At 58.9% G+C, this 57,671-nt stretch carries 51 protein-coding genes (2 of these 51 running past the window's edge); 27 read left to right on the top strand and 24 right to left on the bottom strand.

Translation table 11 applies throughout. From position 1 onward, the window contains the following. Both tsf and rpsB read right to left on the bottom strand, forming a co-directional pair. On the bottom strand, positions 1–314 hold the 5' end (the start) of the coding sequence (tsf, locus tag F3J36_RS13580) for a translation elongation factor Ts (protein ID WP_058780470.1). It extends 538 nt beyond the left edge of the window; only the first 314 of its 852 coding nucleotides appear in the window; the start codon lies at positions 312–314; the stop codon falls past the left edge of the window. Between the two features lie 180 nt (positions 315–494). Next, positions 495–1,214, bottom strand: coding sequence for a 30S ribosomal protein S2 (gene rpsB, locus F3J36_RS13575; RefSeq protein ID WP_031279692.1), 720 nt, complete (start codon positions 1,212–1,214; stop codon positions 495–497). Positions 1,215–1,531: 317 nt separating this feature from the next. On the opposite strand from rpsB, the gene map reads away from it, so the two are divergent. The 4 genes from map to F3J36_RS13555 all read left to right on the top strand — a co-directional run bounded on the left by map (position 1,532) and on the right by F3J36_RS13555 (position 6,861). Then, positions 1,532–2,326: a type I methionyl aminopeptidase gene (map, locus tag F3J36_RS13570; RefSeq protein WP_021507491.1), complete on the top strand. Its 795-nt coding sequence runs from the start codon at positions 1,532–1,534 to the stop codon at positions 2,324–2,326. A 196-nt stretch (positions 2,327–2,522) separates the two neighbouring features. Then, positions 2,523–5,177, top strand: coding sequence for a bifunctional uridylyltransferase/uridylyl-removing protein GlnD (gene glnD / locus F3J36_RS13565; protein WP_021507492.1), 2,655 nt, complete (start codon positions 2,523–2,525; stop codon positions 5,175–5,177). A gap of 172 nt (positions 5,178–5,349) precedes the next feature. Beyond that, a complete protein-coding gene (gene dapD / locus F3J36_RS13560; protein ID WP_021507493.1) occupies positions 5,350–6,174 on the top strand; it encodes a 2,3,4,5-tetrahydropyridine-2,6-dicarboxylate N-succinyltransferase in 825 nt (274 codons plus the stop codon). Positions 6,175–6,468: 294 nt separating this feature from the next. After that, positions 6,469–6,861 (top strand): DUF3461 family protein, encoded by a 393-nt coding sequence (locus tag F3J36_RS13555; RefSeq protein WP_010616197.1) that lies wholly within the window; start codon positions 6,469–6,471, stop codon positions 6,859–6,861. Between the two features lie 38 nt (positions 6,862–6,899). Here the strand turns inward: F3J36_RS13555 and F3J36_RS13550 are convergent, their stop codons facing one another. The 3 genes from F3J36_RS13550 to dgt all read right to left on the bottom strand — a co-directional run bounded on the left by F3J36_RS13550 (position 6,900) and on the right by dgt (position 11,328). Beyond that, on the bottom strand, positions 6,900–8,057 hold the full coding sequence (locus tag F3J36_RS13550; protein WP_021507495.1) for a CdaR family transcriptional regulator: 1,158 nt from the start codon (positions 8,055–8,057) through the stop codon (positions 6,900–6,902). Between the two features lie 201 nt (positions 8,058–8,258). Then, positions 8,259–9,698 carry a serine endoprotease DegP gene (gene degP, locus F3J36_RS13545; protein WP_058759526.1) on the bottom strand — a complete coding sequence of 480 codons (1,440 nt, stop codon included), beginning with the start codon at positions 9,696–9,698 and terminating at the stop codon, positions 8,259–8,261. Positions 9,699–9,834: 136 nt separating this feature from the next. After that, positions 9,835–11,328: a dGTPase gene (dgt, locus tag F3J36_RS13540; RefSeq protein ID WP_021507497.1), complete on the bottom strand. Its 1,494-nt coding sequence runs from the start codon at positions 11,326–11,328 to the stop codon at positions 9,835–9,837. Between the two features lie 98 nt (positions 11,329–11,426). Between dgt and mtnN the strand changes: the two genes are divergently transcribed. From mtnN to F3J36_RS13525, 3 genes are all read left to right on the top strand, one after another. Beyond that, positions 11,427–12,125, top strand: coding sequence for a 5'-methylthioadenosine/S-adenosylhomocysteine nucleosidase (gene mtnN / locus F3J36_RS13535; protein WP_021507498.1), 699 nt, complete (start codon positions 11,427–11,429; stop codon positions 12,123–12,125). Beyond that, positions 12,118–12,924: a vitamin B12 ABC transporter substrate-binding protein BtuF gene (btuF, locus tag F3J36_RS13530; RefSeq protein WP_058774800.1), complete on the top strand. Its 807-nt coding sequence runs from the start codon at positions 12,118–12,120 to the stop codon at positions 12,922–12,924. Before mtnN ends, btuF begins: the two co-directional genes overlap by 8 nt. Before the next feature lie 106 nt (positions 12,925–13,030). Beyond that, positions 13,031–13,282, top strand: coding sequence for a hypothetical protein (locus tag F3J36_RS13525; RefSeq protein WP_058780468.1), 252 nt, complete (start codon positions 13,031–13,033; stop codon positions 13,280–13,282). Between the two features lie 33 nt (positions 13,283–13,315). On the opposite strand, the gene erpA is transcribed toward F3J36_RS13525, so the two are convergent. Next, positions 13,316–13,663 carry an iron-sulfur cluster insertion protein ErpA gene (gene erpA, locus F3J36_RS13520; RefSeq protein WP_021507501.1) on the bottom strand — a complete coding sequence of 116 codons (348 nt, stop codon included), beginning with the start codon at positions 13,661–13,663 and terminating at the stop codon, positions 13,316–13,318. Positions 13,664–13,884: 221 nt separating this feature from the next. On the opposite strand from erpA, the gene hemL reads away from it, so the two are divergent. Beyond that, positions 13,885–15,165, top strand: coding sequence for a glutamate-1-semialdehyde 2,1-aminomutase (hemL, locus tag F3J36_RS13515; RefSeq protein ID WP_021507502.1), 1,281 nt, complete (start codon positions 13,885–13,887; stop codon positions 15,163–15,165). Between the two features lie 35 nt (positions 15,166–15,200). On the opposite strand, the gene fhuB is transcribed toward hemL, so the two are convergent. From fhuB to fhuA, 4 genes are read right to left on the bottom strand one after another with little or no spacing between them, the layout of a single operon-like run. Further along, positions 15,201–17,177 (bottom strand): Fe(3+)-hydroxamate ABC transporter permease FhuB, encoded by a 1,977-nt coding sequence (gene fhuB / locus F3J36_RS13510; protein ID WP_166719870.1) that lies wholly within the window; start codon positions 17,175–17,177, stop codon positions 15,201–15,203. Continuing rightward, positions 17,177–18,055 (bottom strand): Fe(3+)-hydroxamate ABC transporter substrate-binding protein FhuD, encoded by an 879-nt coding sequence (fhuD, locus tag F3J36_RS13505; protein ID WP_127833697.1) that lies wholly within the window; start codon positions 18,053–18,055, stop codon positions 17,177–17,179. The genes fhuB and fhuD overlap by 1 nt, the downstream gene beginning before the upstream one ends. A gap of 9 nt (positions 18,056–18,064) precedes the next feature. After that, positions 18,065–18,859: a Fe3+-hydroxamate ABC transporter ATP-binding protein FhuC gene (fhuC, locus tag F3J36_RS13500; RefSeq protein WP_021507505.1), complete on the bottom strand. Its 795-nt coding sequence runs from the start codon at positions 18,857–18,859 to the stop codon at positions 18,065–18,067. Between the two features lie 44 nt (positions 18,860–18,903). Continuing rightward, positions 18,904–21,111, bottom strand: a complete 2,208-nt coding sequence (fhuA, locus tag F3J36_RS13495; RefSeq protein WP_058759519.1) for a ferrichrome porin FhuA — start codon at positions 21,109–21,111, stop codon at positions 18,904–18,906. 102 nt (positions 21,112–21,213) lie between these two features. On the opposite strand from fhuA, the gene F3J36_RS13490 reads away from it, so the two are divergent. After that, positions 21,214–21,384 (top strand): hypothetical protein, encoded by a 171-nt coding sequence (locus tag F3J36_RS13490; protein WP_166719869.1) that lies wholly within the window; start codon positions 21,214–21,216, stop codon positions 21,382–21,384. 55 nt (positions 21,385–21,439) lie between these two features. Here the strand turns inward: F3J36_RS13490 and mrcB are convergent, their stop codons facing one another. Together mrcB and hrpB are read right to left on the bottom strand one after the other, a co-directional pair. Beyond that, on the bottom strand, positions 21,440–23,962 hold the full coding sequence (gene mrcB, locus F3J36_RS13485) for a bifunctional glycosyl transferase/transpeptidase (protein WP_166719868.1): 2,523 nt from the start codon (positions 23,960–23,962) through the stop codon (positions 21,440–21,442). A 98-nt stretch (positions 23,963–24,060) separates the two neighbouring features. Further along, positions 24,061–26,538: an ATP-dependent helicase HrpB gene (gene hrpB, locus F3J36_RS13480; RefSeq protein WP_166719867.1), complete on the bottom strand. Its 2,478-nt coding sequence runs from the start codon at positions 26,536–26,538 to the stop codon at positions 24,061–24,063. Positions 26,539–26,573: 35 nt separating this feature from the next. On the opposite strand from hrpB, the gene thpR reads away from it, so the two are divergent. From thpR to panD, 9 genes are all read left to right on the top strand, one after another. Continuing rightward, entirely contained in the window at positions 26,574–27,113 is a 540-nt protein-coding gene (thpR, locus tag F3J36_RS13475; RefSeq protein ID WP_058770594.1) for an RNA 2',3'-cyclic phosphodiesterase, read from the top strand. After that, complete coding sequence (gene sfsA, locus F3J36_RS13470) at positions 27,114–27,830, top strand: DNA/RNA nuclease SfsA (RefSeq protein ID WP_166719866.1); 717 nt, start codon at positions 27,114–27,116, stop codon at positions 27,828–27,830. It begins immediately after the preceding gene. Positions 27,831–28,069: 239 nt separating this feature from the next. After that, positions 28,070–28,525 carry an RNA polymerase-binding protein DksA gene (gene dksA / locus F3J36_RS13465; RefSeq protein ID WP_021507512.1) on the top strand — a complete coding sequence of 152 codons (456 nt, stop codon included), beginning with the start codon at positions 28,070–28,072 and terminating at the stop codon, positions 28,523–28,525. Between the two features lie 70 nt (positions 28,526–28,595). Next, positions 28,596–29,531: a tRNA glutamyl-Q(34) synthetase GluQRS gene (gene gluQRS, locus F3J36_RS13460; protein ID WP_371742018.1), complete on the top strand. Its 936-nt coding sequence runs from the start codon at positions 28,596–28,598 to the stop codon at positions 29,529–29,531. Positions 29,532–29,569: 38 nt separating this feature from the next. Beyond that, the gene (pcnB, locus tag F3J36_RS13455) at positions 29,570–30,985 is read left to right on the top strand and encodes a polynucleotide adenylyltransferase PcnB (protein ID WP_206099480.1); all 1,416 of its coding nucleotides are present in this window, start codon (positions 29,570–29,572) and stop codon (positions 30,983–30,985) included. Further along, positions 30,982–31,467, top strand: a complete 486-nt coding sequence (folK, locus tag F3J36_RS13450; RefSeq protein WP_166719865.1) for a 2-amino-4-hydroxy-6-hydroxymethyldihydropteridine diphosphokinase — start codon at positions 30,982–30,984, stop codon at positions 31,465–31,467. Before pcnB ends, folK begins: the two co-directional genes overlap by 4 nt. Positions 31,468–31,549: 82 nt before the next feature. After that, complete coding sequence (panB, locus tag F3J36_RS13445) at positions 31,550–32,344, top strand: 3-methyl-2-oxobutanoate hydroxymethyltransferase (RefSeq protein ID WP_166719864.1); 795 nt, start codon at positions 31,550–31,552, stop codon at positions 32,342–32,344. Positions 32,345–32,359: 15 nt separating this feature from the next. Next, complete coding sequence (gene panC, locus F3J36_RS13440) at positions 32,360–33,214, top strand: pantoate--beta-alanine ligase (protein ID WP_166719863.1); 855 nt, start codon at positions 32,360–32,362, stop codon at positions 33,212–33,214. Positions 33,215–33,299: 85 nt separating this feature from the next. Continuing rightward, on the top strand, positions 33,300–33,680 hold the full coding sequence (gene panD / locus F3J36_RS13435; protein WP_021507518.1) for an aspartate 1-decarboxylase: 381 nt from the start codon (positions 33,300–33,302) through the stop codon (positions 33,678–33,680). Between the two features lie 36 nt (positions 33,681–33,716). Here panD and F3J36_RS13430 read toward each other — a convergent pair whose 3' ends face one another. From F3J36_RS13430 to hpt, 4 genes are all read right to left on the bottom strand, one after another. Beyond that, a complete protein-coding gene (locus tag F3J36_RS13430) occupies positions 33,717–34,724 on the bottom strand; it encodes an acyltransferase (RefSeq protein WP_166719862.1) in 1,008 nt (335 codons plus the stop codon). Between the two features lie 151 nt (positions 34,725–34,875). Then, positions 34,876–35,646, bottom strand: a complete 771-nt coding sequence (locus tag F3J36_RS13425) for an ABC transporter permease (protein WP_021507520.1) — start codon at positions 35,644–35,646, stop codon at positions 34,876–34,878. After that, entirely contained in the window at positions 35,643–36,569 is a 927-nt protein-coding gene (locus tag F3J36_RS13420; protein WP_166719861.1) for an ABC transporter ATP-binding protein, read from the bottom strand. The genes F3J36_RS13425 and F3J36_RS13420 overlap by 4 nt, the downstream gene beginning before the upstream one ends. 245 nt (positions 36,570–36,814) lie before the next feature. Next, a complete protein-coding gene (gene hpt / locus F3J36_RS13415; RefSeq protein WP_021507522.1) occupies positions 36,815–37,351 on the bottom strand; it encodes a hypoxanthine phosphoribosyltransferase in 537 nt (178 codons plus the stop codon). Positions 37,352–37,505: 154 nt separating this feature from the next. On the opposite strand from hpt, the gene F3J36_RS13410 reads away from it, so the two are divergent. After that, positions 37,506–38,801, top strand: coding sequence for a cystathionine gamma-synthase family protein (locus tag F3J36_RS13410; protein ID WP_058759511.1), 1,296 nt, complete (start codon positions 37,506–37,508; stop codon positions 38,799–38,801). Here F3J36_RS13410 and cueO read toward each other — a convergent pair. Beyond that, a complete protein-coding gene (cueO, locus tag F3J36_RS13405) occupies positions 38,788–40,401 on the bottom strand; it encodes a multicopper oxidase CueO (RefSeq protein WP_166719860.1) in 1,614 nt (537 codons plus the stop codon). The genes F3J36_RS13410 and cueO overlap by 14 nt on opposite strands. 177 nt (positions 40,402–40,578) lie before the next feature. On the opposite strand from cueO, the gene F3J36_RS13400 reads away from it, so the two are divergent. The 3 genes from F3J36_RS13400 (at position 40,579) to speD (ending at position 42,719) form a co-directional block, all read left to right on the top strand. Next, a complete protein-coding gene (locus tag F3J36_RS13400; RefSeq protein WP_021507525.1) occupies positions 40,579–40,926 on the top strand; it encodes a YacC family pilotin-like protein in 348 nt (115 codons plus the stop codon). A 109-nt stretch (positions 40,927–41,035) separates the two neighbouring features. Continuing rightward, a complete protein-coding gene (gene speE, locus F3J36_RS13395; protein ID WP_166719859.1) occupies positions 41,036–41,890 on the top strand; it encodes a polyamine aminopropyltransferase in 855 nt (284 codons plus the stop codon). A 19-nt stretch (positions 41,891–41,909) separates the two neighbouring features. After that, positions 41,910–42,719 (top strand): adenosylmethionine decarboxylase, encoded by an 810-nt coding sequence (gene speD / locus F3J36_RS13390; RefSeq protein ID WP_021507527.1) that lies wholly within the window; start codon positions 41,910–41,912, stop codon positions 42,717–42,719. Positions 42,720–42,797: 78 nt separating this feature from the next. On the opposite strand, the gene F3J36_RS13385 is transcribed toward speD, so the two are convergent. From F3J36_RS13385 to F3J36_RS13375, 3 genes are read right to left on the bottom strand one after another with little or no spacing between them, the layout of a single operon-like run. Beyond that, on the bottom strand, positions 42,798–43,559 hold the full coding sequence (locus F3J36_RS13385; RefSeq protein WP_022547144.1) for a DeoR/GlpR family DNA-binding transcription regulator: 762 nt from the start codon (positions 43,557–43,559) through the stop codon (positions 42,798–42,800). 6 nt (positions 43,560–43,565) lie between these two features. Next, positions 43,566–44,546 carry a D-threonate 4-phosphate dehydrogenase gene (locus tag F3J36_RS13380; RefSeq protein ID WP_166719858.1) on the bottom strand — a complete coding sequence of 327 codons (981 nt, stop codon included), beginning with the start codon at positions 44,544–44,546 and terminating at the stop codon, positions 43,566–43,568. After that, complete coding sequence (locus tag F3J36_RS13375; RefSeq protein WP_166719857.1) at positions 44,539–45,810, bottom strand: four-carbon acid sugar kinase family protein; 1,272 nt, start codon at positions 45,808–45,810, stop codon at positions 44,539–44,541. Before F3J36_RS13375 ends, F3J36_RS13380 begins: the two co-directional genes overlap by 8 nt. 188 nt (positions 45,811–45,998) lie before the next feature. On the opposite strand from F3J36_RS13375, the gene F3J36_RS13370 reads away from it, so the two are divergent. The 4 genes from F3J36_RS13370 (at position 45,999) to F3J36_RS13355 (ending at position 50,535) form a co-directional block, all read left to right on the top strand. Next, a complete protein-coding gene (locus F3J36_RS13370; protein WP_058770605.1) occupies positions 45,999–47,153 on the top strand; it encodes an iron-containing alcohol dehydrogenase in 1,155 nt (384 codons plus the stop codon). A gap of 11 nt (positions 47,154–47,164) precedes the next feature. Then, complete coding sequence (locus F3J36_RS13365) at positions 47,165–48,049, top strand: dihydrodipicolinate synthase family protein (protein WP_166719856.1); 885 nt, start codon at positions 47,165–47,167, stop codon at positions 48,047–48,049. 171 nt (positions 48,050–48,220) lie between these two features. Then, complete coding sequence (locus tag F3J36_RS13360) at positions 48,221–49,174, top strand: phosphoglycerate dehydrogenase (RefSeq protein WP_141496258.1); 954 nt, start codon at positions 48,221–48,223, stop codon at positions 49,172–49,174. A gap of 41 nt (positions 49,175–49,215) precedes the next feature. Continuing rightward, entirely contained in the window at positions 49,216–50,535 is a 1,320-nt protein-coding gene (locus F3J36_RS13355) for an MFS transporter (protein ID WP_021507533.1), read from the top strand. A 39-nt stretch (positions 50,536–50,574) separates the two neighbouring features. Here F3J36_RS13355 and yacL read toward each other — a convergent pair whose 3' ends face one another. Both yacL and acnB read right to left on the bottom strand, forming a co-directional pair. Beyond that, positions 50,575–50,937 (bottom strand): protein YacL, encoded by a 363-nt coding sequence (gene yacL / locus F3J36_RS13350; protein ID WP_031279698.1) that lies wholly within the window; start codon positions 50,935–50,937, stop codon positions 50,575–50,577. Positions 50,938–51,105: 168 nt separating this feature from the next. Next, a complete protein-coding gene (gene acnB / locus F3J36_RS13345) occupies positions 51,106–53,703 on the bottom strand; it encodes a bifunctional aconitate hydratase 2/2-methylisocitrate dehydratase (protein ID WP_127833685.1) in 2,598 nt (865 codons plus the stop codon). 768 nt (positions 53,704–54,471) lie between these two features. Between acnB and F3J36_RS13340 the strand changes: the two genes are divergently transcribed. Then, positions 54,472–54,618, top strand: a complete 147-nt coding sequence (locus tag F3J36_RS13340) for a Hok/Gef family protein (protein WP_021314460.1) — start codon at positions 54,472–54,474, stop codon at positions 54,616–54,618. A 149-nt stretch (positions 54,619–54,767) separates the two neighbouring features. Here F3J36_RS13340 and lpdA read toward each other — a convergent pair whose 3' ends face one another. Then, positions 54,768–56,192, bottom strand: coding sequence for a dihydrolipoyl dehydrogenase (gene lpdA / locus F3J36_RS13335; protein ID WP_021507536.1), 1,425 nt, complete (start codon positions 56,190–56,192; stop codon positions 54,768–54,770). 174 nt (positions 56,193–56,366) lie between these two features. Beyond that, positions 56,367–57,671, bottom strand: partial view of a pyruvate dehydrogenase complex dihydrolipoyllysine-residue acetyltransferase gene (gene aceF, locus F3J36_RS13330; RefSeq protein WP_166719855.1) — the 3' portion only. Its footprint extends 582 nt past the window's final position; 1,305 of the gene's 1,887 nt are visible here — the last part of the coding sequence; the start codon falls outside the window, past its right edge; its stop codon occupies positions 56,367–56,369.

Below are 57,671 nucleotides of genomic sequence, written 5' to 3'. Positions count from 1 at the left end.
ACTTTACCGGCAGCAGCAGCGTCCAGCACTTTGTCAGCAAAGGCCTGGAAACCGGCATCTTTTGCCACGAAGTCAGTCTGGCAGTTCACTTCCAGAATCACGGCGTAGCCGTCAGCGATTTTGGTTTTGATCACGCCGTCAGCAGCCACGTTGCCTGCTTTCTTAGCAGCTTTGATCGCACCAGACTTACGCATGTTCTCGATCGCCAGCTCAATGTCGCCGTTCGCTTCGGTCAGCGCTTTTTTGCAGTCCATCATGCCTGCGCCAGTACGCTCGCGCAGTTCTTTTACCAGTGCAGCGGTAATTTCAGCCATTCCAGAATCCTCGATTCGTCTCGCAGTGCTTTCACACTGTCAGAAACTTGTTGCGGAAAATTTACTTGCCCCGCCAGCCCGAACAGGGTGCGTGACTAAGTGAGATAAATAAAGGGGCCTTCACGGCCCCTTAACAGATCACATCTGATGTCTAAGGGCTCTCAGAAAGAGCGAACCTTATTAAGCTTCAGCAGCTTCTTCAGCCTGCTCAGCCAGGTCCTGTGAACGGCCTTCGCGCACGGTAGTGGCAACGGCAGTCAGGTACAGGCTTACAGCACGGATCGCATCGTCGTTACCTGGGATAACGAAATCAACGCCGTCTGGATCAGAGTTAGTATCAACGATAGCAAATACCGGGATACCCAGGTTGTTTGCTTCTTTGATTGCGATGTGTTCGTGGTCAGCGTCAACAACGAACAGTGCATCCGGCAGACCGCCCATATCTTTGATACCGCCCAGGCTGTTTTCCAGCTTGGCCAGCTCACGAGCACGCATCAGTGCTTCTTTCTTGGTCAGTTTGTCGAAAGTACCGTCCTGAGACTGAGTTTCCAGATCTTTCAGGCGTTTGATTGACTGACGAACGGTTTTCCAGTTGGTCAGCATACCACCCAGCCAGCGGTGGTTAACGAAGAACTGGTCGCAGCTCAGTGCAGACTCTTTTACCGCTTCGGCAGCAGCGCGCTTGGTACCAACAAACAGAATCTTACCTTTACGGGAAGAGATCTTGTTCAGCTCAGCCAGGGCTTCGTTGAACATTGGTACGGTTTTCTCAAGGTTGATGATGTGAACTTTGTTACGCGCACCGAAAATGAATGGCTTCATTTTTGGGTTCCAGTAACGGGTCTGGTGACCGAAGTGAACACCAGCCTTGAGCATGTCGCGCATGGAAACAGTTGCCATGATTACCTCTAAAAGTTTGTTTGGGGTTGGGCCTCCATGTATCCCATACAACCGACCTCTTACGAGGCACCCCGGCGTACGTGTCGATACATGTGTGTTTTAGTACACATAATGAGATTTATGCGTTTCCTGCCCTCTCATACGAGGTGACAGAGAATCGTCGGCGCGCTTTATACCACAATGCGCAGGAATACGCCAACAGTTGTTAACATGAGCGGCACGCTGTAATCCCGATTTGGCAGCCTATTTGCTGACTGCTAACATGACTGCCACAGAACTCATTATTGTCGAAAATTGCGGCGATTGCGGATTATTTAATGGCCATTTCAATCAAAACCCCAGAAGAAATCGAAAAAATGCGCGTGGCGGGCCGTCTGGCTGCAGAAGTGCTGGAGATGATCGCTCCACACGTCGTGCCGGGCGTCACCACCGGCGAGCTTGACCGTCTGTGCCACCAGCACATCACCGAAAAGCAGCAGGCCATTTCAGCCTGTCTCGGCTACCACGGCTTCCCGAAATCGGTGTGTATTTCGGTCAACGAAGTGGTATGTCACGGTATTCCCAGCGACGATCGCGTGCTGAAAGACGGCGATATCGTTAACGTCGACGTCACGGTGATCAAAGATGAATACCATGGTGATACGTCAAAGATGTTCATCGTCGGTAAACCGACGATTCAGGGCGAGCGCCTGTGCCGGGTTACGCAGGAGAGCCTGTACATTGCGCTGCGTCTGGTGAAGCCGGGCATTCGCCTGCGTGAACTGGGCCGGGCGATTCAGAAATACGTGGAAGCACAGGATTTTTCCGTGGTTCGCGAGTATTGCGGACACGGCATCGGTAAAGGCTTCCATGAAGAGCCGCAGGTGCTGCATTACGATGCCGACGACAGCGGCGTGGTGCTGCAGGCTGGCATGACGTTTACCGTCGAACCGATGGTAAACGCCGGTGATTATCGCATCCGCACCATGAAAGATGGCTGGACGGTGAAAACCAAAGATCGCAGCTTGTCCGCACAGTATGAGCATACTATTGTGGTGACGGAAAACGGCTGTGAAATCCTGACGCTGCGCGCCGACGACACTATTCCAGCGGTGCTGGAAAACAACGCGTAACGCTCGTCATCAGGATAACAGGCCGGCTCAAAACGAACGCCTGTCAGTTTAGGTTCACCATCCCTGCACCTCCCGTAGCGGCGCCATCAGTTGCGCGTTAACCCGCGCCGCTACTGCGGTGATGTCACGGACGGTGGCTAACTGAACGGCATCACGGCGTTAAGCCCGCTTTTTATGGCGCAGAAGAGGCATGTTGATGAGTGGTAGCGTGACCGAAGCAGTACACAAAGGCCTGACCGATTCCCCCGCCAGCTGGCCAGACGACGCGCTGACGCGCGACAAACTCAAACAGTATCTTGAACAGTTCCAGCAGCATCTGGGCAGCGCTTTTGACGCCGGCAGCGATATTGAATCACTGATTGATGCGCGCACGCTGTTTATCGATCGCCTGCTGCGCCGGCTATGGCGACTGTTTGGCTTTGACCAGATGAAAGAGATTGCGCTGGTGGCGGTGGGCGGCTATGGCCGCGGTGAGCTGCATCCGCTGTCGGACATCGACGTGCTGATCCTGAGCCGTCAGCCACTGGACGAAGCTGCCGCGCAGCGCACCTCAGAATTACTGACGCTGATGTGGGATCTCAAGCTGGAGGTCGGCCACAGCGTACGCACGCTGGAAGAGTGTTTGCTGGAGGGCTTGTCGGATCTCACCGTCGCCACCAACCTGATTGAGTCGCGCATGCTGACCGGCGACGTGGCGCTGTTTCTCGAACTGCAAAAGAATATCTTCAGCGACGGTTTCTGGCCGTCGTCACGCTTCTTCGCCGCCAAAATTGAGGAGCAGCTGGAACGCCATCAGCGCTATCACGGCACCAGCTACAACCTCGAACCGGATATCAAAAGCAGCCCGGGCGGGCTGCGCGACATTCATACTCTGCAGTGGGTCGCGCGCCGCCACTTTGGCGCCACCACCATGGATGAGATGGTCGGCTTTGGCTTTCTCACTGAAGCCGAACGCAATGAGATCAATGAGTGCCAGGAATTTCTCTGGCGCATCCGTTTCGCGCTGCACCTGACGCTGCCGCGCTACGATAACCGCTTACTGTTCGATCGCCAGCTCAACGTGGCACAGCGCCTCAACTATGGCGGCGAAGGCAATGAGCCGGTTGAGCGCATGATGAAAGATTTCTATCGCGTCACGCGCCGTATCGGCGAGCTGAACCAGATGCTGCTGCAGCTGTTTGACGAAGCCATTCTGGCGCTGTCGACCACCGAGAAGCCGCGCAGCATCGATGAGGATTTTCAGCTGCGCGGTAATCTGATTGACCTGCGCGATCCCACGCTGTTTGAGCGCGAGCCGCAGGCGATTCTGCGCATGTTTTACGTGATGGTGCGTAACGAAACCATCACCGGCATCTATTCCACCACGCTGCGCCAGCTGCGCTACGCCCGCCGTCATCTGCAACAGCCGCTGTGTCAGATCCCCGAAGCGCGCCGCACCTTTATGGCGATTCTGCGCCATCCAGGCGCGGTAAAGCGCGCGCTGCTGCCGATGCATCGCCACAGCGTACTGTGGGCTTATACGCCGCTGTGGGGCAATATTGTCGGCCAGATGCAGTTCGACCTGTTCCATGCCTACACCGTGGATGAGCACACCATCCGCGTGTTGCAGAAGCTGGAAAGTTTTGCCGACGAAGCCACGCGCCCGATGCACCCGCTGTGCGTCGAGCTGTGGCCGCGCCTGCCGCAGCCGGAGCTGCTGCTGATGGCTGCGCTGCTGCACGATATCGCTAAAGGGCGCGGCGGCGACCACTCGATTCTCGGCGCGCAGGACGCGCTGGACTTTGCTGAGCTGCACGGCCTCAATTCGCGCGAAATGCAGCTGGTGGCGTGGCTGGTGCGTCATCACCTGCTGATGTCGGTGACTGCTCAGCGTCGCGACATTCAGGACCCCACGGTGATTCAGCAGTTTGCTGAAGTGATGCAAAATGAAAACCGGCTGCGCTATCTGGCCTGCCTGACAGTTGCCGACATCTGTGCCACCAATGAAAGCCTGTGGAACAGCTGGAAACAGAGCCTGCTACGTGAGCTGTTCTTCGCCACCGAAAAACAGCTGCGCCGCGGTATGGAGAACAGCCCGGATCTGCGCGAGCGCGTGCGTCATCACCGGCTGCAGGCGCTGGCGCTGCTGCGCATGGAAAATCTCAACGAAGAGCGCCTGCACCATATCTGGAGCCGCTGCCGCGCCGACTACTTCCTGCGCCATACGCCCAACCAGCTGGCGTGGCACGCGCGGCATCTGATCAATCATGACCTCAGCAAACCGCTGGTGCTGGTGAGCCCGCAGGCCACGCGCGGCGGCACCGAGATCTTCATCTGGAGCCCGGATCGCCCGTACCTGTTTGCCGCCGTAGCCGGAGAGCTCGACCGCCGTAATCTGAGCGTGCACGATGCGCAGATCTTTACCAGCCGCGACGGCATGGCCATGGACACCTTTATTGTGCTGGAGCCGGACGGCAGTCCGCTGGCAGCGGATCGCCATCCGCTGATTATTCAGGCGCTGGAGCAGGCGATCACCCAAACGCAGTGGGTGCCACCGCGTACGCGCCGGCCGTCGTCACGTCTGAAACACTTCAGCGTCGATACCGAAGTCAACTTTTTGCCCACCCATACCGACCGCCGCAGCTATCTGGAGCTGGTGGCGCTGGACCAGCCAGGTTTGCTGGCGCGCGTGGGCGAAGTGTTTGCTGACCTCGGTGTTTCGCTGCACGGCGCCCGCATCAGTACCATCGGCGAACGGGTGGAGGATTTGTTCATCCTTGCCAACAGCGAACGACGTGCGCTGGATGCCGAAATGCGCTCCGTGCTGCAACAACGGTTGACAGAGGTACTTAATCCAAACGATAAAATGTGACCCGGCTTCCATTCTTCACGTTGCCGATGCATTGGCCTGGTGACCCGACCCATCCGTGGATCTCGCTCCGATAGGCGCGCCACCGTTCTGCAGCATGAAGGATGTTTGCCCGATAATTTTACTCTGCACGCCAGCTGGCGTGCATCCGCAATGACAGACTCAGGAATTAAATATGCAACAGTTACAGAGCGTTATCGAATCTGCCTTTGAACGCCGCGCCGACATTACGCCGACCAGCGTGGACAGCGCCACCCGTGAAGCGATCAACCAGGTGATTGGCCTGCTGGACAGCGGTGAACTGCGCGTGTCAGAAAAGATCAACGGCGAATGGGTAACGCATCAGTGGCTGAAAAAAGCGGTACTGCTGTCGTTCCGTATCAACGACAACCAGGTGATCGACGGAGCAGAGACCCGCTTCTACGACAAAGTGCCGATGAAATTTGCCGGCTGGGATGAAGCGCGCTTTAAAAGCGCCGGCTTCCGCGTCGTGCCACCGGCGGCGGTGCGTCAGGGTGCATTCATCGCGCGCAACACCGTGCTGATGCCGTCCTATGTCAACATCGGTGCGTATGTCGATGAAGGCACCATGGTAGATACCTGGGCCACTGTCGGCTCCTGTGCGCAGATTGGTAAAAACGTGCACCTGTCCGGCGGCGTTGGCATCGGCGGCGTGCTGGAACCGCTGCAGGCCAATCCAACTATCATCGAAGATAACTGCTTTATCGGTGCCCGTTCTGAGATCGTTGAAGGCGTGATCGTCGAAGAAGGTTCGGTGATCTCCATGGGCGTTTACATCGGCCAGAGCACCAAAATTTATGACCGTGAAACCGGCGAAGTGCACTACGGCCGCGTACCGGCGGGTTCGGTGGTGGTTTCCGGTAACCTGCCGTCTAAAGATGGCAGCTACAGCCTGTACTGTGCGGTGATCGTGAAGAAAGTCGACGCCAAAACGCTGGCAAAAACCGGCATCAACGAACTGCTGCGCACCATCGATTAAGTTTTTTCTTCCCGCTTATTTTTATGCCCACGGGCCTGTATTCAGGCCCGTCATTTTTTCTTTACACTCCTGCCGCTATTACCTGTTTCGCGCCGCGAATTAACAGGTGCGTTTGTTTTTCAAACAGGTCATAATCCGCGCCAGTTAACTCCGGTCGCGCACTGTTCATCCCGGTTTTTGTGTCTACAGTTGATTAAGTATGCCGTAAGCGTTCGGTTCGTTGCGCTTATTACGCAGCCGAATGATAATGATAATCCTGCGCGCTCACTCACTCTCAGATGGAATATAAACGCTATGTACGACAACCTGAAAAGCTTAGGTATCAGCAATCCTGAAGACATTGACCGCTACAGCCTGCGTCAGGAAGCCAACAACGACATCCTGAAAATCTACTTCCGCAAAGACAAGGGCGAGTTCTTCGCCAAAAGCGTGAAGTTTAAATACCCGCGTCAGCGCAAAACCGTGGTGGCCGATCACACCACCCAGGGTTATAAAGAGATTCAGGAAATCAGCCCTAACCTGCGTTACGTGATCGACGAACTGGATCAGATCTGCCAGCGCGATCAGGTAGAAGTGGATCTGAAGCGCAAAATCCTCGCCGATCTGCGCCATCTGGAGAACGTGGTGTCGAACAAAATCGCCGAAATCGAATCCGATCTCGATCAGCTGACCCGCAACGGTCGCTAATTCCCGCCGCTTCTCAGGCCAGCCAGTGCTGGCCTTTTTTATGCCTGCTCATCAAGCTGCAGCGCCACATACAGCAGCAGCCGATCGTCGAAGTTCGCCAGATTAAGGCCGGTCAGTTCCGAGATGCGGTTCAGGCGGTACTCCAGCGTATTGCGATGAATAAACAGCGCGCGCGCTGTGGCGCTCGGCTGCACGTTATGGCTGAACCACGCAACCAGCGTGCGCCGCAGCAAACCGTTATTGTCCATGCTCTTCAGTTTTGCCAGCGGACGTGCCAGCTCGCTGGCCTGCCAGCCGCCGCGCAGGCTATCCAGCAGCACTGGCAGCACCAGATCCTGATAGAAGAAGCTCCGCTGCTGCGGCATGCGCTGTTTGCCCACCATCATGGTGGTGCGGGCGGTGCGGTAAGAGCGCGCAATGCTGCCGGGCCCGGTAAAGAAATTGCCGAGCGCGATGCGCATCCGCACCTGACCGCTCTCTTTCATACGCTGCAGCAGTTGATCGACGCGGCGGCGATGATCGTCCTGATCGTAACGGCCATGGGCATTCAGCGCTGGCTTCAGCACCACCATTTCGGTGAGCGAAACAATGGCGATCAGGTTGTCGCGATCGGGCGTGGTCAGCAGCGTCTGTAATTGCTGCAGCTCCGACATCGCGCTATCGACCCCCAGCTGTCCGCTGTCCACTTCCACCACCGCCACCACGCGAGGCTGATTGAGATCGATGCCCAGTCGCTGCGCCCATTCGTTCAGCGCTGGCGACAGCGTATCGCTGCGGATCAGGTTCAGCACCAGCTCCTCACGCAGGCGGCTGTCCTGCGCCAGCATATGCAGCAGGCGCGCCTGTTCCAGCATCATCTCTGCCGTCATGCACACCAGCTCGCCGTAATGGCGTAACGTGCTGGGCTGGCCGGTGAGGCCAATCACGCCGACGATGTCGCCGTCAATGCGCAGCGGCAAATTGATGCCCGGCCGCACGCCGTGCAGGTGTTTAGCTACCGCTTCGTCAATATCAACCACCCTGCCCTGAGACAGCACCAGCAGCGCGCCCTCGTGCAATTCGCCAATACGCTCGCGATCGCCACTGCCAATAATGCGGCCGCGCGCATCCATCACATTGACATTGCTGTCGATAATTTTCATGGTGCGGGCAACGATATCCTGAGCCAGTCGCGCATCAAGATGATAGGTGGCCATCAAACACTCCAGAATTCGGGACGAACCGACAGAATACGCATCCCGATTGCCCCTGGCATTGTGCAACTGCACATAGCCGCAGGGCGATTACCGGAATTGCGGCAGCGGTCACACTGGAAAGGCACAGATGACTGGGGGCGCAGCAGCATACAGGCAATAAAAAAGGCGAGCCGAAGCTCGCCTGAGAGACCAATAAAAGGATTACTGCATCAGCAGATAGAGGCTGCTGTCGCCGCGCTTGACGTTGAGCGCCAGCACCGACGGTTTGGTGTCGAGGATTTTACGCAGCTCGCCAAGGTTGCTTACCGCCTGCTGGTTCACACCGAGGATCACATCGCCTTTCTTCAGGCCGATACGTGCCGCTGCGCTGCCGGCTTTCACGCTGTCCACGCGCACGCCCTTCTGGCCGTTGCTGTCGACGTTGCTGAGATCGGCGCCTTCAATGCCGGTGTAAATCGTCGCGGACTGCACTTTATCCTGTGAGCTCTGCTGCAGCTCAACCGTCACGTTCAGCGGTTTGCCGTCGCGCAGCAGGCCCAGCTGCAGTTTGGTGCCGACCGGCAGCGAGCCGACTTCCGCACGCAGCGCCGCAAAGCTGGTCAGCGCTTTACCGTTCATGGAAACCACCACATCGCCCGCTTTCACGCCGGCTTTCGCCGCCGCGGAGTTTGGCAGCACCTGGCTGACAAAGGCGCCGCGCTGCGCATCCACTTTCATCGCTTTAGCCAGCTCGGAGTTGAGCTCGGTGCCCATAATGCCCAGCTCGCCGCGTTTCACCTGGCCATACTCCACCATCTGCGCGGTCAGGTTTTTCACCATGGAACTCGGGATGGCAAAGCCGATACCGATATTGCCGCCGTCCGGTGCGAGGATCGCGGTGTTAATACCGATCAGCTCGCCGTTCAGGTTAACCAGCGCACCGCCGGAGTTGCCGCGGTTGATGGCGGCATCGGTCTGGATAAAGTTTTCGTAATTTTCGACGTTAAGGCCGCTGCGCCCCAGCGCCGAGACGATGCCAGACGTGACCGTTTCGCCCAGGCCGTACGGGTTACCGATGGCCACGGTGTAATCACCGACGCGCAGATTGTCGGAGTCTGCGATCTTAATTGCCGTCAGGTTTTTCGCATCCTGCAGCTGGATCAGCGCGATGTCAGACTGCGGATCTTTGCCGATGACCTTAGCATCGTAGCGACGGCCATCGCTCAGCTGTACCTGAATTTTGGTGGCGTTATCTACCACGTGGTTGTTGGTAACCACATAGCCTTTGTCGGCGTTGATGATTACGCCGGAACCCAGCGCGCGGAACTGCTGCTTCTGCGCGTTGGCGCCATCGTCGCTACCGTCACCGCCGCCGCCCTGGCACATGGGTGAACCCTGGAACGGCGATCCGTCCTGACAGAACGGGGAATTATCGCCAAAGAATTGCTGGAACTGCTGCGGCATGCGCGGGGTTTTCACCGTGGTGCTGCCTTCCACGCTGATACTGACCACGGAAGGCATCACTTTTTCCAGCATGGGTGCCAGGCTGGGCAGTTGCTGACTGGAGGAAGACGCTGTCTCCGCCGCGAAAACACTGACAGGGCTTAACGCCATGCCCAGACTAAGCGCCAGCGCACTTAACATTAATGTGCTTTTTTTCATTCGTCTGTGTCTCTCTGAAATTAACGTGCAGACCATTGCTGTGGTCGTGATGATGAGATTAAGTTTTTAGCGCGAAGTTCCTGATAAAGTATTGGGTAAAGGTAAAAATTTATTCTTCGTCTTTACAAAACTGCGCTTATTCCACCGCCATCAACCGACGATACTCATCCCAGGCGTAATTGTCCGTCATCCCGCTGATATAGTCCTGAATCAGCCGCGAGCGATAATAACGTTCCCATAACAATCGCTGATATTTATGCTGCACCACCAGGTTACGCATCTGTTGCTGATAAGCTTTGCGATGTTTACCGGAAAGTTTATGAAACAGTCGGGTTTCGATCGGATGTTTCGCGAGAAAATCCTCATTCATTAACGTGGTAAACTGTTCATAATCGAGCTGCATCAGCGACTGATAAATTTCCAGTAATCCTTTAATGACCCGATAACCCTGTAATTCCAGCTGCTCAACTTCAGGGTGATTAAACACCTGCTGGCGCGCCACGGTTTTAAATAATTTTAACAGGCGCCCTTCATCACCGTCGTCTTCCAGCAGCGCATGGTTAAAGTTGCCGGCAAAAATGGCAGGTAAATTATCAACAAAGCGGCGCACCGCATGGCTGACCAGCACGCTCTGGACGTTAACCCGCAGCGACATGAAAAATTGATCGCTAATACTGCGGCGCTTTTTCTGATTCGCCTCTTTCCACGCTTCATTAATGGTGCGGCTAAACGCGTCGCCAGGTTTCACCGGGCCCCAGGCGTTGAGCAAAGAATGATAGAGCGTATCGACGGTGAAGATGTCTTTTTCTACGGCGTCATCGAGGTCGGCAATACAATAGGAGATATCGTCAGCCGCTTCCATTATCCAGGTCAGCGGATAACGGTGGTGCTCAGGTATATCCGTTGCCGCGCGGAGATCGGCCACATATTCACGTTCGGATAAATAGAAACCCGGCTTTTTCATTAATACGCTGAACTCCGCCGGCTTATCGCCCTGCCACCACGCCGGCGCGGTGTATTTTAAAATACACGCTACCTGCGCATAGCTAAGATTTAGCTGCAGCAGGGTATGCACCAGCCGAATGGCCTGCGCATTCCCTTCGAAATGGCACAAATCCTGACGAATCATTGCATTTAACCGGTCGAAATCGGCACGCTGCGCGTCATCCGCCACGCCCGCCACCAGCGGATCCACCAGTTCGGCCGGCAGGTTGTCATCAAACCAGTCATTGATCGCCGCTTCACCAAAATGGCCAAACGGCGGGTTGCCGACGTCGTGCAGCAGGCAGGCCATCTCCACCAGGCTCTCGACCGCGCCCTCAAAGCCATCGAGGCCGTAAGCTGCCAGCCCGCCGCCCTGGGTTTTCAGCGTATGCAGAATCTCTTTGGTGATGTAACGCCCGGTTTGCTGCACCTCAAGCGAATGGGTCAGGCGCGAGCGCACGGCCGCATTCCGCTCCAGCGGAAACACCTGGGTTTTTTGTTGCAAACGGCGAATCGCGGCAGAATTAATAATGCGTCCACGATCGCTTTCAAAGTGGCGGGTAATAAAGTATTCGCCTTCGGGATCTTTGCGGCTGGTATAAGGGCGGGTGAAACTGATCTTCTTCCTGAAATTGATCGTCGCCATTGTTACCCCTTATTTTTTCCTGAATTGATCCCCATTGAGCCATGTTAGACTATGCCTCACTTTAGCCTTATACATCCATAACTACAGCGAGATTCTTTATGAAAGCAGGCATTATTGGCGCGATGGAGCAGGAAGTCACACTGCTGCGTGACAAAATTGAAAACCGTCAGACGCTGACGCTGGCCGGCTGCGAAATTTACACCGGTACGCTCAACGGCGTTGAGGTGGCTCTGCTGAAATCGGGCATCGGCAAAACCGCGGCGGCGCTGGGTACCACGCTGCTGCTGGAGCTGTGCAAACCGGATCTGGTGATCAACACCGGTTCCGCAGGCGGTCTGGCACCAACCCTGCAGGTGGGCGATATCGTGGTGTCCGATGAAGTGCGTTATCACGATGCCGATGTCACCGCTTTTGGCTATGAGCCTGGTCAGATGGCGGGCTGCCCGGCGGCGTTTGTCGCGGACAGCGCGCTGATTGCCGCCGCAGAGCAGGTGATCAAACAGCTGGATCTCAACGCGGTGCGCGGTCTGGTGGTCAGCGGTGACGCCTTTATTAATGGCGCCGCACCGCTGGAGCGTATCCGCAGCACCTTCCCGCAGGCGATTGCGGTAGAGATGGAAGCCACGGCGATTGGTCACGTTTGCCATCAGTTTAAGGTGCCGTTCGTGGTGGTACGCGCTATTTCTGACGTGGCCGATAAAGCGTCGCATCTGAGTTTCGAAGAGTTCCTCAGCGTGGCGGCTAAACAGTCGTCGCTGATGGTGGAAAACCTGCTGGCTCAGCTGGCGCGTGGCTAAATATCTGCTGCTCGGGCTGTGGCTGCTGTGCCACAGCCTGCTGGCCGCACCGCGCGTCATTACCCTGTCGCCGCATCTCACTGAACTGGCGTTTGCCGCCGGCATCACGCCAGTGGCGGTGAGCGCCTGGTCAGACTATCCCGCCGCTGCTCGCCAGCTGGAGCAGGTGGCGAACTGGCAGGGCATTCGCGTTGAACGCATTGTGCAGCTCAGACCGGATGTGGTGCTGGCCTGGCGCGGCGGCAATCCACTGCGCCAGGTGGAGCAGCTGCAGCGTCTGGGCATCCATGTGGAATGGATCGATCCGCAATCACTCGACCAGATGATTGACGCGCTGGCGGCGCTGCAGCGCTGGAGCCCACAGCCCCAGCGGGCCACCGCGGCCGCACAGGCGTTACACCAGCAGCTGCAGACGCTGCGTCAGCGCTATCAGCAGCAAACGCCGGTGCCGCTGTTTCTGCAGTTTGGCCAGCAGCCGCTGTTTACCGCCGCGCGCAGCACGCTGCAGAATGAGGTCATCACCCTGTGCGGCGGTCGCAATATCTTTGCTGACAGCAGTGTGAGCTGGCCTCAGGTGAGCCGGGAGCAGGTGCTGACGCGGCACCCGCAGGCGATTGTCACGGGCGGTGATGCCAGCCGCGCCGCCAGCGTCGCGCGCTTCTGGCAGCCGCAGCTTAACGTGCCGGTGATTGCGCTTAACGATGACTGGCTGAGCCGGCCGGGTCCGCGCCTGCTGCTGGCGGCAAAACAATTGTGCGAAGCTTTACATCCGACGAAAAATAAAGCATTACCAGACTAAAGATTCGACGATTTATGTCGAAAATCAAATAACAAGGCACAGCGGCCACGTATGCTCTGTGCCCTTTTAGCGCGTAGCGCACTTTTGACATCACCAGGATTTCACCATGACCAGAGCGCTGCTGCTGGCCATAGGGCTGATCGTGGCTGCACCGATCGGTGCGGCAACCACCACGGGCTCTATCGCCGTCTCGCTAACGATTTTCTCCCGCTGCGATATCTCACGCCCGAGTGAGCAGACGCTGCCGTCTGTTGACTGTGGCCGGCATTTCAGCGCGCAGCCGCGCGTGACACAAAGCGTACTGAACCGCGATGCGATGCGCCGTGAAACGGCTCGCTTAGTGACAATTGAGTGGTAAATCATGGCTGCCAGAACGGCAGCCAGCCCAGCATCAGATGCTGAAAGAGGAGCCGCAGCCGCAGGTGGTTTTGGCGTTGGGATTGGTCACGATAAAGCGGGAACCTTCCAGACCTTCGGTGTAGTCAACCGATCCACCCACCAGATACTGCAAGCTCATCGGGTCAACTACCAGCGCCACACCCTGCTTCTCGATGGTCATGTCGCCGTCATTCATTTGATCGTCAAAAGTAAAACCATACTGGAAGCCACTGCAGCCCCCGCCGGTGATGTATACGCGCAGTTTCAGCGCCGGATTCTCTTCATCCGCAATCAGGTTTTTTACTTTTTTCGCTGCTGCATCGGTGAACTGCAGAGGCAGCGCGGCTACGTCGTCACTCATCTTTTACTCCGGGTAAACGTCCAGGTCAGAAAACGACCTCAATTTCGCTATTATCTGCCAGCCGTCCAGTGCAATCAAGTAGCGCCCTTGACACTGTGTGCCGCCAGTTATGGCATAAAGTATAGCAATGTCGCAGGCGCAAGCGGCCGCGCGCCTTTCTTCACCGGCCGCTCTTCCGTAGAATGGCGCCAGATTTTTTCCAGAACAGCAGGAGCCGAACCATGAGTAAGTCAGAAAACCTGTATGCCGAAGCACAACGCCTGATCCCGGGCGGCGTGAACTCCCCGGTGCGTGCCTTTACCGGCGTGGGCGGCGTGCCGCTGTTCATCGAACGCGCCGACGGTGCCTATCTGTATGATGCCGATGGCAAAGCCTATATCGATTACGTCGGCTCCTGGGGGCCGATGGTGCTGGGCCACAATAACGCCACCATTCGCAATGCGGTGATCGAAGCCGCCGCGCGCGGCCTGAGTTTTGGCGCGCCGACCGAGATGGAAGTGAAGATGGCCGAGCTGGTATGCGAGCTGGTGCCAAGCATGGATATGGTGCGGATGGTTAACTCCGGCACAGAAGCCACCATGAGCGCCATCCGCCTGGCGCGCGGTTTCACCCAGCGTGACAAAATCATCAAATTTGAGGGCTGCTACCACGGCCACGCTGACTGCCTGCTGGTGAAAGCCGGTTCCGGTGCGCTGACGCTCGGCCAGCCCAACTCGCCGGGCGTGCCGGCGGATTTCGCCCGCCACACGCTGACCTGCACCTACAACGATCTCGACTCGGTGCGCGCGGCGTTTGAGCAGTATCCGCAAGAGATCGCCTGTATTATCGTCGAACCGGTGGCAGGCAACATGAACTGCATCCCGCCACAGCCGGAATTCCTGCCGGGCCTGCGTGCGCTGTGCGATGAGTTTGGCGCGCTGCTGATTATCGATGAAGTGATGACCGGCTTCCGCGTGGCGCTGGGCGGTGCCCAGGCGTATTACGACGTCACGCCAGATCTGACCTGCCTCGGCAAGATCATCGGCGGCGGTATGCCGGTTGGTGCCTTTGGCGGCCGCCGCGAAGTGATGGCCGCGCTGGCTCCCACTGGCCCGGTGTATCAGGCGGGCACGCTGTCCGGCAATCCGATTGCCATGGCCGCCGGTTTTGCCTGCCTGTCGCAGATTGCGCAGCCAGGCACCCATGCGACCTTAACCGCACTCACCGACCAGCTGTGTGCTGGCCTGCTGGCGGCGGCAGAGGCGGAAAATATCCCGCTGGTGGTGAACCACGTCGGTGGCATGTTCGGTATTTTCTTCACCGACGCCGACAGCGTGACCTGCTACGCCGACGTGACGAAGTGCGATGTGGAGCGTTTTAAGCGTTTCTTCCATCTGATGCTGCAGGAAGGTGTTTACCTCGCGCCATCGGCCTATGAGGCCGGCTTTATGTCACTGGCGCACAGCCAGGAAGATATTCAGCGCACCGTCGATGCCGCCCGCCGCTGCTTCGCGCAGCTGTAAACCTGCCGGGGCGCCATTCATAGCGCCCCGCTTCACTAAGCGCGCCTTAGCAGCCAGATAAAATACGGCGCGCCGAAGAAGGTCGCCATCAGGCCCGCCGGGATTTGATCCGGGAAGGCCAGCATGCGGCCGCACCAGTCGGCGAACACCAGCAGGCACCCGCCGAGCAGGCCAGCCATCAGCAATTGCGGCAGCGCGCGACGGAAGCCGAGCATGCGCACAATATGTGGTGCCATCAGGCCAATAAAACTCAGCGGACCGATAGTGAGCGTCGCGGTGGCGGTCAGCGCAGCCGCCAGCAACAGCAGGCTGAAGCGCGATCGGTTCAGCGCCATGCCGGCTGAGCGCGCCGTGGCACTGCCGAGCGGCAGCAGCGTCAGCCAGCGGCTGGCCAGCGGTGCCAGCGCCACCAGTATCATGCCCACGACAGCACTCTGCAGCGCCTGCGTCATTGAGATGTTATACGTCGAACCGGAAATCCAGCTCAGCAGCCCGGCCATGCGCGGATCGCCGCTCGCCAGCAACACCATCAGTAACGTGACGAACGCACTGTTCAGCGCCATTCCGGCCAGCAGCATGCGTTCCGGTGCAAAACCGCCGCGGCTGGCCACCAGCATAATCACCAGCAGCGTCAGCGCGGCACCCAGCACGCCCGCAGGCAGCAGCCAGGCGACCGCGTTGCCGGGCACAAAGAACAGCATAACCACCACCCCGCAGGCCGCCCCGGAGCTGATGCCCAGCACTTCCGGACTGGCCATCGGATTACCGGTCAGGCGCTGAATCAGCACCCCGGCGACGCCCAGCATCGTGCCGACCACCAGCGCCGCCAGCACGCGCGGCACGCGCCACGGCAGCAGCTGTTGCAGCATGTCGCCGCTGACCCACGTCCAGCCGTGTGCGTCGCGCCCAAACGCGATGCCCGCCAGACTGCACAGCGCCAGAATCATCACGCCCGCCAGGCACCAGCGCAGCACGGCCTGTCGCTCCTGCGGCACTGTGTCGCCGGCATTCATCGCCGGCGGCAGCGAGCCCGTACGCAGACGCGGCAGCAGCCACAGCAGAATCGGCACGCCAATCAGCGCGGTAGCCGTCCCGGTTGACACTTCACGCCAGTGCGCGGTCAGCCACAGCACGCACTGATCGGCCAGCCACAGCAGCAGTGCGCCAATCAGCGGCGCCAGCAGCAAGCGGCTCAGCAGACGACGCGCCCCCAGCATCTTCGCCAGCAGCGGCGCGAACAGCCCGATAAAGCCGATGATGCCGGCGACGTTAACCAGCTGCGCACTGAGCAGGATCGCCAGCGCCAGCGCGGCAATGCGCGCCGCCGACAGCGCCAGACCAAGGTTTTTCGCCACGCCATCATCCAGCCCCATCAACGTCAGCGGACGCAACAGCGCCAGTGCCAGTGCGAACGCCAGCAGCAGGCGCGGCCACAGCAGCGCCACGTTGTGGCCGTCGAGCTGGTTCAGCGCGCCGGTGCTCCACAGAAACATGTTTTGCAGCTGATCGTGATTGAAGATGGCAAAGATTTGATTAACCGCGCCGGCATACAGGCTCAGTACCAGACCGGCGAGGATCAGCGTCACCGGCGACAGACGCTTGCCCCAGGCGATGCCAAACACCAGCACGCCGACCAGCACCGCCCCGCCCATCGCGGCAAACTGCTGCGTCAGCTCCCCGCCCGGCAGCTGCCACAGAGTGGCGACGGTCAGGCCAAGCTGCGCGCCGGAAGAGACGCCCAGCGTGGTCGGCTCCGCCAGCGGATTGCGCAGCACCTGCTGAAACAGCAGGCCCGCAAGGCCAAGTCCGGCCCCGACCAGCAGCGCCAGCGCCAGCCGCGACAGCAGGCTGTAGTGGAACACCACCTGACGGATGTTATCGATATCCGGCGCGAACATCGCCTGCTGCCACTGCGCCAATGGCAGCGCCTGGCGCAGGTTGATAAACGTGAGCGCCAGCGCCAGTAAACTGAGCACGCTGAGCAGCGCGACGGGAAACAGACGGTTGCGCATCAGTGCGACTCCAGCGCGCGTTCCAGCACGCGAATAAATTTGATGGCTGAGTAAGTGGCGCCGTAGTACCACACCGCCGGCACGCGCCGGAAACGGCCGGAACGGACAAACGGCAGCGCCTGCCACAGTGCGCTTTGCGTCACCTGCTGCATATCGCGTTCGTTATCGTGATCGAAGCAGATCACCTCAACGTCACCGACCTCCGCCAGCCGCTCCAGCCCGACCACCGCACTGCCCCAGAAGTTGGTTTCGCCCTGCCAGGCATTGCGCAGGCCAAGCTGCTCCATCACTTCGAGGAACAGGCTGCCTTTACCGAAGGTAATGGCGTGACGCGGATCCATCAGCGACATCAGCAGCAGCGGACGCTGCGCCCACGGACGTAACCGCTCACGCGCGGCCGCCACTTCACCATCCACCCAGTGCAAATGGGCCTGTGCCTGCGCTTCAAGGCCAAGCCGGGCAGCCAGCGCATGCAGCGATGTGCGCGCGGTGGTGAACGGTTTGCCATCGCCGCTGTTGAGGTCAAAGCCCATCGTCGGCGCAATGCGCTCCAGCTTGTCGACCGCCGGGCCGTAACCGTTGGAGTGCAGGATCAGCGACGGTGCCAGCTGGGTCATCAGTTCCAGATTGGGTTCGGTGCGTAAGCCGAGATCGAGGGTGCCGGCCGGCAAGACCGGGTCACCCACCCAGATGGCGTAGTTGTGCAGATCGGCCACGCCGAGCGGGGCGACGCCGAGCGCCATCAGCAGCTCCACCGGCAGCCACTCCAGCGCCAGGATGCGCTGGCTGTCCGGCGGCGCGGCGCGCAGCGGTGCAAGGTTCATCAGCGGTGAGAGCGCCAGCGCGGTCAGCAGACGGCGACGGGAAATGTCGAACATCACAAGGCCTCAGTAGACAAAGCTGACGGGCGCGCCGCCCTGCGGATGCGGCAGAATGCCCATCGGAATGCCATAAATATCACCCAGCACCCCGGCCTGCATAATCGCTTCCGGTCCGCCTTGCGCGATCACTTCGCCCGCGCGCAGCGCCACCAGCTGGTCACAGTAGCGAGCCGCCATGTTGAGATCGTGCAGTACCGCTATCACCGTCAGGCCGCGTTCGTGGCTGAGGCGCTGAATCAGCGCCAGCACATCCACCTGATGGGCGATATCCAGCGCAGATGTGGGTTCGTCCAGCAGCAGGCAGCGGCTGTTCTGCGCCACCAGCATCGCCAGCCACGCGCGCTGACGCTCGCCGCCGGACAGGCTGTCCACCAGCCGCCCGGCGAAGGGTTTCAGTCCAACCAGCGCAATCGCCTCGTCTACCCGATCGCGATCTTCCTGGCCGTAGCGCCCCAGCGCACCGTGCCACGGATAGCGCCCAATCGCCACCAGCTCGCGTACCGTCATGCCCTCTGCCGCGGGCAGCTGCTGCGGCAGATAGGCTACCTGACGTGCAAAAGCTTTACTGCTCCAGGTATCAACCGCTTCACCGTTGAGCATCACGCGCCCTTCGCTGGCGGCATGGTGACGGCCGAGCATCTTCAGCAGCGTGGATTTACCGGAACCGTTATGCCCGATCAGCGCGGTGACTTTGCCCGGGGCGAAAGTCAGCGACAGCGGATGCAGCAGCGTGCGGCCGGGTACACGGAAGCTGACGTTTTCCAGTGAAAAGGTGGTTTCTGCGTGGTGCGGATGCTGCATGATAATCCCTGGTTAACGGGCGCCGCAGCGCCCTGTGTTCAGTATCAGAAGCGGAAGGTGGCGGTACCGACGATCTGGCGCTCTGCGCCCCAGTAGCAGGCGTAGTCGCGGTAGCAGCTGGCAACGTATTCGCGATCGAACAGGTTGTTGATGTTGACGCCGACGGTTGAGCCCGGCAAGCCGAAGCGGCCCAGATCGTACTTCAGTGCGGCATCTACAGTGGTGTACGCGGCGACGTCAAAGTTCTGGTTGGCATTTGCGCCGCTGGCGTACAGACCTTTGCTTTCACCCACGTAGCGCACCCCGGCACCCACGGTGAAGCCCGACAGGGCGGTTTCGTGGAAGGTGTAATCACCCCACAGCGAAGCCATATGCTTCGGCACCTGCACCGGCGTACGGCCTTTCAGCAAGGTGTCTTCGGTGTATTCCGCATCGGTATAAGAGTAAGCCGCCGTCAGGTTAATGTTGGCGTTAAGCGCCGCTTTGGCTTCCAGCTCGACGCCGCGTGAGCGGATTTCACCGCTTTGCACGCTGGCAAACTGATGGCTTGCATCGGGATCGGCCGTCAGGTTCTTCGTTTTGGTCAGCTGATAGACCGCCGCCGTCATGACAATCGGACGATCTTTGGGAACATATTTTACGCCCGCTTCATATTGTTTAGCGCGTGACGGATCAAACGCTTCGCCGCCCCATGTTGCGCCAGCATTAGGAATAAACGCTTCGCTGTAACTGAAATAAGGTGCAATGCCATTATCGAACACATAGTTAACACCACCACGCCAGGTAAAGGCCTGATCGTTCTGGCGATCAACGCTCTGCGCTACGCGGTCGGTAACGGAATTCATCGCGTAGTCGTAGCGGCCACCGAGCGTCAGTACCCAGCGGTTCCACTCCATTTGATCCTGCGCGTACAGACCGGTCTGGCGTTGCTGGTTCAAACGCTGATAAGGATCGTCATAAGGGGTGTAGCTGTCGTTGCCATATTGCGGATTGAATGGACTCAGGCCGGTAGCGGTGCCGAACTGACCATCAATATCGTTACGGGTGCGCTGAAAATCGACGCCCAGCAGTAACGTATGGGCTAAATCACCGGTTGCGAATTTAGCCTGCGCTTGCGTATCCACGGCAAACTGGTTGAGTTTTTCTTTTGAGAATGCGGCATTGCGGGTAATCAGTTGATTCTCAGGGTTATAACCGAAGCCATAAATACTGCGATAATCGGTCTGCATTTCGGCATAGCGCAGATTCTGGCGCACCGTCCAGGTATCGTTAAAGCTGTGCTCAAAGTTGTAGCCAACCATTTTGGTGTTGCGCGAGATCTTATTGCTGTCTTCGCCTTCATCAAAATTGGTGGGCAGCTTATAGCTGCTGCCGTCCGGCCGGGTGATGCCCACCACGGTGCCTTCACGCGGCAGCCAGCCGTAATAGCCGGTTTCCGGTTCGTTCTGGAAGTAGGTCAGCAGGTCAAAGCGGGTATTGGCATCGGGACGCCAGCTGAACGAAGGCGCAAGGGTATAGCGCTTCTCTTTGTTCATCTCCTGTTGCGCATCGGCGCTGCGCGCCAGGCCGGTCAGGCGATAGCTGTAAACACCGTCATCATCCAGTGAGCCGCCAAAATCGAAGCCGGTGGAGAACAGGTTGTCGGTGCCCATCTGGAACTGGACTTCACGCAGCGTCTCCTGGGTCGGCCGCTTGCTCACCAGTGACACCACACCGCCCGGGTTGCTCTTACCGTACAGCACCGACACCGGACCGCGCAGCAGCTCCGCACGCTCAAGGAAGTAAGGATCGATAGCGAATTCGGAATAGTTGTCACCCTGCAGCTTCAGGCCATCCAGATACTGGTTGGTGTTGGTTTCGCTGAAGCCGCGAATCGACAGCGCATCGATAACGTCCGAGCTGCCGCGGTTACCGGTCAGCACGCCTGGCGTGTAATTGAACGCACCTTTGACGCTGGTCACCGCATGCATTGACATCTCTTCCTGCGTCACCACCGACACCGACTGCGGATTCTTCTCGATTGGCGTATCGGTTTTGGTGCCAGTCGCGCTGTGTTTAGCGGCGATGGTCGGCGACGGTCCCCATGCGCTCTCCTGCGCGACGCCGCTGCCGCCATCCGCCGTCACCACCACGGTATCTTCGGCCAGCGCCTGCATGCTGAGTGTGCCCAGAGTCAGGGAAATCAATAACGCGAGCGGTCGACGGGTGGTCACCGCGCGCAGAGAACAAGGAAAAGTGTTTCGCGCATTCATAGTGGGATCTCATGAAAATAGAACAATGCAGGCGAATGGAAACGAGAATGATTATTAGACGCACGGATTTTAGGCGAAACCCGGCAAGCACCGCAAGATGTAATGCCTGATGGCGGTGAGTTTGCCAGCGGATCGCACAAATCCATGATCGCGGCTAAAAAAATGGCGGGCAAAGAAAAAGGCGCCGCAGCGCCAGAGGGAGTTAAATTCAGCTTTTATGCAAGACTCAGGCTGGAGCGCCGCCATGTATCGGGCACCGCCACGTGGTGGTAAAACGCCGGCACTGCACAGGCTCTGAAGGTATAAAGCCGGTGCAGTGCCGGATGGCTTATTTACTGCCAAACATATCTTTAATCCAGCCCGCGACGCCGTCAGAGTCCTTCTGCTCGCCCTGCGGCTGTTGCTGTTGCTGCTGTTGCTGCTCTTGCTGTTGCTGCTGCTGAATCTGCTGCTGTTGCTGCTGGCACAGCGCGTTCGGATCCAGCGCCCACACCGGCAGCGAACGCCAGGTGCTGCTGCCGCTGCCGCAGACAAAGTTACCGGCCGAATCGATATTCATCTGAGTGATATTTTCCGGTGGCGTCAGGACCAGTGGCATCGGCGCCTGGTTGTCGAGGTAGCGACGATAGATCTGCATCGCACCGCTGGCACCGTACAGCTTCGAGGTCTGGTTATTGTCGCGGCCAACCCAGGTGATCGCCACTTCTTTGCCGTCGATACCGGCAAACCAGCTGTCGATCAGGTCATTGGTGGTACCGGTTTTCGCCGCCAGATGCGCACCCGGGAAGCGTGCGCCCAGCGCCCGCGCCGTACCGTGATCGGCCACCTGCTGCATGGTATACAGCGTCAGATACGCCGCCTGCGCCGGCTCAACGCGCTGCGCCTGCGGGAAGCTCTGATACAGCACCGTGCCATCTTCCGCGATCACCGAGCGCACCGCCGACAGCGCAGCGCGGTTACCGCCGCTGGCAATTGACTGGAACGCCTGCGCCACTTCAATCGGCGTCAGGTTAAGCGCCCCCAGCAGCATGGCCGGTACCGGATGCAGCTGATCTTTTGGCACGCCCAGTTTGGTCCAGGTATCCACTACCGCATCGAGTCCCAGCGTCATACCGAGGTTAACGGTTGGCACGTTCATCGAGTTAGTCAGCGCATCCACCAGCATCACTTTACCGCTGAAGCGACGATCGTCGTTCATCGGCTTCCACACCGAGCCGTTTGGCTGTTTCAGCGCGATCGGCTCGTCGGCGATCCAGCTGTTCAGGCGATAGCTGTTTGGCTGGCTGAGGGCGGTCAGATAGGTCGCCGGTTTTGCCAGTGAGCCAATCGAGCGACGCGCCTGTAGCGCGCGGTTATAGCCGGCAAACTGTGGATCGGCACCGCCGACCATGGCGCGCACTTCACCACTGAAGCGGTCGACCACCACCATCGCGGTTTCCAGATCTTTCAGCCCGCGCTGTTTCTTCAGCGTGGGAATGCCGTCTTCAACCGCTTTTTCTGCCGCATCCTGCGAAATCGGATCGAGCGTGGTGAAGATCTTCACGCCGGAGAGGTCTTTGACCTTATCGCCCAGCTTCGCCTGCAGCTCATTACGCACCATCTGCATAAATGCCGGCTGCGGCGTGATCACCCCACCTTTCGGCTGAACGCCAAGCGGCCGCGCCGACAGCATGTCGTACAGCTCCTGGTCGATCACTTTCTGCTGTTGCAGCAGACGCAGCACCAGGTTACGACGCTCCAGCGCCAGCTGCGGATTACGCCACGGATTGTACAGCGACGCACCTTTGACCATGCCGACCAGCATCGCCTGCTGATCAAGGCTCAGTTCGTCCACCGGGCGGCCAAAGTAGTACAGGCTGGCCAGCGGGAAACCGCGGATTTGGTCGTTGCCCGCCTGGCCGAGATACACCTCGTTCAGGTAGAGCTCAAGAATGCGATCTTTGCTGTAGCGCGCATCCATGATCACCGCCATATAGGCTTCACGCGCTTTACGCCACAGCGAGCGTTCGTTGGTGAGGAACAGGTTTTTCACCAGCTGCTGCGTCAGCGTGCTGCCGCCCTGCACCGCTTTACCGGCGGTGATATTGGCGAGGAAGGCGCGACCAATCGAGTACGGGCTGATGCCGTCATGCTCGTAGAAGTGGCGGTCTTCGGTGGCGATCAGTGTATCGACCAGCAGATCCGGGAACCCGGCGCGCGGCACAAACAGACGCTGCTCGCCGTTTGGCGACTGCAACATGGTGATCAGCCGCGGATCGAGGCGGAAGAAGCCAAAGTCGCGTCCGGTATCGAGGTTTTTAATCTCGCTCAGCTCGTTGTTGCTGAAGGTGAGACGCGCGTTAATCTGGCCCTCTTTGCTGTCCGGAAAATCAAACGGACGGCGCAGCAGGTCGATGGTGTTGCCTTTCACGCTGAACTCACCCGGACGGGTAATGCGCGACACTTCGCGATACTGCGTGCCTTCCAGCAGCGCAATCATCTCTTTCTTGTCGTAAGCCATGCCCGGTTCGAGGCTGACCATGCGCCCGTACACGGCCGCTGGCAGCTGCCACACTTTACCGTCAATGCGGCTGCGGATTTCCGAATCGAGATAGACGCCCCAGGCGGCCATCACCACGACAAACACCAGGAAGAGTTTAATCAACCAGCCTAACCAGCGGCGTTTGCCACGCGCGGGTCGTTTTCCTTTACCTTTGGGTGGCACCGGCGCACTCTCCTCATCATCTTCGTCAAAATCGTCCTGATCGATATCATCTTCAGGCTCCCTGCGGCGACCCCGGCGCGTAACGTTACGCGGCGGCTTTGGCGCTTTTCCTTTGCGCCCAATAGGTTCGCGATCGTTCCCAGACATGCTTTGTTTTCTCCAGGCATAGCTACGGCAGCGCCGCTACTCTAACTGCTTTCTCGTGCCGCGCATGGCAGAACCCTCTGAATTCGATCCACTGCGGGCTACGAGGAATATTTTTTGGTGCGCCTCGTCGGCAAGGCGCTGGCCGGATCGTCCGGCCACGGATGTTTGGGATAGCGCCCTTTCATCTCTTTCTGCACTTCAGGATACGCACCGCGCCAGAACGCCGCGAGGTCACGGGTGATCTGCAGCGGACGGTGCGCCGGCGAAAGCAGCTCCAGCACTAGCGGAACGCGCCCATCGGCAACCGCCGGGTTCTGCGCCTCGCCAAACATCTCCTGCATACGCACCGCCAGCGCGGGGGGCTTTTCCGCGTCGTAGCGAATCGGCAGGCGACTTCCGGTCGGCACAGTGTAATGAGTTGGCAGCACAGTATCCAGCCGCTGCCGCTGTGACCATGTCAGCAAATGTAATAAAGCGCTGACAAGATTAACGCTCTGCAGCCCTTTTAAATCGCGTACTTTGCCCATCTCCGGCAGCAGCCAGTGCTCCAGCGAGGCCAGCAGCGTGTCATCATCCAGCGTCGGCCACGCCTCTTCCGGCAGCCACTGCGCGGCGCACTGCAGGCGCACACGCAACTGCTCTGCCTCTGGCGTCCAGCCGAGCACCGCCAGCCCTTTTTCGCGGATCCAGCGCAGCATCGCCGCATGCAGGATCTCCGGCTCGGGCCGCGCCTGCGGCTGGGCCCGCAGGATCAGCGCGCCAATCGCTTCCCGCTTCCACACGCGCAGCGTGCCTTTGTCCTCATCCCAGTCCACATCGGTGCGCTGCTCCACCAGTTGCGGGCACTGCTGGCGCAGCGCATCCATCTCTACCGGCAGCGCCAGCAGCATGCGTGCATCGGCGCTGCTGGCCCCCTGCAGCAGGCTCGGGGCAATCAGCCACTCATAGCGGCTCAGGCCGTCGTGCTCATCCAGCATTGCGCCGATACCATTGGCGAGCTGATAGCGCGCGCTGTGACCGCGACGCTGCGCCAGCCGGTCAGCAAACCCGGCGGCCAGCAGCGCCGGGAAGCGATCGGCGTCAACGCGCCCCTGACCTGCATTCAGGCGCTGCTGCCAGTGGCGCGCGCGCCGCAGCCACTGCGGCTGTGGCTGGTTGAGCGCATCGCGCAGATCGACACTGCCGCTGCGCGGCGGATCCTCCAGAATCGCCACCAGCAGCGCCGCGCTGGCGATGGCGTGCACATCATCGCCGGCGGCGCACAGCATCGCCGTGAGACGCGGATCGCTGCCGAGCTGCGCCATTTTACGGCCGCGCGCGCTGAGCCGTCCTTCGCTATCCAGCGCGCCGAGCCACTGCAGCTGTTGACGTGCCGCCTGCAGGCTGCGCGCCGGTGGACTATCCAGCCATTGCAGCTGAGCCGCGTCCTGACAGCCCCACTGCAGTAAATCCAGCTGCAGCGAGGCCAGATCGCTGGTGAGTATCTCCGGCTCACTCTGCGCCGCCGCACGCAGCGCCTGCTCCTGCGGCAGCAGATGCAGACAGATCCCCGGCGCCAGGCGACCGGCGCGGCCAGCGCGCTGCGTCATTGATGCCTGGCTGATGCGCTGGGTCAGCAAACGCGTCACGCCGCTGCGCACGTCAAACTGCGCCGCGCGCTCCAGCGCGCTGTCCACCACCAGGCGGATGCCTTCAATCGTCAGGCTGGTCTCGGCGATATTGGTGGCGAGCACCACTTTACGCCGGCCCGGCGCGGCCGGCAGGATGGCCCGCCGCTGCGCCTCCAGCGACAGCGCACCATATAAAGGAGATAAATCCACCTCATCACTGACGCGCGACGCCAGTTCACGCTTCACCCGTTCAATCTCCGCCACGCCGGGCAGAAACAGCAGCAGCGAACCGGGCTCGTCACGCAGCAGCTGTGCCACCTCGCGCGCCACTGCCTCTTCAAACCGCTGCTGCGGATTGAGCGAAGCGTAACGTCGCATCACCGGAAAGCTGCGCCCCTGTGACGCAATAAACGGCGCGTCGGGCAGTAGCGTGCGTAGCTGCTGATTATCCAGCGTTGCCGACATCAGCAGAATTTTCAGGTCGTCGCGCAATCCCTGCTGCACATCAAGCAGCAGCGCCAGCGCTAAGTCAGCCTGCAGGCTGCGCTCATGGAATTCGTCGAGGATCACCAGCGATACGCCCTCCAGCAGCGGATCGCGTTGCAGCATGCGCGTCAGAATGCCTTCGGTGACTACCAGCAGACGCGTCGCTGCGCTGCTGCAGTTTTCCCCGCGCAGCCGATAGCCTACCGTCCCGCCCGGCTGTTCGCCCAGCTGTTCCGCCAGCCGCTGTGCCACGTTGCGTGCCGCCAGCCGGCGCGGCTCCAGCATGATGATTTGCCCTGGCAGCTGCGCCTGTTGCAGCAGCTGTAGCGGCAGCCAGGTGGATTTCCCGGCGCCGGTCGGGGCCGCCAGCAGCACCTGTGGCGACTGCGCCAGCGCGGCCAGCAATGCAGGCAGTACCTCGCTTACCGGTAACTCACTCACACTCAACTCCCACTCTGCCTGTGCTAAGATGGCGCGCATTGTACACCACCCGGCGCCAATTACCGGAGTTCAGCATGGCCACGCAACGACTGTTTTTTGCCCTCGAATTGCCTGATGCCCTCCAGCAACAGCTGGTGCAATGGCGGGCCGATTGCTTCGCCGCAGACGCGGGTAAACCGGTGGCGGCGGCGAATCTGCACCTGACGCTGGCGTTTCTCGGTGAGGTCAGCACGGAAACGGCGGAGCAGCTGCAGCAGCTGGCGGCACGCATCCGCCAGCCGGGCTTTACGCTGGATCTCGATGACGCCGGTCACTGGCCGCGTCCCGGCGTGGTGTGGCTTGGCTGCCAGCGCGCGCCGCGCGGTTTACTGCAGCTGGCCAACCTGCTGCGCGCCCAGGCCGCGCGCCATGGTTGTGCGCAGAGTACGCAGCCGTTCCATCCGCACATCACCCTGCTGCGCCACGCGGCGCAGGCCGTGGCGCTGCCGCCGCGCGGTTTTCACTGGCGCGTTGAGGTGAGTCATTTCGCGCTGTTTGCGTCCAGTTTCACGCAGGGACGCACGCGCTATCGCCGGCTGGCGCGCTGGCCACTGTTATCTGCCGCAGGAGCATAAATGCAGTTCGATCCGCCGTTACAATCAGCCCGCTTAATCACCCGCTATAAACGTTTTTTAGCCGATGTCATTACGCCGCAAGGTGACACCTTTACCCTGCACTGCGCCAATACCGGCGCGATGACCGGCTGCGCCACGCCAGGCGACACGGTGTGGTACTCCACCTCGGCCAGCGCGACGCGCAAATATCCGCACAGCTGGGAAATAACGCAAACCGCGCAGGGCCACTGGATTTGCGTCAACACCCTGCGCGCCAACCAACTGGTGCGCGAGGCGCTGCTGCGCGACGCAATTCCGGAATTATCCGCTTATAGCTACTGCCAGGCTGAGGTGAAATACGGCACGGAAAAAAGCCGAATTGACTTCCTGTTGCAAGCGGAGGGCAAAGCCAACTGCTATATTGAAGTCAAGTCCGTCACCCTTTTACAAAATGGTAAAGGCTATTTTCCGGATGCGGTGACGGCTCGTGGACAGAAACATCTGCGCGAATTAAGCACTATCGCGGCAGAAGGCCACCGGGCCGTTTTGTTGTTTGCTGTTCTGCACACGGGGATTGAGGACGTTTCCCCGGCGCACCATATCGATGCGCAATACGCAGAACTACTGGTACAGGCGCAGCGCTGCGGTGTGGAAGTGTTGGCGTATCAGGCTCAGATTTCACCGGCAAAAATGTTACTTACCCGGCCGTTAACGGTAACGATTAACGCACAGTTGTAATATTTAACGTTATTTGCTGTGATAAGAATGTTCTGAGCGGTGCGCTAAATACGCTGTTCCTCACAGGCTTGTCAAGGTGCGTTCATGAATAATTGCCAACCTTGATTGCTTCTGCTATTTATAGCGGCCTGTTTTTTTCCCTGATGGGAATCGATATGCCCCGCATGCGTCGGGTTGCAGGCAAAGGCTTTCGCAATCTGAAACAGAACGGGTAGTGCGTGTTATCCAGGAGAAACAACATGCAAGAAGGGCAAAACCGTAAAACATCGTCCCTGAGTATCCTCGCCATCGCTGGGGTGGAGCCGTATCAGGAGAAACCGGGCGAAGAGTATATGAATGACGCCCAGCTGAGCCATTTCCGCAAGATTCTGGAAGCCTGGCGCAACCAACTCAGGGATGAAGTAGACCGTACTGTGTCGCATATGCAGGACGAAGCTGCCAACTTCCCGGATCCGGTTGACCGTGCCGCCCAGGAAGAGGAGTTCAGCCTGGAGCTGCGTAACCGCGATCGTGAGCGCAAACTCATTAAAAAGATTGAGAAAACGCTCAAGAAAGTGGAAGACGACGACTTTGGCTACTGCGAATCCTGTGGGGTCGAAATTGGTATCCGCCGTCTCGAAGCGCGTCCGACCGCCGATCTCTGCATTGACTGCAAAACGCTGGCAGAAATCCGCGAGAAGCAGATGGCAGGCTAATGGCCGTTAACAGACTGTCGCCGCACAGCCGGGAAAACCACTGTTTTCCCGCCGTGCGGTGTACCACAGCATGATGTCCGCCACGCTTCCCTGCATCGGGCGTTTCGCCCCCTCTCCTTCCGGTGATCTTCATTTCGGTTCGCTGATAGCCGCATTAGGCAGCTACCTGAGCGCGCGCGCGCAGCAGGGCCGCTGGTTGGTGCGCATTGAAGATATCGATCCGCCGCGTGAAGTCGCCGGTGCCGCAACGCGCATCCTGCGTCAGCTGACGCATTATGGGCTGCACTGGGACGGCGACGTGCTGTGGCAGTCGCAGCGCCACGAGGCCTATCGCGCGGCGCTGAGCTGGCTGCGCGAACACCGTCAAAGCTACTTCTGTACCTGCCCGCGCAGCCGCATTCAGCAGCTGGGCGGCTTTTACGACGGTCACTGCCGCGATTTACATCTGCCGCCGGAGGGCGCCGCGCTGCGGCTGCGTCAGCATGGGCCTGTATACGGTTTTGACGATCGCCTGCGCGGCCACTTGCAGGCGGAGCCGCGTCTGGCGCAGGAAGACTTTATTATTCACCGTCGTGACGGCCTGTTCGCCTATAACCTTGCGGTGGTGGTCGATGACCATTTTCAGGGCGTGACGGAGATTGTGCGCGGTGCGGATTTGATTGAGCCAACGGTGCGCCAGATTGCGCTGTATCAGCAGTTTGGCTGGCCGGAGCCGGCTTATCTACATCTGCCGCTGGCAATTAACCCGGACGGTAATAAATTGTCGAAGCAGAACCACGCGCCGGCCTTACCGGACGGCGATCCGCGACCGGTGCTGGTGCAGGCGCTGAGCTTCCTGGGGCAGTCGGTTTTGCCAGGCTGGCAGGACCATGGGCTGGAGGCGCTGCTGGACCATGCCGTTACACACTGGGATAGCGCATCGATTCCGCGGCATGATGCGCAACAACCGGATGAGTCGACAACGCCATTCCTAAATGGTTCGCAACAGGCTATGATTAGCCGCTGATTTTATTCACACCCATTTTCTCACTGTCGAGGTGTCCCATTTTTACCCGAGTCGCTAATTTTTGCCGGAGAGTCCTCAAGCGTGATGAGGAGGCCCCTGAAGAGGTGGAAACCGTAAGTCTAATGACCGTTATCCCCCGGGAAAGCCACAATATCTCACGCAAAGATATCAGCGAAAACGCTCTCAAAGTGCTGTATCGCCTGAACAAAGCCGGATACGAAGCCTATTTGGTTGGCGGCGGCGTGCGCGATTTGCTGCTGGGTAAAAAGCCGAAGGACTTTGACGTGACCACCAACGCCACGCCGGAGCAGATGCGTAAGCTATTCCGCAACTGCCGCCTGGTCGGGCGTCGCTTCCGTCTGGCGCATGTGATGTTCGGTCCGGAAGTGATTGAAGTCGCCACATTCCGCGGCCACCATCAGGAAGAGAGCGTCGACGATCGCAACGGTTCGCAGCGCGGTCAGAACGGCATGCTGCTGCGCGACAACATTTTTGGCAACATCGAAGATGATGCGCAGCGCCGCGATTTAACCATCAACAGCCTCTATTACAGCGTGGCTGATTTCACCGTGCGCGATTACGTCGGTGGCCTGCAGGATCTGCAGGAAGGCATCATCCGCATGATTGGCGATCCGGAAACGCGCTACCGCGAAGATCCGGTGCGTATGCTGCGCGTGGTGCGCTTCGCCGCCAAGCTGGACATGAGCATTGCGGCGGAAACCGCCGAGCCAATTCCCCGCCTCGCCACGCTGCTGAATGACATTCCGCCGGCGCGCCTGTTTGAGGAGTCGCTGAAGCTGCTGCAGGCCGGTTACGGTTATCGCACCTATCTGATGATGCGCGAATACCAGCTGTTCCAGCCGCTGTTCCCGACGCTGGCGCGCAACTTCACCGAACAGGGCGACAGCCCGATGGAGCGCATGCTGGCGCAGGTGCTGAAAAACACCGATACCCGCCTGCACAACGATATGCGCGTGAATCCGGCGTTCCTGTTTGCAGCGATGTTCTGGTATCCGCAGCTGGAGTCAGCCGAGCAGATTGCGCAGGAGAGCGGCCTGACCTATTTCGATGCCTTTGCGCTGTCCATGAACGAAACGCTGGATGAAGCCTGCCGTGCGCTGGCGATTCCGAAACGTATCACCACGCTGATTCGCGATATCTGGCAGCTGCAGCTGCGCATGTCACGCCGTCACGGTAAGCGCGCATGGAAGCTGATGGAGCATCCTAAATTCCGCGCCGCCTACGACCTGCTGGCGCTGCGTGCGGAAGTCGAGAACAACGCCGAGCTGCTGCGCCTCAGCCAGTGGTGGGGCGAGTTCCAGTCGGCGGTGCCGACACAGCAGAAAACCATGCTCAACACCCTGGGTGACGATCCGGCTCCGCGCCGTAAACCGCGCCGTCCACGCCGTCGTCCTGCTGGCCCGCGCCGCGACAGCAACCACAGCGCGTCATGACGCGGGTCTATCTCGCCTTAGGCAGTAATCTCGCCGAGCCGCTGCATCAGGTTGATGCAGCGCTGGCCGCGCTGGATGCCATTCCCGATACTCACCGCGTAGCCACCTCCGCGTTTTATCGCACGCCACCGTACGGCCCGCCGGATCAGCCGGATTACCTCAACGCTGTGGTGGCGCTGGAGACCACACTGGCCGCGGAAACGCTGCTCGATCACACCCAGCGCATTGAGCTGGAGCATGGCCGGGTGCGCAAAGCCGAACGCTGGGGCCCGCGCACGCTGGACCTCGATATTATGCTGTTCGGCAATGCAGTGATCCACACGCCGCGCCTGACGGTGCCGCACTACGATATGCACAACCGCGCCTTCATGCTGGTGCCGCTGCTGGAGATCGCGCCAGCGCTGCGCCTGCCAAACGGCCAGCCGCTGGCCGGTATTCTGGCGACGCTGGACCGCAGCAGCATTCGCTTGTGGTCCGCCTGACGCGGCAGAATCGCACGCCCGTCGTATCGCCTTTGCAATCAATCCAGTACACTGCGCGCATCAGAAAATGCTGGAGATTGCGATGAAACCCACCACCCTCTCTCACTTACGCCAGCTGAAAGCCAGCGGCCGCAAGTTCGCCACGCTGACCGCCTACGATTTCAGCTTCGCGCGCCTGTTTGCCGACCAGGGCATTCCGCTGCTGCTGATTGGCGATTCGCTCGGCATGACCGTGCAGGGCCATGATTCCACGCTGCCGGTGACAGTCGACGATATTGCTTATCACACCGCCGCCGTACGGCGCGGTGCGCCCAACGCGCTGGTGATGGCCGACCTGCCATTTATGAGTTACGCCACGCCGCAGCAAACCTTTGACAGTGCCGCGCAGCTGATGCGCGCCGGTGCCAACCTGGTAAAACTGGAAGGCGGCGCCTGGCTGGCAGAGACCGTGCACATGCTGACCGAGCGCGCCGTGCCGGTGTGTGGTCATCTGGGATTGACGCCGCAGTCGGTTAATATCTTCGGTGGCTACAAGGTGCAGGGGCGCGATGAAGCAGCAGCCGAGCGCCTGCTGGCGGATGCGCTGGCGCTGGAAGCGGCCGGCATGCAGCTGCTGGTGCTGGAGTGCGTGCCGGTCGCGCTGGCTGAGCGCGTCACAAAAGCGTTGTCGGTACCGGTGATCGGCATCGGTGCCGGTAACGTCACCGACGGCCAGATTCTGGTGATGCACGACGCGTTTGGTATTACCGGCGGCCACATTCCAAAATTTGCCAAAAATTTCCTTGCGGAAACCGGCGACATTCGTGCGGCAATTCGCCAGTATATGGCCGACGTTGAGGCAGGCACCTACCCTGCTGCCGAACACAGTTTCCAGTAAATCAGGAGATTTGCAGTGCTGATCATTGAAACGCTGCCGCTGCTGCGCCGTGAGATTCGACGCTGGCGCCAGGCAGGTAAACGCATCGCGCTGGTGCCCACTATGGGCAACCTGCATGAGGGGCATCTGACGCTGGTGGATGAAGCACGCCAGCGCGCAGATATCGTGGTGGTATCGATCTTCGTTAACCCGATGCAGTTTGATCGCGCCGACGACCTGGCGCGCTATCCGCGCACGCTGCAGGACGATTGTGAAAAACTCAATCGCCACAGCGTCGACCAGGTCTTTGCCCCGGCGCCGGCCGATGTCTATCCGCAGGGTCTCGACAGCCAGACGTTTGTTGAAGTCCCGGGCCTCTCCTCGCTGCTGGAGGGTGCCAGCCGTCCCGGTCATTTCCGCGGCGTGGCCACCATCGTCAGCAAGCTGTTTAATCTGGTACAGCCGGATATCGCCTGTTTTGGCGAGAAGGATTTTCAGCAGCTGGCGATCATCCGCAAGATGGTAGCGGACATGGGCTTTGACATTGACATCGTTGGCGTGCCGACGGTGCGCGCCAAAGACGGTCTCGCGCTCAGCTCACGTAACGGCTATCTTACTGCCGATGAACGCAAGCTGGCGCCGGTGCTCAGCCAGGTGATGAACAGCATGGCGCAGCGCCTCAGCAACGGCGAGCGGCACGTGGATGAGATTATTGAGCACGCCGAACAGACGCTGCGCGATCAGGGCCTGCGCCCGGACGGCCTGGCCATCTGCGATGCCGATACGCTGCAGCCGCTGACGGTCGACAGCCAGCGCGCAGTGATTCTGATGGCCGCCTGGCTCGGCAATGCGCGTTTGATTGATAATCAGCAAGTGGATCTGACGGTTTAACGCCGTCGTTTATGGGCAGCATGTACCCGCTACACACTGCGCGGTGGAAACCGGCCGCACACGGGTATAACAAAGGTATCACGCTATGATTCGTACCGTATTACAAGGCAAACTGCACCGCGTAAAAGTGACGCAGGCGGATTTGCATTATGAAGGCTCCTGCGCCATCGATCAGGATTTTCTTGATGCCTCCGGCATTCTGCAATACGAAGCCATCGACATCTATAACGTCACCAACGGCCAGCGCTTCTCTACCTATGCCATTGCCGCCGAGCGTGGCTCGAAAATCATTTCGGTCAACGGTGCGGCCGCGCGCTGCGCCTGTCAGGGCGATCTGCTGATCATCTGTTCTTATGTGCAGGTGGAAGATGAAGTGGCGCGCAGCTGGCAGCCAAAAGTGGCCTACTTCGACGGCGATAACGAGATGAAACGTATCGCTAAAGCGCTACCGGTGCAGGTGGCCTGATCATCCCGCGCGCTGTACTGACAGCGCGCCTTTTCCTTATACGCCCGCCAGCTGCGGCTGCCCTTTGCGCTTCAGCGTAAACAACCAGTCAAACCACCCTTTTGCCCGCAGTACGCACAGCGCCGTTGGCAACGCCAGCGCGACGCTGAACGCCAGCACAAAATGCAGGTCAGCCAGCCACGCAGAGTGGCCGTCGTGGCGCAGCAATTTACTGCACACCTGAATCGCCAGATAGTGCGACAGATAAAACACAATCGAATGGCGGCCAACGTAGTTAACCGCCCGCAGATTGATACGGCAGGCCAGCGCAACGAACAGCGGGATTGAGGGCAGCGCCAGCGGCAGCAGCCACGGCGAATGCTGACGCAGCCCGCCCCACAGGCTGAACGCCGCGAGCAGCATAAAGGCGATCAGCGACAGCAGCAGCGGCGTACGACGCTGCGCGAACGCGGCAATATCAATATCCTGGCGCACCAGCCAGTCGGCGCTGTAGAAGAAGGCAAACAGCACCAGCGACTTGTTCAGATGCAGGTTGTCGAAACTGGCAAACAGCGAGTCAGGCGGCACCGGCGGCAGCAGCACTGCACCGGTAACGCAAAGTGTCAGCACCAGCGCCGCAGGCAGGCGGCGCGCCGGGATAATCAGCACAAAAAACAGAAACAGCGAGTGCAGAAACCAGGTGATATCGCCGCCGCTCAGATGGCCGAGCGCGATGGCCAGCGGCGACTGTGGGTGATTGGCCATCGCGCTGAAGGTCCACTTCAGCCCGCCGTAGATCAGCGCCCAGACGGCAAACGGATAGAGAATGCTGCTGACTTTGTTTCGCAGATAGCACGCCTGCCCGTGACGTAAACCGCTGGCGACGAACAGTCCGGAGACAAAGCACATCAGCCCCATACGCACCGGCGCCAGCAGCTGATTCACCAGCTCGTTAAAGGCAGTGAAGTGCCCGGCCTGCTGGTTCACTGCAATCATGCAGTGCAAAAAAATCACCGCCAGAATGCTCATACCGCGTAAATTATCAATCCATGATACCCGATTCACTCTTCGCTTCCCCGCTGCTTTTTTGGTCAGCGGCCACTATGGGGAAAGCCACAGACTGAAAGCACAAGACGCGTCTGGAATTGCGAAGAGTGGGTAAAAAAAAGCCGCCGCCGGACGACGCCGGCAGCGGCTTCTTATTCGGAGCTGCGCCTCAGGTGCGCAAGCCACGTCCGCGCTGAATCAGCGCATACACCAGCACGTAAAACACCACGATAAACGCCACCAGCACTGACAGCGTCAACACCAGCGGAACATCATTGATACCAAGGAAGCCATAGCGGAACCCGCTGATCATGTACACCACCGGATTGAGCTTCGACACCGCCTGCCAGAACGGCGGCAGCAGCGCCAGCGAGTAGAATACGCCACCGAGGTAAGTTAACGGCGTCAGCACGAAGGTCGGGATCAGGCTGATATCGTCAAAGGTGCGCGCAAACACCGCATTCAGCAGGCCCGCCAGCGAGAACAGAATCGCTGTCAGCAGCAGCGTGATCGCCACCATCGGCCACGAGAATACATGGAACGGCACGAAAAACAGCGACACCGCCGTCACCAGCACGCCCACGCACACGCCACGCGCTACGCCGCCGCCGACATAACCGGCGATAATGATGTGCGTCGGCACCGGCGCCACCAGCAGCTCTTCAATGTTGCGCTGGAACTTGGCGCTGAAGAATGACGAGGCGACGTTGGCGTAAGCGTTGGTGATCACCGCCATCATAATCAGGCCCGGCACGATAAACTGCATATAGCTGAAGCCGTGCATATCGCCGATGCGTGAGCCGATCAGATTGCCAAAGATAATGAAGTACAGCGTCATGGTGATCACCGGCGGCACCAGCGTCTGAATCCAGATGCGGGCAAAACGGTTGATCTCTTTGCTCCAGATACTCTTGAGCGCCACCCAGTACAGATGCGTCATGCGGTTACTCCTGTTTTTCCCTGCGTCAGGCTGACGAACAGCTCTTCCAGACGATTCGCTTTATTGCGCATGCTGAGCACCTGCACGCCCTGCGCGCTCAGCTGGCTGAATACGCTATTCAGCCCCTGTTCACGCATCACGTCCACTTCCAGCGTTGAGGTATCAACCAGACGATACTGGAAGCCCTCCAGCTGCGGCAGCGGGCTGCGCGGCGCCAGGTCGAGGATAAAGGTTTCTGACTGCAGCTTAGACAGCAGCCCTTTCATTGAGGTGTTCTCCACCAGCTCGCCGCTCTGGATGATGCCGATGTTACGGCACAGCATTTCCGCCTCTTCCAGATAGTGGGTGGTCAGGATGATGGTGGTGCCTTTGGCGTTCAGCTCTTTCAGGAACACCCACATCGAGCGGCGCAGTTCGATATCCACGCCAGCCGTCGGCTCATCAAGAATCAGCAGTTTCGGTTCATGCATTAGCGCCCGGGCAATCATCAGCCGGCGCTTCATCCCGCCGGACAACATGCGCGCCCGTTCGTTACGCTTGCCCCACAGGTCGAGCTGATTAAGGTATTTTTCCGCGCGCTTGTTCGCTTCGGCGCGTTCTACGCCGTAATAACCGGCCTGATTAACCACAATCTGCATCACGGTTTCAAACGGGTTAAAGTTGAATTCCTGTGGCACCAGCCCAAGCTGCCGCTTGGCGTTGACCACATCTTTTTGCAGGTCGTAGCCAAACACGCGCACGCTGCCGCTGGATTTGTTCACCAGCGAGCTGATAATGCCAATGGTGGTGGACTTACCGGCACCGTTAGGGCCCAGTAAGGCATAAAAGTCGCCTGCTTCCACGTTGAGATCGAGGCCTTTCAGCGCCTGTACGCCGCCGGGATAGGTCTTGGTCAGCCCGGAAAGTTCCAGTGCATAAGTCATTGCGAGTCCGTACCCTGTTGTAGTGACATCATAGCCATATGAAATGATAGTGCGCTCGCGTCGAGCGTGCGGGGTTATTCAGCGATAACGGTTGTGAAATCAAAGGAATTGCGCAGAGTGATAACCCACCACACTCTACCACTCTGCGTGCCGCAGGAAAACGCGTGCCGAGCCCGTAAGTCATTGAGTTACGGGCTGCGCATCTTATCGCAGGCGGAGGGAATCAGCCTTGGAAGATTGTGCGGTTATTCGTCCAGCAGCGTAACTTTGCCGATATACGGCAAATGACGGTAGCGCTGTGCGTAGTCGATACCGAAGCCGACCACGAACTCATCCGGAATGGTAAAGCCGACAAACTCGACCGGCACCTCAACTTCACGACGCTCCGGCTTATCCAGCAGCGTGCAGATCGCCAGCGATTTTGGCTCACGCAGCTGCAGAATTTCACGCACTTTGCTCAGGGTGTTGCCGGAGTCGATGATGTCCTCGACGATCAGCACGTCTTTGCCGCGAATGTCTTCATCGAGATCTTTAAGGATTTTCACGTCGCGCGTAGAGGACATGCCGCTGCCGTAGCTGGAGGCGGTCATGAAGTCGACTTCGTGCGCGACATCAATAGCGCGGCACAGGTCAGCCATAAACATGAAGGAGCCGCGCAGCAGGCCGACCAGCACCATTTCGCTGCCGCTGTTGCGGTAGTGTTCGCTGATCTGCTTGCCCAGTTCGGCAATACGGGTTGCGATCTCCTGCTCAGAGATCATCACGTCGACGGTGTGTTTCATTGCATTCGCCTAAGAAGGTTTTCAGAAAGCCGCGCATTCTATCATAGTCGACGCACAGGCTAACGCCGCGCACAGAACGCAAACGTTATCGTGGCGAAATTTATTGCGCTGGCGTTAACTGTAAGCATCCTGCCCTCTCTCTCTGGAGATCCCTATGGCCGCTTCATCAGGTAAAAAAACGCAGATCGGCACGCGTGAACTGCATCCGGAAACGCAGATGCTCAACTACGGTTACGATCCGCGCCTGTCAGAAGGTGCGGTGAAGCCGCCGGTGTTTCTGACGTCAACCTTTGTGTTTAACAGCGCCGAAGAGGGCAAAGAATTTTTCGATTTCGTTGCCGGCCGCCAGCAACCGCCGGCGGGCAAAAGCGGCGGGCTGGTCTATTCCCGCTTCAACCACCCTAACAGCGAGATCGTCGAAGATCGGCTGGCCATTTATGAGGGTGCCGAAAGCGCCGCGCTGTTCTCATCCGGCATGTCGGCGATTGCCACCACGCTGCTGACCTTTGCCCGTCCCGGCGAAGTGATCCTGCACTCGCAGCCGCTGTACGGCGGCACCGAAACGCTGCTGAGCAAAACGCTGCACGATCTGGAGATCAAAGCGGTGGGATTCAGCGACGGCACCGACGAAGATAAAGTGTATGAAGCCGCGAAGCTGGCGTGGCAGCGCGGGCGCGTCGCGATGATTCTGATTGAAACACCGGCCAACCCCACCAACAGTCTGGTGGACATCCAACTGATGCGTCAGGTGGCGGAGGTGATCACCCAGCAGCAGGGCTCCCGGCCGATTCTCGCCTGCGACAACACCCTGCTCGGCCCGCTGTTTCAGCGTCCGCTGCAGCACGGTGCGGATATCTCGCTCTATTCGCTGACCAAATATGTCGGCGGTCATTCCGATTTGATTGCCGGCGCCGCGCTGGGCAGCCGGGCGTTAATTAACAAGGTGCGTTCGCTGCGCAGCGCGATTGGCACCCAGCTCGATCCGCACTCCAGCTGGATGATTGGCCGCTCGCTGGAAACGCTGTCGCTGCGCATGGAGAAAGCCGCCAGCAATGCGGAACAGGTCGCGGCATTTTTACGCGATCACGCGCAGGTGGCGAAACTGCACTGGCTGCCCTATCTCGACGCCAGCAGTCCGGCAGGAGAAACCTGGCAGCGCCAGTGCAGCGGTGCCGGTTCCACCTTCTCCTTTGATATCGAGGGCGGCCAGGCTGCGGCATTCCGCTTTCTCAACGCGCTGGCGCTATTCAAACTGGCGGTGAGCCTCGGCGGCACCGAGTCGCTCGCCAGCCATCCCGCCAGCACCACCCATTCCGGCGTGCCGCAGGAGGTGCGGGAGCGCATCGGCATCACCGACGCGACGGTGCGCCTGTCGATCGGCATCGAACATGCCGATGATTTGATTGAGGATATCCGCCTGGCGCTGGAAGCGGCCGTCAGCTCACCGTAAAGCCCAGCATCATGCCGGTATCTTCATGCTCCAGCAGATGGCAGTGCGCCATATAGGCATTTTCGCTATCGGCGACGTAGTTGAAGCGCACCAGCACTTCACTGCGCCAGCCGTTGACGCTGACCATATCTTTCCAGCCGGCGCGATGCGCCGCAGGCGGCTTGCCGTTCTCGGACAGAATGCGGAACTGCGTGCCGTGAATATGGAACGGATGCAGCATGGCGTCGCCTTCGCCGGAGATGGTCCATTTTTCATATTTGCCCAGCGGCACGGCAAACATGGGCTTTTCCATGTTGAAGGCCTGGCCGTTGATTTTGTTGCCGTTGTGGAAATCATATGCGGCGCTGCTGGCGTGGTTACCCTGATCCATCGCCATATCGCCGTGATCCATGTTGCCATGATCCATCGCGCCATGGTCCATGTTCATGCTGCCGTGATCCATCGGTTTGCCCGCGCCGTGCTGGCTGCCCATCGCTTTGGCACCGTAGCGCTGCTGCAGCGCCTGCATGCCCTGCTGATCCAGCTGCGGATCCATCATCAGCTGCAGCCAGCGGCTCTGCAGCCCTTCCGTTGCCGGCAGCGGCGGCACATCCACCAGCTGGTCTGGCAGCGTACCGCTGGCCATCACGCGCAGCGGCAGAATCTGCACCAGCGGCAGCGGCTGATCGAACGGCGCCAGCGTCATGCCCATCTGCGTGACCGGCAGCGTTACGATATCGAAGGTTTTGCCGTCTGAAGTATCCACCAGCACTTCAAAGCGCTCGCCCGGCAGTAGCGGCAGGCTCTCCACCTTCACCGGTTCAGCCAGCAGGCCACCGTCGCTCGCCACCACGTACAGCGGACGTTTATCGCTGGCGGCGATGTGCAGCGAGCGCGCGTTGCAGCCGTTGAGCAGGCGCAGGCGCAGCCAGCCGCGCGGCACCGCGTGCTGCGGATACGGCACGCCGTTGGTCAGCATTAAATCGCCAAACCAGCCCACGGCGGCGCGCATGATATCCAGCTGATAATCGATACGCGTGCCGTCCTGAGTGAGCTGCTTATCCTGGAAAATCAGCGGCACATCATCTTCGCCCCACTGCATCGGCAGCCGCAGCTTGCCGGACGCCTCATCTTCCAGCAGTACCAGCCCTGCCAGCCCCTGCGCCACCTGATAGCCGGTTTTGCCATGCTGATGCGGATGGAACCAGCAGGTCGCCGCCGGTTGATCGGGGGTAAAACTCACCTGACGCGTAGCGCCAGGCGCAATCAGCGCCTGCGGACCGCCATCCACCGCGCCGGGAATTTCCAGCCCGTGCCAGTGCAGCGTGGTGGCTTCCGGCAGGCGATTGTGAATATTGACGGTGACGCTTTTCTCACGCTGCAGGCGCAGCGCCGGGCCGAGCAGGCTACCGTTGTAACCCCAGGTTGGGACGGATTTGCCGTTCCACTGGCTGTTGCCGGTCATGGCGGTCAGCGTGTACTGGCCGTGTGCATCGGGCTCCAGCAGCGACGGGATGGGCAACAGCGGGCGCGTAGCAGCCATCAGCGAGCGGCTCCAGAAGGGCAGCGCGCCGGCTGCACTGAGGGCGGCGGTCAGCTTGAGAAAATGACGACGTTGCATATTCATATCCTTATCGTGAATAGGGGCACAGCGTAAACCTTTCCCCTGCGGGAGGGTCAAGCGATGAAAGCGCCCGCCGGGATAAAAAGCGCGCCAGTGGCCCATTTAGCCAAATTTAGCGGAATCCCGGCAATAACTGTGCTAACGTCATTAAATTGTCCCTTGTTGAGAACGATTATGACGAAAAGCATCAAGATCCTGCTGCTGGCGGGACTCCTTGGCTTCTCCTCCACCAGTTTTGCCCTGAGCGAATCCGAAGCAGAAGATCTGGCTGACCTCACCGCGGTGTTTGTCTATCTGAAAAATGATTGCGGCTATCAGGATCTGCCCGACGCGCAGATTCGTAAAGCACTGGTGTTTTTTGCCCAGCAAAACCGCTGGGATCTGAGCAATTACAGCGCTTACAACATGAAATCCCTCGGTGAAGAGAGCTACAAAGATTTGAGCGGTATCGCCATCACCAACGACAAAAAGTGTAAGTCGCTGGCGCGCGATTCCCTCAGCCTGCTTGCCTACGTGAAATAATCCTCCGCCCTGCGCTGCTGTTAACGCCCTGACCGTGCAAGCACGGTCATAATTCGTTATGCTTTTTTCTGGCATTATTGCGCGTTAACAGCATAAGGAGCGCTCCGGCATGGCCGACAAAGAGACCTGGCATGAGACGCTGCATAGCGGCTTTGGCCAATATTTCAGCGTAGACAATCTGCTTTACCGCGATAAAACCGCGCATCAGGATCTGGTGATCTTTGAGAACGCCGCGTTTGGCCGCGTGATGGCGCTGGACGGCGTGGTGCAAACCACCGAGCGCGATGAGTTTATCTATCACGAAATGATGACGCACGTGCCGATTCTGGCGCACGGCAATGCCCGGCGCGTATTGATTATCGGCGGCGGTGACGGCGCGATGCTGCGCGAGGTCGCCCGGCATCAGCGCGTTGAGCACATCACCATGGTGGAAATTGATGCCGGCGTGGTGAATTTCTGTCAAACCCATCTGCCTAACCACAGCGCTGGCGCCTATGACGATCCGCGTCTGCAACTGGTAATCGACGATGGCGTTAACTTCGTCAGCCAGACGCAGGAACGGTTTGATGTGATCATCTCCGACTGTACCGATCCAATCGGTCCCGGCGAGAGCCTGTTTACCTCGGCGTTTTATGCCGGCTGCAAACAGGCACTCAATCCCGGTGGCGTGTTTGTCGCGCAGAACGGCGTCTGCTTCCTGCAGCAGGATGAAGCGGTCAACAGCCACCGCAAACTCAGCCACTATTTCGCTGACGTCAGCTTTTACCAGGCGGCGATTCCGACCTACTACGGCGGCATCATGACCTTCGCCTGGGCGAGCGATAATCCGGCGCTGCGCCAGCCGGACCTTGCGACGCTGCAGTCACGTTTTGCCGCGGCCGGACTGCCCTGCCGTTACTACACGCCACAGCTGCACATCGGCAGCTTTGCCCTGCCGCAATACCTTTTAAACGCGCTCAGCTGACCTCAGGAGGTGAACCCAATTGCAAAAGCTAAAACTACATGGCTTCAATAATCTGACCAAAAGCCTGAGTTTTTGTATCTACGACATTTGCTATGCCAATAGCGAAGCCGAACGTGATGGCTATATCGCCTATATTGATGAGCAATATAACGCCAACCGCCTGACGGAAATCCTCACCGAGACCTGCTCAATCATCGGCGCTAACGTGCTGAATATTGCGCGCCAGGATTATGAGCCGCAGGGTGCCAGCGTGACGATTCTGGTCAGTGAAGAGCCGATCAATCCGCAGGATATCGATAATTCCGAGCATCCCGGCCCGCTGCCCAGTTCGGTGGTGGCGCACCTCGACAAGAGTCACATCTGCGTGCACACCTATCCGGAGAGTCACCCGGAAGGCGGTTTATGTACCTTCCGCGCCGACATAGAAGTCTCGACCTGCGGCGTGATTTCGCCCCTGAAGGCGCTGAATTATCTCATCCACCAGCTGGAGTCGGATATCGTGACCGTGGATTACCGCGTGCGCGGCTTCACCCGCGACGTCAATGGCGTGAAGCATTTCATCGACCATGAGATCAATTCCATTCAGAACTTCATGTCCGAGGATATGAAAGCGATGTACGACATGGTGGACGTTAACGTTTATCAGGAAAACATCTTTCATACCAAGATGTTGTTGAAGGAATTTGATCTGAAGTATTACCTGTTCAACACCAAACCTGAAGAGCTGAGCCCGCAGGAGCACAAGCGCATTACCAATCTGCTGTGGAAGGAGATGCGCGAGATTTACTACGGGCGCAATATCCCGGCGACGGGATTGAAGTTGTTATAACTCAGCGCCAGCAGTGGGTGAAGGCTGCGCCGCGGTAGCGCAGCGCACGTCATTCACCCGCTGATGCAGGCGGCACATTTACGCGGTCAGCTGCAGGCCAATGCCGCGCTCGCGCAAATCACGGCATACCGCTTCATCAAGGCGGGAATCGGTCACCACATCGGTCAGGCTATCAATCGGTGCCGCGCAGTACAGCGACCATGAGCCATATTTACTGCTGTCGGCCAGCAGAATGCGCCGGCGCGCGTTGGCCAGCAGATCCATCTTCAGCCCGGCTTTGTCTTCCGTCGGCGTGGTAATACCGCGCTCAATACTCCATGAGTTACAGCTGACAAACGCAATGTCCGGATTGATACTGCGCAGCAGGCGCCGGCCGTGCTCACCAATGCACGACTGGCTGGAGTCGTCGATGCGGCCGCCGATGATGGTGGTCTCAATCTGTTTAAACTCCGACAAAAACAGCGCAATGTGCAGATCGGCGGTGATCACCCGCAGCTGCAAATGGGTCAGCTGTCGTGCCAGTTCCAGCATGGTGGTGCCGGCATCCAGCACCACCGCATCGCCGGACTGTACATAGCTGGCGGCGAACTGCGCGATGGCCTGCTTCTCCGCCAGGTTACGCTGCATCTTCTCCAGCGTGGTCGGCTGCGTCGGGATAAAGCGGTTCAGCGTGACGCCGCCGTGGCTGCGGCTAATCACCCCTTCCTTGTCCAGCTTAATCAGATCGCGGCGAATGGTGGCTGGCGAAGCAGAAATGGCGCTCACCAGCTGTTCAACAGTGACCAGATTATGACTTTTGAGATAGTCCATAATCTGGTCGAGACGGCTTTGTCCCTTCATATTTCCCTATGCAAGCTGCATCGCGAGTTTTATCGAGATCGCCATGCTCGCAGAGTTCGCTTTACCTGTCCAGGCGATATCAAATGCCGTGCCGTGGTCGGCGGAAGTGCGGATAAACGGCAGTCCCGCCGTGATGTTGACGCCATCGTAAAAGCCAAGCAGTTTCAACGGGATATGCCCCTGATCGTGGTACATCGCCACCACCATATCGTACTGGCCCTGCTGGCACTGTAAAAACACCGTATCCGGCGGGCACGGCCCATAGACATCAATGCCCTGCTGCTTCATTGCCTGGATCGCTGGCGTCACCGTAGTGATCTCTTCATCACCAAACAGGCCATTCTCGCCCGCATGCGGATTGACCCCGGCGACGGCGATGCGCGGTTGGTCATAGCCCACGCGGCGCAGGAAGCGGTCAGCCATGCCGATCACCGTCTGAATACGTTCGCCGTTCAGCGTGTCGAGGAACTTACGCAGCGCGATGTGCGTGGTCACGTGGATCACTTTCAGATGGTCGGTATACAGCACCATGGCGTAATTTTTGGTCTGGGTCAGCTGTGCCAGCAGTTCAGTGTGACCGGGATAAAGGTGGCCCGCCGCGTGCAGCGCCTCTTTGTTCAGCGGTGCGGTGGCAATCGCCTGTACGTCGCCCGCCAGCGCCAGTTCGGTGGCGCGCTTCACGCAGCGCCAGGCCAGATCGCCGGCCTGCTTCTGTACCTTGCCCGGCTGCAGCGCGTCAGGATCGGCCAGCGGCTCATCGATGACGTTAATGATGCCCGGTGCGAAATGCGCATCCTGCACGCTGTCCAGCACGCGCAGCTCGGCCTGCGGCGTAATGTTCAGCGCCAGCACCCGACGCAGCGTCGCGGCACAGCCGACCACCACCGCCGGAATGCCCGCCAGCTCCCCTTCTGCCAGCGCTTTAATGATGATTTCCGGGCTGATGCCCGCCGGATCGCCCATGGTCACCGCAATAGTGTTATTCACTCGACTTCTCCTCAATAAAACGAATGGCTTCTGCCAGGGTGTTTTCATCACCAAAGCCACCCGCTTTGGTCATCACCGGCAGGTGTAATTCACTGTTAAGCAGAACCCCGTGCGGTACACAGCCCGCCACCTGGCCCTGAATCTGAAAGCCGCTGGCCCCGAATGCCTGCGCCACTGCGATGGCCACGTCACCGCCGGAAAGAAACAGGCCGGCAGGCTGAATGTGCGCGCAGACGGCGCGCGTCAGCTGCGCCAGAAACTGGCAGATGCGCTCGCCGAGCTGCTGGCGCGTAATCTGCTGCTGCTGACACAGCTGCGCAATCGCGTGGCGCTGGTCAGCCTGTTGCGTAGTGCGCACCACACAGTGCACGCCCTCGCGCAGCGCCTGGACCATCGCCTGCTGCCAGGCCGCCGCCTGCGGCCATGCCGGTGTGGCAAACAGCTGGCAAATATCAATATCAATCAAGCGGATGTCACGCTGGCTGGCGAGCCTGGCGATTTGCTGCTGCGCCATGGCGCTCATCGAACCGACTATCGCCAGCACCGGGCGAGAGGGCCGCGCAGCAAGATGCGCACCCAGCGCATCGCTTAACCCGGACGCGCCGACCAGCAGCGGACGTTCCGGCAGCGTCGCGGCAGCCGCGATAATGGCGTCGATATCCGCCTGCTGTTCCGCGTCCAGTACCAGCAGGCCCTGACTGGTCGCCAGCCGTGCGGCCAGCGTGCCGCTGCGTACCGTGGCAAGATCGATCTGCTCGCCCGGCAGGTCGCATTGCATCTGCAGGCGCGTCAGCACGTTACTGCTGGTCACCGGGGTTTTAGGATCGCTGGCAAATTCGGTGTCAGTCAGGCGCTGTTGATGGATCCACACTTCCCCGCCGCGCGTGATGCGGCCCAGCTTAGGCACCGCCGGCACCACCAGCGCCAGCCGTTTCGCGCTGACCTGCAGCGCGGCCGCCACCTCAGCGCCTGGATTGCCGCGCAGCGTTGAGTCAATCTTCTTAAACAGCCAGCCGTGCTGCGCTATCTGCTGATGCGGTTGCATGGTGGCATGCGTGCGGCTGGCGGCTTCCGCTGCGCTGACCGCACGGCTATCGGTGCTGATTACCAGCACATCCGCAACGCCGGCCTCCGGGGGCGTCAGGTTATTGAACAGCACGTGGACGCGCGCGCCAGCCAGCGCGAAGCCGCTGCCTGCGTCGTTGGCACCGGTAAAATCGTCGGCAATCACCAGAACGGGCGTTTTCCATGGCGATGAAGTCATTCTCTCTCCTGTCACGGCCCCTTGCCGTGCTGCATTTGATTATATTCAATCATGATTGATTATATGTGAGCAAGATCAAATTAATTGAAATCGATATCGCCTATAAATTTAGCCTCAGAAAGGGATACACCCCGCACAGCATTGAGCAAACCTAATCATAATGTGCAAAACCGTTATAAGGGCATGACATGAATATCAACAGCACCGTGATCAGTGGCTATCAGGCTCTGAACGATCTCAGCTATTTACTGCAGGATAAGCAGAAGGCGTTGCTGGTCACGGATAAAAACATTCTGGGTATTCCGGCGGTGCAGGCGCTTATCGCCCGGCTGCAGCAGCAGATCGCCAGCCTGAGCCTGGTTGATACGGTGCCGCCCGAGCCGAGCCAGCATGATGTGGCGGCGATTGTTGCGGCGCTGCCGCACGGCGACGTCGATCTGGTGATCGGCATTGGCGGCGGCAGCGTGCTGGATGTGGCGAAGCTGCTGTCCGTGTTGTGCGTAGCCGATGCGCCAACCCTGACGGCGCTGCTGGCCGGTGAGAAGCCGCACACGCGTACCGCTTCTTTACTGATCCCGACCACGGCCGGCACCGGCTCGGAAGCCACGCCCAACGCCATCCTTGCCATTCCAGAGAAAGAGACCAAAGTCGGTATTATTTCGCCGGTGATGCTGCCGGACTACGTAGCGCTGATTCCGGAACTGACCACCAGCATGCCGGCGCACATCGCCTCGTCGACCGGGATTGATGCGCTGTGCCACCTGATTGAGTGCTTCACCGCCACCGTGGCCAATCCGGTGAGTGATAACTATGCGCTGATCGGCATGAAAAAGCTGTTCGCCAGCCTCGAAAAGACCCTTGCCGAGCCGGACAACCTGGAAGCACGGCTGAATATGTTGTGGGCGTCCTACTACGGTGGAGCGGCGATCGCCCATGCCGGGACGCACCTGGTGCACGCCATGTCGTATCCGCTAGGCGGCAAGTACCATCTGCCGCACGGCGTGGCCAACGCCATTCTGCTGGCGCCGTGCATGCAGTTTGTGCGTCCGGCGGCGGTGAGCAAGTTCGCGCAGGCCTACGATCTGCTGCCGGATGCCGATAGCGCACTGGATGAAGAGGCCAAATCGCACGCGCTGGTGGCCTATTTCGCCGCGCTGGTGCAGCGCCTTAAACTGCCGGCCAGCCTGGAAGCACTGGGCATCGGGCCGGATCATCTGCCGTATCTGGTCGAAGCCGCGCTGGACGTGCAGCGCCTGATGAAGAATGTACCGATGAAAGTCAGCGCCGACGATGTGCGCAACGTCTACCTGACGCTGTTTCCGGCGTTAAATCACTCAGCATGAGCGGGGAAATCATGAGCAACACCATTCAGGGCGTACTGACCGCCATCGTCACCACTTTTGATCGCGACGGAGCCTACAATCCTGCCGCGCAGCGTGAACAGATTCAGCGTCAGCTGAGCGCCGGCAACGGTATTTTCTGCGGCGGCACCAACGGGGAGTTTTTCGTGCTGAACGAGCAGGAGAAGCTGGCGGTGACCGAGACCTGCGTCGACGAAGTAAACGGCAGCGCACCGGTGGTGGCGCACATTGGCGAGATCTCGACGCGTGACACTATACGGCTGGGCAGGCAGGTGGCAAAGCTGGGCGTGGATGCCGTCTCGGTGATCACCCCTTACTTTGTGCCGCTCAAACAGGAAGAGCTGATTGATCACTACCGTGCCGTGGCCGACGCTATCGACGTCCCGCTGTTTCTCTACAACATTCCGGCGCGCACCGGTAATACGCTGCTGCCGGAAACCGTGCGCACGCTGGCAGCGCATCCCAACATCATTGGCATCAAAGACAGCGCCGGCAGCTACGAAAGCCTGAGCGGCTTTCTGCAGGCAGCGGCAGGTATTGCGCATTTCAACGTGCTGAACGGGCCGGATTCACTGATTCATCAGGGCTTCGTCGATGGCTGTTCCGCCTGTATTTCCGGGCTGGCTAACGTGGCGCCGAAAGAGATTAACGCCATCTGGGCGCGCTTCCATGCCGGTGACATCGCCGGATCGCGCGCCGCTCAGGAGAACGTCACCGGCCTGCGTACCGATCTCTACAGCATTGGTTTTTCCCCGGCGGCGGTGAAAAAAGCCGTGGCGCTGCTCGGCTATGAGGTCGGCGACAGCCGCTATGCGGTGCGCTTCTCTGCCGCAGAGGAGCAGAAAATCCGCCAGATCGTGAATCAGTATTTGCAGTAAAGCCAGTAAATTCAAAGCACTTACCGCACGTAGCTGTGGTAGCGGCGCGATTCATCGCGCAACATAGGCGCCGCTTCCCCCTGCCGCCATCAGGGTTAGGGTTAATCTGACGGTGGCGGGTCGGATTCAGGCAGCGATGGCTGCTGTTATTAACACCGGGACGCATTTGCTATGAAAGTCATCTGTACTTCACCTTCGTTCGCCCGCTACGACGCCGCGCCGATCGACACACTGCGCCGGCAGGGCTTTGAGCTGATTACGCTGCCCGCCGACGCGCCGCTCAGCGCGCTGGCGCCGCATCTCGCCGACACCGTCGCCCTGATCGTGGCCTTTACCGAGGTCAACGATGCGCTGCTGTCGCTGGCACCGCAGCTGAAAATTGTCTGCAAGCACGGCGTGGGCGTCGATAACATCGACCTCGACGCAACCCGTGCGCGCGGTATTTACGTGACGAACGTGCCGGACGCGAACAAACACGCGGTTGCCGATTTCGCCTTTGCGCTGATTCTCAATAGCGCGCGCCAGATCACCACCGCCGCAATAGAGACCCGCGCCGGCCACTGGCCGCGCATTTTTGCCACCGACGTCTACGGCAAAACGCTCGGCATCATCGGCCTGGGCAATATCGGTAAGCAGGTGGCACTGCGCGCTAAAGGCTTCAATATGCGCATCCTCGCCTTCGATTTTTATCCCGATGACGCCTTCGCCGCCGAACACGGCGTGACGTTTGTCAGCCTCGATCAGCTGACGGAGCACAGCGACTTCATCACCTTACATATGCCGCTCACCGACCAGACGCAAAACCTGTTCGACGCCGCGCGCCTGAAGCGCATGAAGAAGAGCGCGTTTCTCATCAACGCGTCACGCGGTGGCGTAGTGAATGAGCAGGATCTCTACCAGGCATTGCAGGATAACGTGATTGCTGGTGCGGCTGCGGATGTCTTTGTGCAGGAGCCGCTGGCGCAGCATCCGCTGTTCACCCTGAGCAACTTTATCCCCACGGCGCACCTTGCCGGTTATACCGACGGTGCTATCAGCGCCATCGGCGAACGCTGCGTGACGCAGATTGTGCAGTGTATCAAACAGGGCGAACGCCCGATGAATGTCATGAACGGGCTGGCCTGACGCCGCCCTCCTCTGTCACCCTTTTCGCGTGGATAATGATTATGACCAACACCGCACGCTCAACACGCATCAGATGGTGGATCGCCGGCCTGATGTGGCTGGCCATTGCCATTAACTATATTGATCGTACCGTACTCTCTGCCGCCGCACCGCACCTGATCACCGAGCTCGACATCAATCCGGAAATGATGGGCTTTATCATGGCGGCGTTTTTCTGGTCCTATGCGCTGTTGCAGATCCCGGCAGGCTGGTTTGCCGACCGCTTCGGCCAGAAAAAAGGCCTCGGTATCGCTGTCGGCTGGTGGTCGATTGCCACCATGGCGATGGGGCTCGCCACCGGCTTTAAATCGCTGCTGGCGCTGCGTCTGGCGCTCGGCGTGGGTGAAGCAGCGGCTTATCCCAGCAACGCCGGTATTACCGCGCGCTGGTTCCCGGATCGCGAGCGCGCCACCGTCTCCGGCCTGTTCGACAGCGCATCAAAATTTGGCGGGGCCGTCGCCATGCCGCTGATCGTCTTTATGATCGCGCTGTTTGACTGGCGTCTGACCTTTCTGGCGATTGGTGCCGTCGGGCTGATTTGGGTCATCGCCTGGTACTTCATTTATGCCGAGAACCCGGAAGACCACAAAGCGATCAGCGCCGATGAAGTGCGCCTGATCCGCGATGGCCAGGCGCAGAAGCACGGCGATAAGAACGTGCGGCCGATGAAGTGGTACAAGCTGCTGCGCTACCGCAACATCTGGGCGATGTGTATTGGCTTCTTCACCATCAATTATACTTCCTACTTCTTTATCACCTGGCTGCCAACCTACCTGGTGAAAGACAAAGGAATGGATTTCCTGAAAATGGGCATGGTGGCGGCGCTGCCGCTGATCTGCGGCATGGTGATTGAGGTGCTGGCGGGCTGGGCGTCGGACCGTATGGTGCACAAAAAAGTGCTGTCGCTGACCGCCACGCGCAAGCTGTTTCTGACGATTGGCCTGCTGATGGCGCTGTGCATCGGGTTCGCGCCGTTCACCGACTCCGTGTTCATGACGGTACTGCTGCTATGTATTGCTAAGTCCGGCACCACCGTCGCGGCCTCTCAGGTGTGGGCGCTGCCGGGCGATGTTGCGCCCACCAACAGCGTGTCAATTGTTGCCGGGTTGCAGAATACCGTCTCCAATATGGGCGGCGCGGTCGGGCCAATCATTACCGGCGCTATCGTCGGTGCCACCGGCCACTTTACCTGGGCGCTGGTGTTCTCGGCGGTGCTGGTGGTGATCGGAATCCTTAACTACCTGTTCCTGCTCGGTAAGGTCGAACCGATTGTGGATGAGGAACCTTTATCCCACGCCCGTTCCGCCATTAACGGCGTGTAACCAGCGCAACGGCAGTGGCGCCCCGGCTGCGGGCGCCCGTTAGCGGCCGGCCATAAACCGGCGATAAGCAGCAATCACCGCGAGAAAATCCTCCACGCCGCAGAACGACAGGCTCTCTTCATCGTAATAAGTCATGCCCTCTTCCAGGCCGTCATCCTCTAACGCCAGCTGATTGGCGCGGATCATCACCTCTTCCTCATCCAGCCACAGCGTATATTCGTGCCCGACGCGCTGCCACTGCTGCTGCGTGCCTTTGACTGCACGAACCGCGGCTTCGACTTCATCCAGCAGCGCAAAGTTCTCTTTCACCTCTTCATTGAACCAGTGCCCCACCGCTTCGTGGTCCATCGACATGCGCACCCGGACCTGACCGGTCACGTCACGCAGAAATTCATATTCCATGTTGGCCTCATACCAGTGGCGCGCCAGACGGCACGCTTTCGTGCATTTTGTGCGCAGCGCGCGCAAGAAAGTGGGATCGCGCTCGCATTATGCCTGGAGACGGCGAGGGAAAAAAGCGCATAAAAAAAGGGACGATGCGCTCGTCCCTTTTTCACTGGCAGGCGTATTTTACACCGCGGTCTGGAAAATCACTCCGTCCGCTTTTTCGGTGTACTGGCCCAGCTGATCGAAGTTCAGGTAGCGGTAGGTGTCGGCAGCGGTTTTATCCACCTGCACCATAAACTGCTGATACTCGTCCGGCGTAGGCAGTTTACCCAGCAGGGAAGCGACCGCAGCCAGCTCGGCTGACGCCAGGAACACGTTGGCACCGGTACCCAGACGGTTCGGGAAGTTACGGGTCGAGGTGGAAACCACCGTCGCGCCGTCTTTCACGCGCGCCTGGTTACCCATGCACAGTGAACAGCCCGGAATCTCGATACGCGCACCGCTCTTACCAAAGACGCTGTAGTAGCCCTCTTCCGTCAGCTGCGCGGCATCCATCTTGGTTGGCGGCGCCACCCACAGGCGGGTCGGCAGCTGGCCTTTGTGCGCGTCCAGCAGTTTACCTGCCGCACGGAAGTGACCGATGTTGGTCATGCACGAACCGATGAACACTTCGTCGATCTTCTCGCCCTGCACGTCAGACAGCCAGCGCGCGTCGTCCGGATCGTTCGGCGCACACAGGATTGGCTCTTTGATTTCCGCCAGATCGATTTCGATCACCGCTGCGTATTCCGCATCGGCATCGGCTTCCAGCAGTTGCGGATCGGCCAGCCATTTTTCCATGCCCTGAATACGGCGCTCCAGCGTACGACGGTCGCCATAGCCTTCGGAGATCATCCACTTCAGCAGTACGATGTTGGAGTTCAGATACTCGATGATCGGCTCTTTATCCAGCTTGATGGTACAACCCGCCGCAGAACGCTCGGCCGAGGCATCGGTCAGCTCAAACGCCTGCTCAACTTTCAGCTTCGGCAGACCTTCGATTTCCAGCACGCGACCGGAGAAGATGTTTTTCTTGCCTTTCTTCTCAACGGTCAGCAGGCCCTGCTTGATGGCGTACAGCGGAATCGCATGCACCAGATCGCGCAGCGTGATGCCCGGCTGCATTTCGCCTTTAAAGCGCACCAGCACTGACTCCGGCATATCCAGAGGCATTACGCCCGTCGCCGCGGCAAACGCCACCAGACCAGAACCGGCCGGGAACGAGATGCCAATCGGGAAGCGGGTGTGTGAGTCACCGCCGGTGCCGACGGTATCCGGCAGCAGCATACGGTTCAGCCAGCTGTGAATCACGCCATCGCCCGGACGCAGCGAAACACCGCCACGGTTCATGATGAAGTCCGGCAGCGTGTGGTGTGTGGTGACATCGACCGGCTTCGGATAAGCGGCGGTGTGACAGAACGACTGCATCACCAGATCGGAGGAGAAGCCCAGACACGCCAGATCTTTCAGTTCATCACGGGTCATCGGACCGGTGGTGTCCTGAGAGCCGACCGAGGTCATTTTCGGTTCACAGTAGGCGCCAGGACGAATCCCTGCCACGCCGCAGGCGCGGCCCACCATTTTCTGCGCCAGCGAGTAACCCCGGCTGCTTTCAGCCACATCTTTGGCTTTGGTGAACACATCGCTGTGCGGCAGACCCAGCGACTCACGCGCTTTGGTGGTCAGGCCGCGACCGATAATCAGCGGAATACGGCCACCGGCGCGCACTTCATCCAGCAGCACGTCAGTTTTCAGCGCAAAGGTCGCCAGCAGTTCATTGGTCTCGTGATTGCGTACTTCACCCTTGTAAGGGTAAACGTCAATCACATCGCCCATGTTCAGGCGCTCAACGTCGAGTTCGATTGGCAGCGCGCCGGCATCTTCCATGGTGTTGAAGAAGATCGGCGCGATTTTACCGCCGAGGCACAGACCGCCGCCTTTTTTGTTCGGCACATACGGAATGTCGTCACCCATGAACCACAGCACTGAGTTGGTCGCGGACTTACGTGAAGAACCGGTACCAACCACGTCACCGACGTAGGTCAGCGGGAAGCCTTTCTGCTGCAGAGCTTCAATCTGTTTGATCGGGCCAACGTTGCCAGCATCGTCGGGTTCGATGCCGTCACGTGGGTTTTTGAGCATCGCCAGCGCGTGCAGTGGAATATCCGGGCGTGACCATGCATCCGGCGCCGGAGAGAGGTCGTCGGTGTTGGTTTCGCCGGTCACTTTGAACACGGTGGTGGTGATTTTTTCTGCCAGCTTAGGACGCTTAAGGAACCATTCCGCATCAGCCCAGGACTGGAGGATTTTCTTCGCGTGGGGATTACCCGCTTTGGCTTTCTCTTCGACGTCGTAGAAGTTATCGAACATCAGCAGCGTGTGGGACAGTGCTTCAGCGGCAATCGGTGCCAGAGCTTCATCGTCAAGCGCCTCGATCAGCGCATGGATGTTGTAGCCGCCCTGCATGGTGCCCAGCAGTTCGACTGCTTTTTCACGAGTGACCAGAGGAGAGTGGGCTTCGCCCTTTGCGATAGCTGCCAGGAATCCGGCTTTTACATACGCCGCTTCATCAACACCCGGCGGGACACGGTTGACCAGCAGGTCAGTCAGGAATTCTTCTTCACCCGCTGGCGGGTTTTTCAGCAGTTCAACCAGCGCGGCCATCTGGGAAGCATCTAACGGCTTAGGTACGATTCCCTGGGCAGCACGCTCGGCAACGTGCTTACGGTATTCTTCTAGCACGACGTTCTCCTCGCTCTCATTGTATAGCTTTCCGGTGCACCTGTTGATGCTGTCAAACAGTAGGGTGAGGTGCCCGGTTCTGCGTCGGCCAGCATAGCAGGATTTCGGCTGATTGTTAATCCGTTTACAAAAAAGCAACATCCGCGCGTTATTTAGCAGATTTGTCTGCGCTTTGCGCCAGGAGAGACGCCAGAATGGCCGTGACAGCGGCTGTTCGCGCCTGTGCCGATAGCCAGCGGAGCCAGGTTGTAGCGCGTAATTTGTTGCATCCGGCCTTCACGCAGCGAATCCATAACCTGCAATCCCCTTTCAGGCCGGTTCATTCACTTTTGGTTATGTGCTGATGCGCTTGCACTAAACGGCTACTGTTCAGCTTCCCACACACGTTTTTCCTGAGGAAAAATTAATACCACATCACCTGATAAATATTGAACGTGATGCCTTGCGCGTATTTAATTAATTATCAACGCAGTGCCGGCTTAAATTAACCTTTAAACTTAGTCACTCAATTAAAATACACCCTTAAAAAACAACCGAGATTAAAAAAAGAGATAAAAAATAAAAGAGGAAATGATAAATAAATAGCGTAGACTGCCTGCGGGCGCTTGAGGCTATCTGCCTTAAGATCTGCAAAAGAAATTGGGGTGGATGGTGGAAGGTGAACCGTGCGATTAATTTTCATTAACCGCACGGGTGAGCCACTACCCAAAACACCCAGACAGTGTCAGGGTAGTGGCTTGCTCGTGCTAATGCAAGGAGTAAGTGACTATGAAGGTGAAATTCAGCACGCTGATTATCAGCGGGCTCATCCTGTTAGGTTTATGCCTGGCAAATCGCAGTTCACTGTGTGAATTACGATTGCGGATATTCGCGGCTGAATTATCGGCTGTCATGGCTTACGAAGCACAACAGTAAACTTCAATAGCGGAGGGTCTCCTCCGCTATTCCGGCATCGTTTAAGGTGATGCTCCTGCGCCCGCTTTTATCTATTCAACTTACGTTTTCAATTAATAAAAAAACGGCTCCTTACAGGAGCCGTTAATTAACCTAAGCCTCAGGCGAAATTATTTCTTTTTCGCTTTCGGATTTGGCAGGTCAGTAATGCTACCTTCAAACACTTCCGCCGCCAGGCCAACCGATTCGTGCAGGGTTGGGTGCGCGTGGATGGTCAGCGCGATATCTTCGGCATCACAACCCATCTCGATAGCCAGACCGATTTCACCCAGCAGCTCGCCGCCGTTGGTACCGACAATCGCGCCACCAATAACACGGTGCGTCTCTTTGTCGAAAATCAGTTTGGTCATACCGTCTGCACAGTCAGACGCGATAGCACGGCCCGATGCCGCCCACGGGAAGGTGGACACTTCGTAGCTGATGCCTTTCTCTTTGGCTTCTTTCTCGGTCAGACCCACCCAGGCCACTTCTGGCTCGGTATAAGCGATAGAAGGGATCACTTTCGGGTCGAAGTAGTGCTTCAGACCGGAAATCACTTCTGCCGCCACGTGACCTTCGTGTACGCCTTTGTGCGCCAGCATTGGCTGACCGACGATGTCACCGATAGCATAGATGTGTGGCACGTTGGTGCGCATCTGTTTGTCGACGCGGATAAAGCCGCGATCGTCCACTTCCACGCCTGCTTTGCCAGCATCCAGACCTTTACCGTTCGGTACACGGCCAATCGCCACCAGCACTGCGTCGTAACGCTGTGGTTCAGCCGGCGCTTTTTTACCTTCCATTGATACGTAGATACCGTCGTCTTTCGCTTCTACCGCGGTGACTTTGGTTTCCAGCATCAGGTTGAATTTCTTGCTGATACGCTTGGTGAACACTTTCACCACGTCTTTATCGGCGGCCGGGATCACCTGGTCAAACATCTCGACCACGTCGATCTCTGAACCCAGCGCATGGTAGACGGTACCCATCTCCAGACCGATGATGCCACCGCCCATAACCAGCAGACGCTTCGGAACTTCTTTCAGCTCCAGCGCATCGGTAGAGTCCCACACGCGCGGATCGTTATGTGGAATGAAAGGCAGTTCGATTGGACGCGAGCCTGCAGCGATGATGGCGTTGTCAAAGTTGATGGTGGTTGCGCCACCTTCCCCTTCTACCACCAGCGTGTTAGCACCGGTGAATTTACCCAGACCGTTGACCACTTTCACTTTGCGGCCTTTCGCCATGCCAGCCAGACCGCCGGTCAGCTGAGTGATGACTTTCTCTTTCCAGGTACGGATTTTGTTGATGTCAGTCTGCGGCTGGCCAAACACGATACCGTGCTCTTCCAGAGCCTTAGCTTCTTCGATGACTTTCGCCACGTGCAGCAGCGCTTTTGACGGGATACAGCCGACGTTCAGACAGACACCGCCGAGGGTGCTGTAGCGCTCTACCAGTACGGTTTCCAGACCTAAATCAGCGCAACGGAAGGCTGCAGAGTAACCTGCAGGACCTGCCCCAAGTACCACGACTTGAGTTTTAATCTCTGTACTCATCATGACCTCTTGTTAGATTGCCGGCGGTCAAAAGCGACCCTTTCCCAGGCTCTTGATGCCCTATCTCCACCGGGACATTTCACCGCGAGAGTTTACAGAATTGTTAACAAACTGCCAACCGCGGCAACTCCGAATGCTTACAACAAGGCCGGCATTTGCCGGCCTTGATTAACGTCACATCACCAGACGGCGAATATCAGACAGCATATTGTTAATAATGGTGATGAAGCGCGCACCATCCGCACCGTCGATGACGCGATGGTCGAACGACAGCGAAATCGGCATCATCAGGCGCGGAGCGAACTCTTTGCCGTTCCACACCGGCTCCATCGCCGACTTAGACACCCCGAGGATAGCCACTTCCGGCGCGTTAACAATTGGCGCGAAGTGCGTGGTGCCGAGGCCGCCAAGGCTGGAGATGGTGAAGCAGCCGCCCTGCATATCGCTGGCGGTCAGTTTGCCATCACGCGCTTTCTTCGACGTCGCCATCAGCTCACGCGACAGCTCAGTGATGCCTTTCTTGTTCACGTCTTTGAACACCGGAACCACCAGACCGTTTGGCGTATCGACCGCCACACCGATGTTGATGTACTTTTTCAGCGTCAGCTTCTGACCATCTTCCGACAGCGAGCTGTTGAAACGTGGCATCTGCTCCAGTGCCGCCGCGACCGCTTTCATGATGAACACCACCGGGGTGAACTTCACATCCAGCTTGCGCTTCTCGGCTTCCGCATTCTGCTGCTTACGGAACGCTTCCAGATCGGTGATGTCGGTTTTGTCGAAGTGAGTCACATGCGGAATCATTACCCAGTTACGGCTCAGGTTAGCGCCCGAGATTTTCTGGATACGCCCCAGTTCCACTTCTTCGATTTCGCCGAACTTGCTGAAGTCCACTTTCGGCCATGGCAGCATGCCCGGAATACCGCCGCCTGCGGCCGCAGCCGGGGCCGCTTCAGCGCGTTTCACTGCGTCTTTCACGTAGGCCTGCACGTCCTCTTTGAGGATGCGACCTTTACGGCCGGTGCCTTTGACTTTCGCCAGGTTAACACCGAACTCGCGCGCCAGGCGACGAATCACCGGCGTGGCGTGCACGTAAGCATCGTTTTCAGCAAATTCGCTCTTCGCATCGGCTTTCGCCGCTGCTGGCGCAGGTGCAGCAGCCGGTTTGGCTTCTGCAGCGGGTGCGGCTTCCTGTTTCGCTGCCGGTGCCGCAGCAGCCGGCGCAGCGCCTTCTACTTCGAACACCATGATAAGCGAACCGGTGCTGACTTTATCGCCGGTAGCCACTTTCAGCGCTTTAACCGTACCGGCAAACGGCGCCGGAACTTCCATTGACGCTTTATCGCCTTCCACCACGATCAGTGACTGCTCAGCCTCAACTTTATCGCCTACTTTGACCAGCACTTCGGTGACTTCCACTTCGTCGCCGCCGATATCCGGGACGTTAACGTCTTTGGCACCCGCAGCCGCGGCTGGCGC

Source organism: Pantoea sp. Cy-640 (genome assembly GCF_011752635.1).
GTDB lineage: Bacteria > Pseudomonadota > Gammaproteobacteria > Enterobacterales > Enterobacteriaceae > Pantoea > Pantoea dispersa.
The sequence above is the reverse complement of the archived record's forward strand: the minus strand, read 5'-3'. Positions and strand labels throughout refer to the sequence as shown.

Bases quoted from the DNA above. Each gene is read 5' to 3' on its own strand.
- folK (WP_166719865.1), top strand. From the start codon at position 30,982: ATGACGCGGGTCTATCTCGCCTTAGGCAGTAATCTCGCCGAGCCGCTG.
- yacL (WP_031279698.1), bottom strand. From the start codon at position 50,937: ATGGAATATGAATTTCTGCGTGACGTGACCGGTCAGGTCCGGGTGCGC.
- dksA (WP_021507512.1), top strand. From the start codon at position 28,070: ATGCAAGAAGGGCAAAACCGTAAAACATCGTCCCTGAGTATCCTCGCC.
- fhuB (WP_166719870.1), bottom strand. From the start codon at position 17,177: ATGCGCAACCGTCTGTTTCCCGTCGCGCTGCTCAGCGTGCTCAGTTTA.
- F3J36_RS13555 (WP_010616197.1), top strand. From the start codon at position 6,469: ATGTACGACAACCTGAAAAGCTTAGGTATCAGCAATCCTGAAGACATT.
- F3J36_RS13420 (WP_166719861.1), bottom strand. From the start codon at position 36,569: ATGACTTATGCACTGGAACTTTCCGGGCTGACCAAGACCTATCCCGGC.
- glnD (WP_021507492.1), top strand. From the start codon at position 2,523: ATGAGTGGTAGCGTGACCGAAGCAGTACACAAAGGCCTGACCGATTCC.
- F3J36_RS13490 (WP_166719869.1), top strand. From the start codon at position 21,214: ATGCCTGATGGCGGTGAGTTTGCCAGCGGATCGCACAAATCCATGATC.
- F3J36_RS13410 (WP_058759511.1), top strand. From the start codon at position 37,506: ATGGCCGCTTCATCAGGTAAAAAAACGCAGATCGGCACGCGTGAACTG.
- lpdA (WP_021507536.1), bottom strand. From the start codon at position 56,192: ATGAGTACAGAGATTAAAACTCAAGTCGTGGTACTTGGGGCAGGTCCT.
- F3J36_RS13375 (WP_166719857.1), bottom strand. From the start codon at position 45,810: ATGACTTCATCGCCATGGAAAACGCCCGTTCTGGTGATTGCCGACGAT.
- fhuA (WP_058759519.1), bottom strand. From the start codon at position 21,111: ATGAATGCGCGAAACACTTTTCCTTGTTCTCTGCGCGCGGTGACCACC.
- gluQRS (WP_371742018.1), top strand. From the start codon at position 28,596: ATGATGTCCGCCACGCTTCCCTGCATCGGGCGTTTCGCCCCCTCTCCT.
- fhuC (WP_021507505.1), bottom strand. From the start codon at position 18,859: ATGCAGCATCCGCACCACGCAGAAACCACCTTTTCACTGGAAAACGTC.
- sfsA (WP_166719866.1), top strand. From the start codon at position 27,114: ATGCAGTTCGATCCGCCGTTACAATCAGCCCGCTTAATCACCCGCTAT.
- dapD (WP_021507493.1), top strand. From the start codon at position 5,350: ATGCAACAGTTACAGAGCGTTATCGAATCTGCCTTTGAACGCCGCGCC.
- mtnN (WP_021507498.1), top strand. From the start codon at position 11,427: ATGAAAGCAGGCATTATTGGCGCGATGGAGCAGGAAGTCACACTGCTG.
- thpR (WP_058770594.1), top strand. From the start codon at position 26,574: ATGGCCACGCAACGACTGTTTTTTGCCCTCGAATTGCCTGATGCCCTC.
- cueO (WP_166719860.1), bottom strand. From the start codon at position 40,401: ATGCAACGTCGTCATTTTCTCAAGCTGACCGCCGCCCTCAGTGCAGCC.
- F3J36_RS13550 (WP_021507495.1), bottom strand. From the start codon at position 8,057: ATGGCCACCTATCATCTTGATGCGCGACTGGCTCAGGATATCGTTGCC.
- dgt (WP_021507497.1), bottom strand. From the start codon at position 11,328: ATGGCGACGATCAATTTCAGGAAGAAGATCAGTTTCACCCGCCCTTAT.
- F3J36_RS13385 (WP_022547144.1), bottom strand. From the start codon at position 43,559: ATGAAGGGACAAAGCCGTCTCGACCAGATTATGGACTATCTCAAAAGT.
- hemL (WP_021507502.1), top strand. From the start codon at position 13,885: ATGAGTAAGTCAGAAAACCTGTATGCCGAAGCACAACGCCTGATCCCG.
- panD (WP_021507518.1), top strand. From the start codon at position 33,300: ATGATTCGTACCGTATTACAAGGCAAACTGCACCGCGTAAAAGTGACG.
- rpsB (WP_031279692.1), bottom strand. From the start codon at position 1,214: ATGGCAACTGTTTCCATGCGCGACATGCTCAAGGCTGGTGTTCACTTC.
- F3J36_RS13340 (WP_021314460.1), top strand. From the start codon at position 54,472: ATGAAGGTGAAATTCAGCACGCTGATTATCAGCGGGCTCATCCTGTTA.
- F3J36_RS13365 (WP_166719856.1), top strand. From the start codon at position 47,165: ATGAGCAACACCATTCAGGGCGTACTGACCGCCATCGTCACCACTTTT.
- mrcB (WP_166719868.1), bottom strand. From the start codon at position 23,962: ATGTCTGGGAACGATCGCGAACCTATTGGGCGCAAAGGAAAAGCGCCA.
- panB (WP_166719864.1), top strand. From the start codon at position 31,550: ATGAAACCCACCACCCTCTCTCACTTACGCCAGCTGAAAGCCAGCGGC.
- erpA (WP_021507501.1), bottom strand. From the start codon at position 13,663: ATGAGTGACGACGTAGCCGCGCTGCCTCTGCAGTTCACCGATGCAGCA.
- F3J36_RS13525 (WP_058780468.1), top strand. From the start codon at position 13,031: ATGACCAGAGCGCTGCTGCTGGCCATAGGGCTGATCGTGGCTGCACCG.
- F3J36_RS13370 (WP_058770605.1), top strand. From the start codon at position 45,999: ATGAATATCAACAGCACCGTGATCAGTGGCTATCAGGCTCTGAACGAT.
- F3J36_RS13360 (WP_141496258.1), top strand. From the start codon at position 48,221: ATGAAAGTCATCTGTACTTCACCTTCGTTCGCCCGCTACGACGCCGCG.
- hrpB (WP_166719867.1), bottom strand. From the start codon at position 26,538: ATGCGCGCCATCTTAGCACAGGCAGAGTGGGAGTTGAGTGTGAGTGAG.
- degP (WP_058759526.1), bottom strand. From the start codon at position 9,698: ATGAAAAAAAGCACATTAATGTTAAGTGCGCTGGCGCTTAGTCTGGGC.
- fhuD (WP_127833697.1), bottom strand. From the start codon at position 18,055: ATGTTCGACATTTCCCGTCGCCGTCTGCTGACCGCGCTGGCGCTCTCA.
- F3J36_RS13400 (WP_021507525.1), top strand. From the start codon at position 40,579: ATGACGAAAAGCATCAAGATCCTGCTGCTGGCGGGACTCCTTGGCTTC.
- F3J36_RS13425 (WP_021507520.1), bottom strand. From the start codon at position 35,646: ATGACGCATCTGTACTGGGTGGCGCTCAAGAGTATCTGGAGCAAAGAG.
- F3J36_RS13355 (WP_021507533.1), top strand. From the start codon at position 49,216: ATGACCAACACCGCACGCTCAACACGCATCAGATGGTGGATCGCCGGC.
- map (WP_021507491.1), top strand. From the start codon at position 1,532: ATGGCCATTTCAATCAAAACCCCAGAAGAAATCGAAAAAATGCGCGTG.
- speE (WP_166719859.1), top strand. From the start codon at position 41,036: ATGGCCGACAAAGAGACCTGGCATGAGACGCTGCATAGCGGCTTTGGC.
- hpt (WP_021507522.1), bottom strand. From the start codon at position 37,351: ATGAAACACACCGTCGACGTGATGATCTCTGAGCAGGAGATCGCAACC.